Source organism: [Rhizobium] kunmingense (genome assembly GCF_977018605.1).
The window spans coordinates 2,117,296-2,169,685 of the sequence record NZ_CDRNXG010000001.1; the positions used below are offsets into that span (position 1 = coordinate 2,117,296).

Here is a 52,390-nt window from a genome sequence, read left to right on the forward strand (position 1 = left end):
CTTGGGCCGAAATCGGCAGCACCAGCAATGCTGCCGTGGTCAGCAGCCTCGTCTTGTGCGGTATGTGGCCGATTGCGCGCAGGCTGTGGTGAAGCGTCATGTCATCCCCTCTTTCAAAAACTCTGGAAGGGCCTGATCGAGCCCTCTGGAGATGATTACGAAGGAGCCCGGACAAAACCTGAGTGAGAAATGAAATTTTTCTAATTTTTTGTCGCCGAGACCAGGGTGAGCATTGGCGTGTAACTGGACAAGGCGATCGGCAGGCCCTGTTCCAGCGTCTTGTCGATATCGGCAAGATCGTTGACGTCGATGATCGCGGTGACCTGCCTTCGGGCAAGAACCGGGTCGAGGATCAGCAGGTGGCCGTTGCGCCAGCGGTTGATCTCCTCGATGATTTCGCTGAGCGGGCGGGCAAGGAAGACGAGGCTGCGGCTGCGCCAGGCAAGGCGGGTTTCCGTTTCGCCGGACGAGACCGACGTTTGCCCGTCCTTCGACCAGTCGAGTGTCTGGCCTTCGCCGACATCCATCATCCGGCCGTCCATCTCGACGCGAACCTGATGTTCCGTCACGCTGACGCTGGTCCGTTCGGACGTCATGGCGACGGAATAGGCGGTTCCCAATGCGGTCGCCCTAAGTGCGCCTGCTTCGACGATGAACGGGCGTGACCGATCCGGTTCGACGGTGAAATAGGCTTCTCCCGACTGCAGCACGATACGCCGTTCGAAGTGGCTGAAATGCAGCGAGATCGAGCTTGCTGCCGAAAGCTCGACGGTCGAGCCGTCCTCAAGCCGGACAAGCCGCGTTTCGCCGATGCCGGTCGACATGTCCGGTCGTCTCGACCAGAGCCAGCCGGAGCCGGCCGTGGCGGCGACCACAAGCGTGCCGGATACCGTCTTCAGCAGGGTACGGCGGGTCGGTGCCTTGTCTTGCGGTCGCTGTTCGAAGGCGGCACGCTGCCACAGTTTCTCCATCCGCGCATAGGCTTCCGCATGGCTCGGATCGGCCAGCAGCCATTGGCGGAAGCGCTGGTGATCCTCCTCCTTGGCATTGTCGTCCAGCAACAGGGCAAACCAAGAGGCGGCATCATGCGCCGTGCCTTCGTGATCGGTCGTTCCCTGCTGATCCTGTGACAGCTTGCCCATGGCGTCCTGTTTTCAGGCCTGTTCTTGCCCGTTTGATAATGTAACGATTGGTGCTGACGGAAATCCGGGTCCGCGTTGGAAAAAATGCCGTCTAATCCCGAGGATTGTCGAAACCGTCGAGCCTTTCGAGTGCCGTGACCATGTGGCTGAACACCGTTTTAGGCGAGATGCCCAGCTTTGCGCCGATCTCGACATAGGTCATGCCGTCGATGCGGGCCATGGTGAAGACATCGCGGGCGCGCGGCGGAAGCGCCGCGATCGCATGCGAAAGCGATTGCATCCGTTCACGGGCCATCACCTCGTCTTCCGGGTTCGGCCTGTCGTCGGTGATGAAATCGAGAAACTCGACGCCTTCGATAAAGGGTGCGATGCGCTGTCGCCGGCGAAAATCGATCGCGAGATTGTGGCTGGTGCGGACGACATAGCCGTGCAGCTGCGAGGCTTCCGGCAGGCGCTCGCGCCGCTCCCAGAGGCGCAGGAACGTGTCCTGCACCAGATCCTCGGCCGCCGCATGCGAGCCGACCAGTCTCGAAATGCTTGCCATCAGCCGCTTTCGCAGGCTCAGGAAGGTGTCGAGAAGGTCTGTTTTGACGGCGGAGTGCATGATCAGCGACTAGCAGGGCGCCAAAATCAAAGCAATTGACTTGCGGATTAATATTACCGTGATCGTCAAGTTTTAAATCCGGCGTTACGCCGGTGCATCAGTGCCGGTGCCGGAGCCCGGGCAGGATGCGCGAAGCCCGCCATTGCGGCGGGCTTCGAAGGTCTTGTCAGGCGGCTTCTTCTTCTTCGGTGCCGGCGCCGGGGATCATGCCCAGAGCGGAGAGGTAGGTGTCGAGGATCAAGTCCTCTTCCATGCGCTCCTGGTCATCCTTCTTGCGAAGCGCGATGACCTTTTTCATGATCTTGGTGTCGTAGCCCATGGACTTGGCTTCGCCGTAAACATCCTTGATGTCGTCGGCAATCGTCTTCTTTTCTTCTTCTAGTCGTTCGATGCGCTCGATAAATGCGCGGAGCTGGTCGCGGGCGACGCCATGAGCATCAGACATCGGGGCCTCCTGATGGTGTGGAAATGTCTCGTGATTGTTGGTCAAGTGCCGAAAAGCTGCGTCGAGGTCAAGCCAAATCGGCCGTGCCTTTGCGCAAGCCTTGCGGGGCGGTTCAGTCGTGGGAGGGCTTGTTGGTTTCGAATGCGGCTTTTTGAGCGTCGCTCGCATCCGTCTGGTGCAGCTTTCGCCATTCGTCATAGGGCATGCCGTAGACGATCTCGCGCGCATCCTCCTTGGAAAGCTCGACATCGGCGGCGACGGCTGCGTCCTTGTACCAGTTCGACAGGCAGTTGCGGCAGAAACCGGCGAGGTTCATCATGTCGATGTTCTGCACATCGGTACGCTGGCGCAGGTGCGCGACGAGGCGGCGGAAGGCCGCAGCTTCGAATTCGGTCTGCTGTTCCTTGGTGAGTTCGGTCATCGGTTTCAAAATCCTTGCTTCCGTCTTGCCGGGTGAGGGGCCGGGTAGGGGCCGGTGCGCGACGGGAATATCCTGTATTCGTGCAGCGCCGGATCGGCATTCAGCCGCTCGAAGATCGGCGCCAGCCTTGCCGCCCAGGCATCCATGCCCGCCGCATCGCCGATCAGATCCTGCCTGACTTCGAGAAGCGCATGCGCAATGCCCGGCACCATGCAGTGGCGATACATCGTATCGCCCTTCAGGGCGCCGTCATAGGGCTCGTTGTCGCCGACGACGATATCGCCCGGCTGGCGCAGCATGTCGATGAAGGGGATGACGGCGCGGTCGTCGCTGTCCCACAGGACTGCGGCATGCCACGGCCGTTCGAACTCCTTCCAGAACGGTGTGAAGGAATGGATCGACAGGACGAGTGGTGCGCGTTCGGGCGTGCCGGCTCTGGCGATCGTCCGCTCGACGGCCTGATGATAGGGGCGGTGGTAGGTGTCGAGCCGGAACTGCCACTCTTCGTCGGTGATCGGATGGTTGCCGGGAATGATGGCGCCGTCGGAAATCTTCATGATCAGCGTCGGGTCGTCCTCGCCGCGGTTCGGATCGATCAGCAGGCGCGAGAAGCAGCCGAGCACGGCCGGCACGCCGAGGATGGCCGCCAGCCGGCGGGTCAGGCCCTCGACGCCGATATCATAGGCGATATGTCGCCCGAATGCGGTGTCCGGCAGGCCGAGGCTGCCATAATGTTCCGGCAGACGTCTCATCGCATGGTCGGCGAGCAACACCATGCGCTTGTCATAGTCGCCGTCTATGATCTCGAAAGGTTGAAAGTCCTGCATCAAAAAAGAGTGTTCCCAAACGGTTCCAGGCACGGTCTTCACGTCGCGGTTGATCGCATGGGGGCGATTTTCATGCAAGCCGAAGGGGCTTCAGATCTGGCAAAGATCAAGGGCGGATGCTATGTCGGTCCACTCCTGGGGAGGAGGCAGCGGCAGGGCGCCGCAACGGTTGATACCTTCGTTGACTTTCCTCCCTGTCCGCGCGAGAACGTGCTCATCGATAACCATGGAGTCCTGACGGAAACCGTGCCGAAAAAATCCCTTTCAAATTATCTTCGTACACTGCTTTCCGTACCGGCGGGCTTGCTTGCCCTGTGTGCCGGTGGACCGCTCCTCCTGGCATCGCCCGCGCATGCGGATTTTCGTGTCTGCAACGGCACGCAAAATCTCGTCGGCGTGGCGATCGGTTATCGCGCCCAGGACGGCTGGAATACCGAAGGATGGTGGCAGGTTCCTGCCTCCACCTGCGCAACGCTGATCGAGGGCGAGCTGCAATCGCGTTACTATTACCTCTATGCCGAGGACTCCGCCCGCGGCGGGCGCTGGACCGGCAATGTCAATATGTGCGTCGCCGAGAACGAATTCAAAATCGTCGACGTCAAGGATTGTTTCGCCCGTGGCTACCAGCGCATGGGCTTCAAGGAATATGACACGGGCCGTCAGGGGAGCTGGATGGTCCAGCTGTCCGATACGCCCGGTACGCAAGAAGGCCAGAATTGATGAGGCGTAACCGCAAAGTAAAGATCCTCGCCACACTCGGTCCGGCATCGTCCGAAGAGGCGATGATCCAGAAGTTGCACGAGGCGGGTGCGGACCTGTTCCGTATCAACATGAGCCATGCCAGCCACGAGGTGATGCGCACGCTGATGACGCGCATCCGTTCGGTCGAGAAGGCCTCCGGCCGGCCGATCGGCATTCTCTGTGACCTGCAGGGGCCGAAGCTGCGCGTCGGCAAGTTCGCCAATACCAAGGTGACGCTGACCCCCGGCCAGACTTTCACGCTCGACAACAACGAGGCACCGGGCGACGAAACCCGCGTCTTCCTTCCGCATCCTGAAATTCTCGAAGCGGTCAAGACCGGCGACCGGCTTTTGATCGACGACGGCAAGCTGGCGCTGAAGGCGGTCAAGGCCGACGGCAAGAGCATCGTCACCGAAGTCGTTGCCGGCACCAGCATTTCCGACCGCAAGGGTGTGAGCCTGCCCGACACGCTGCTGGGCGTCGGTGCGCTGACCGAGAAGGACCGCGCCGACCTCGATGCCGTGCTCGCTACCGGCGAGGCCGATTGGGTGGCGCTCTCCTTCGTGCAGCGTCCCGACGACCTTGCCGAAGTGCGCAAGATCGCCCGCGGCCGCGTCGGCATCATGTCGAAGATCGAGAAGCCGCAGGCGCTGGAGCGCATCGACGAGATCATCGAGCTTTCCGATGCCGTGATGGTTGCCCGTGGCGACCTCGGCGTCGAAATGCCGATCGAAAGCGTACCGGGCATCCAGAAGCAGCTGACGCGCGCCTGCCGCCGCGCCGGCAAGCCGGTCGTCGTCGCCACCCAGATGCTGGAATCGATGATCACCGCGCCGGTACCGACCCGCGCAGAGGTCTCCGACGTGTCGATCGCCGTCTTCGAAGGCGCCGACGCGATCATGTTGTCTGCCGAGTCCGCCTCCGGCCAGTACCCGGTCGAAGCCGTGTCGATGATGGCGTCGATCGCCCATCAGGTGGAAAAGGACATCAACTATCCGGGCATCATCTACGCCCAGCGCGCGACGCCCGAGGCAACCGGTGCCGACGCGATTTCGCTCGCCGCCCGCCAGATTGCCGAAACGCTGAAGCTGTCGGCCATCGTCACCTACACGTCTTCCGGTACGACCGGCCTGCGTGCCTCGCGCGAACGTCCGACCGTTCCGATCCTGGCGCTTTCGCCAAGCGTACAGACGGCGCGCCGGCTGTCGGTCTGCTGGGGTCTGCATTGTGTCGTGACCCATGACGCGACCGATCTCGACGACATGGTCAACCGCGCCTGCCGCATCGTTGCCGACGAAGGTTTCGGCAAGCCGGGCGACCGCATCATCATCTCGGCCGGCGTCCCGCTCGGCACGCCGGGCGCGACCAACATGCTGCGCATCGCCTATATCGGCGCGGACGGCCAGACGGGCGTCTGAGCGCGAGCTGCGATAATGTTAATGCGAACGGCCGGGGTGACCCGGCCGTTTTGCGTTTTTGCGGAGTTTTTCAACGCTATGACCGGCATCCCGATGCTAGAGACGGAGCGCCTCACGCTGCGTGCGCCCCGTGCGCAGGACTGGGAGGCCTATGCCAGCTTCATGGGGGCTGAACATGCCGAGCACATGGGCGGCCCTTTCGATGAGAAGGCTGCATGGGGCATGTTCTGCCACGACGTGGCGCAGTGGCAGCTGTTCGGCCATGGCTCGCTGATGGTCGACGAACGGGCGAGCGGCGCCTGTATCGGTCAGGTCGGCATCAATGCCGGGCCGTTGTTTCCCGAACACGAAATCGGCTGGCTGCTTTATTCCCAATGGCAAGGCAGGGGCTATGCATCGGAGGCGTCGGCGAAGCTGCTGGAATGGGCGCGTGATACGTTGCGACCCCGTACCTTGGTCAGCTACATCCACTGCGACAATGCTGCCTCGCTTAGGCTAGCCGAGCGTCTTGGTGGCGTTCTCGATGCAGCGGCACGACGGCATGATCCCGACGATCTGGTCTATCGCTACTGGTAGAAACGGTCACCGTCTGTCTATCTTTGGCGTGTGATAGACACGCCGATCTAGGGGGCGTCATTACATCAGACGAGTGGGGAATCATGTATGTTCGTGTTCGATTTTATTCTGGAGGTATCTCGGATACACGACGGCCCGCCTGTTGCTGCCAATCATTTCCTTTGGTCAGGTTCGTGTTCAGGCGGTCTCGTCAGGCGAGACGGATTTTAACTGGCTTGGCTTTAAGCGGCTGGAAAATGGGAGCTTGCTCTGCCAGGGCACGATGGCCGGATGGATAGGCCTCGTGCCATGGGGGCTTTTGCTCATCATCGTTTCTTCTGAGAAAAGCTTTAACGTGACGACAAGAAGAGCCACAGATGTCTCCCTCCTGCTAGTGTGAGAGAATTGCGGCTTATCTCTATTCTGTCTTCTCAACCGCTATCCCGGCCACCGTCTTCCCATGCAGTCCCGACTGCGTCAGCCGCGCCTCCGCGGCCTTTGCTGTCGCTTGTACGTCCCGCTTCTCACCCGCAATCTTCTCGAGTGCCGCGACCGCCACGTCGGTGACGACGTAATCCGGCTTGTGGCCCAATCCGTGGATCATCACCAGTTCCGCGCCCGTGATATCGCGCGCCAGGCCCTGCGAGTGGATTTCCTGCAGAACGATACGGTCGCTGTCGCCGGTGATGATCACGGTCGGTGCGGTGATCTCGCGGTAGCGCGGTGCGATGCGGCTCACGTAGGCGTGCAGGTTGGCGACATCGATGGCGTTGTCGCGGAAGTTTTGCGGGCGCAGCACGAGTGCGGGCGCGCCTTCCTCGACATAGCGGTCCCGGCGGCGGTTGGGGCTGAACACGGAGTGCGTGGCCTTGTCCATCAGCAAAAGGCCTGCCGGAAGGCTGACGAGGCGGGTGAACCACCAGCCGGCCCAGGGCATGGCCGACAGCGTGTAGTGCCAGTCGACGCCGCCCGGCCAGGGATGGGTGGCCGGCGCGAGGAAAAGGAGGCCGACCGTCTTTTCCGGGTGGAAGACGGCAAAGCTCGCGGCAATCGCGCCACCGAAGGAATGGCCGACGATGATTGCCCGGTCGATGCCCTTCTTTTCCATCAGTCTGGCGATGGCTGCGGCCTGCCCGTCGGGAAAATCGTTTTCCTGGCCGCCGCGCTCGGAATAGCCGTGGCCGGGACGATCGACGAAGAGAAGTTCGGCCTGTCCTTCGAGTGCTGTGCGAAACGCCGTCTCCTGATCGCGCAGGTTGCCGCTTGCGCCATGGATGAAGACGATGGGCGGCAGCCGGGGCGAGGCCGGAGCGGGCAGGTGCAGCGCGTTGAGGCTATAGCCGCCGATATCGGTCAGCTCGCCGCGATTGGGAAAGCGCTTCTCGAGCTCGCCCGCCTTCCATGCGGTAAAGCCGAAGGCGGCGGCGAGTGCGACGAGGAATGTCAATGCGATCATCATGCGGCGTGGTCCGGAGCGGGCGTGAGCCTCCTATATGGCGCAGGGTGCGGGGGAAGCAAAGGAGCGTTTTCGCACCGGCCGCGACCACGGGAAATCCGCTGATCCTGTTCAAAAGCCGCCGGGTGTGGCGGCGTCAGGTGCGGTTGCCGGCAATCTTTTCGGAGAGTTTGGATACGGCTTCCTGGGCATCGCGGTCGGCGGGGTAGACGTCGAGATAGCGTTCCCATGCCCTGAGCGCCAGCTGGTCGTCGCCAGCCTCCGTGAGGATGCCTGCCATGCCGGCCAGCGCGCCGAAATGGCGCGGTTCGCGTTTCAGCGTCTCGGCGATATCGGCCATCGACTTGCGCCGGTCGCCCATGGTGAAATGCAACGTGGCGCGGCGGTTCCAGCCTTCGGCAAAATCCGGGTCGATCAGCGTCACGCGGTCGAGGAAGTCGAGCGCCGCAGCGTTCTTCTTTTCCTTGATGGCTTCGGCCGACCACTGCATCAGCAGGTTGACGGTGGCGCTGCCCGAATCGTTGACCTCGGCGATCACCTGGCTGGCGATGCCCTTGGCCTTTTCCGGGTCGCGTTCGCGCTTCAATGCGTCAAACAGGGAATCGGCCGTTCTGGGTGCCGGGACGGTGGTGGCCTGTGCCGCTTGCTGGCTGGGCTCCGGTGTCGATGCCGGCGTCTCGGCCTGCGGCGCGGGGAGGGCTGGCTGCTGCGGTGCCTGTGCTGAAGCCGGAGAGGCCAGCAGCAATCCCGATGCAAGGGCCAAGCCGGATGCAAGGGCCAGTGTCACGGCGGCTGCGGGATGAGAGGTCCTGAAAAGCAAATGGCGCATGCGGATCAAGATAATCCGCATGCGCCGAAGGTCAAAGCCGAATTGTCGCGCTATCGACAATTTGATCGCGGGCGGAAAAGACCGCCCGGACGATCAGCCCTGGCGGGCCTTGAAGCGCGGGTTCTGCTTGTTGATGATGTAGATGCGGCCCTTGCGACGAACCAGACGGTTATCGCGGTGACGAGCCTTCAGCGCCTTAAGCGAGTTCTTGATCTTCATTGTACTGGTCCAGCAGTCTGTGGGCTCATAGAGCCGCTTGTCTCTAACAATCGAAAGCGCGCCGCCTAGTCTCTAAAGATTAAGGGCGCGCCTCAGGTTGGCGTGCAGATAACCCGCGCCTTCGCCTGTGTCAACCTTGTGACGGCGTTTTCCGGCCTTTCAGTTGTGTGACATGGCCCATTTTACGGCCCGGACGGGCTTCCGTCTTGCCGTAGAGGTGGACAAGCACATCCTTCGTCGAAAGCCATTCCGGCAGCGCCAGAATGTCGTCGCCGATCAGGTTGGTCATGACACAGTCCGAATGACGGTCGGGGTCGCCAAGCGGCAGGCCGGCCACGGCGCGCATATGCTGCTCGAACTGCGAAACGACGCAGGCCGCCTCCGTCCAGTGGCCGGAATTGTGGACGCGCGGGGCGATCTCGTTGGCGATCAGCGTGCCGTCTTCCATGGCGAAGAATTCCATGCCGATGACGCCGACATAATCGAGCGCCGACAGCAGCTTTTCGGCGGCTTCGCGGGCCGTCTTCGCCGTTGCATCGGAAATCGCGGCGGGCAGGGTCGAGGTGTGGAGAATGCCGTTTCGGTGAACATTCTCGGCCGGGTCGTAGCAACGCACGGTGCCGTCCGCGGCGCGGGCTGCGATGATCGACATCTCGCGTTCGAAGGCGACGAAGCTTTCGAGAATCAGCGGTACCGATCCCATCGCCTCGTAAACGCCGAGGGGAGAATCGCTTGTCGAACGGAAAACGCGCTGGCCCTTGCCGTCATAGCCGAGGCGGGTGGTCTTCAGCACGCCCTTGCCGCCGAAGTCGGCGAGTGCGGCTTCCAGCTCCGCCTGACTGTCGACGGGGTAGAAGCGGGCCGTCTCGATGCCGCAGTCGTTGAGGAAGCGTTTTTCGACCAGACGGTCCTGTGCCACCTCAAGCGCCTTCGACGGCGGATAAACAGGAACGGAGCGTTCCAGTGTCTCGGCGGCCGAGACCGGCACGTTCTCGAATTCGTAGGTGACGGTATCGCAGCGGCTGGCGAGTTCGGCGAGGGCTGCCGGGTCGTCATAGGCTGCGGTGATCTGTTCGTTGGCGACCTGGGCTGCCGGGCAATCGGCCTGCGGCTCCAGAATGATGGTGCGCAGGTTCAGTCTTGCAGCCGCCATGGCCAGCATGCGGCCGAGCTGGCCGCCGCCGATGATGCCGATCGTCTGGGTTTTCATGCTTCGTCCATCGGGTATTCGGCAACCGCCTCGCTCTGTCGGGCGCGCCATTCGTCGAGGCGGTAGGCGAGATCTTCATCGGTGAGCGCCAGAACGGCTGCGGCCAGAAGGGCCGCATTGACCGCACCGGCGCGGCCGATGGCCAGCGTGCCGACCGGAATGCCGGCCGGCATCTGGACGATCGAAAGCAGGCTGTCCTGGCCGGAGAGCGCCTTGGACTGCACCGGAACGCCGAAGACCGGCAGCGGCGTCATGGCGGCGGCCATGCCGGGCAGGTGGGCGGCACCGCCGGCGCCGGCGATGATGATCTGAAAGCCCTCGTCGCGCGCGCCCTTGGCGAAGCTCACCAGCCGGTCGGGCGTGCGGTGTGCTGAAATGATGCGCGCCTCGTAATCGATCTCGAGGGCATCGAGGGTTTCGGCAGCGTTCTTCATGGTCTCCCAGTCGGACTGGCTGCCCATGATGATGGCGACGGGTGGTGTCTCGGCCATAAAGCGTTCCTAAGCGATAATGTCAGGCAGGATCTGATCTTCGATCTGGGTCATCTTGTCCTTGATGACGAGCTTCTTCTTCTTCATGCGTTGGACGCGCAGTGCATCGCAGCCGACCTCTATCATGGCGTTGATCGCGGCGTCGTAATCCTCGTGCTCCTGGCGGAGCTTTGCCAAAGCCAGCCGGATATCCGCCTGTTCCTGATCAGCCATGTCTTTCGGTCCCCATATCGATCCGGGCTTGTGACCCGGCCCGGCTTAATGCGCAAGCTCCTACCATCAAACCGCGTTAACTGGAAGTTAGCTGAAGCCACGAATTTGCCGCGCTCTTGTCATGAAAACACCTTCGACAAACGCGCAGGATCGTGTCACACTCTCGTCGTAAACCTGAAGCTTCGGCCGATGGGATGGCCGGAGCAGGCAATAAGGAAGGACATGCCACATGACCATCCAGGCTCATATAGCATCGCTTGAAAAGAAGCACGGCGCTCTTGAGGAGGAGCTCCAGACGATCATGTCGTCACCCTCTTCCGACGATCAGGAGATCGCAGATCTCAAGCGCCGCAAGCTGCGTCTCAAAGACGAAGTGCAACGGCTTATGGCGACAACGCGTCACTAAGGCCGGCTAACTGAGCCAATGCCGCCGACCTCACTGTTTTGGCAGAGGTCCTGGAGCGGCACCAAAAAATCCATACCTCTTCTGGTCGTGGCTTCATAAGGGCCACGGCCAGATCAGTTTCAGGGGTCTGTTTTGCCGGATCACCCGGTGGTCAGAACGGCAGTCCGTCCCAGAGAAGCTTAAGGCCGGCGAAGAAGGCCAGGCCGTAGGTCATCGGGTAGAATGTCTCCGCCTTCAGGTGCTTGACGATTGCAGCCCCCATCAGGGTGGCGACGAGCGCTACCGGCAGAAGCGTTGCCGACAGCGTCAGGTTTTCCGTGCCGAGTGCGCCGAGGAAGAAGTAGGGGATCACCTTCACCGCGTTGACGATGGCGAAGAAGCGGATCGCCGCTCCCGTATAGGCTTTCGGATCGAGCCGCATGGGCAGGACGTAGATCTGGAAGGGCGGTCCGCCGGCATGAGCGACGAAGCTTGCGTAACCGGAGAGCGATCCCCAGAAGGTGGCGGCGACCGGCCGGTGGGGCAGGGGCGCGGCCACCTGGCCGCGACGGCCATAGACCTGCCAGAAATAGCGGACGGTGAAGAGGATCGTCGCCGAGGCGATGACCAGTCGCAGCGCATTGTCCGACACATATGCCGAGGTCGCCCAGCCGAGCGCGATGCCGATGACGCCGCCGGGAAGGATCATCAGCAGCGTCTTCGGGTCGTTGAACTTCCGCCACGACCAGAGTGCGACGATATCCATGAGGATCAGGATCGGCAGGAAGATTGCCGCCGCCTGGACCGGATCGACGGCAAGCGACATGATCGGCACGCCAAGAAGCCCGATCGCGCCGCCGATGCCGCCTTTCGACAGGCCGACCAGCATCACAGCCGGTACGGCATAGATAAAGAAATCGAGACTGGGCAGATCTATCATCGGGCGGGGCGCTGCTGGTGGTTGATCCTTCTATCCGTCCGGTCTATCGAATTGGCGAGAGAAAACCAGAGCGGATGGTGGCCGATACGGTACGCCTCGCATCATGGTAAGAGTGATCGGGAAGAAACATGACTGAACCGGAAGACCGCTGCCGCCTCGTGCTGATCGTGCCGGACGATGAAGATGGCGCGCGCCAGGCCGACAATCTGAAAGCGGCGCTTTCGGGCGGAGACGTCGCCTCCGTCATCCTGCCGCAATACGGGCTGGACGATCAGGCGTTCCAGAAGCGCGCCGAAGTGCTGGTGGCGCTGATCCAGGATGCCGGTGCCGCCGCCATCATCGCCGGCGACAGCCGGGTTGCCGGCCGTGCCAAGGCCGACGGCCTGCATATGGACGGCTCGCTGGAAGATCTCGGCGAGGCGATCGAGAAATTCGCCCCGAAGCTGATCGTCGGTGCCGGCGGCGCGTCCGAACGGCATACGGCGCTGGAAGTCGGCGAATTGCGCCCCGACTATATCTTCTTCGGCCGTTTTGACGGCGACATCAAGCCGGAGGCGCATCCGAAGAATGTGGCGCTGGCTGAGTGGTGGGCGTCGATGATCGAAATCCCCTGCATCGCCATGGGCGGCACGAGCGTCGAATCGGTCGTTGACGTCGCCGAGAGCGGCGCGGAATTCGTCGCACTTCGCAGCGCCGTGTTCGAAAGCGAGGCTGGTCCTTTCGAAAGCGTGAAGCAGGCCAACGCCCTGTTGGACGAAAAAGCGCCACGGTTTGGGGCTTGATGGTTCGCATGCCATCGATTTCGATTCTTCGCCTGTCCGCTCTCTCGATCAGCTCGGCACTTGCGCTGTCGCTGGCGGTGGAAGCCATGGCGCAAGCCCAGTCGCAAGCTCCTTCCAGCCGCGTGATGACGCGGCCGGTCGGACCGGATGCGGGCAGGATCGAGCAGGAGCAGCAGCCGGACGGCATCGTGCCTTCCGGGGGCGTCGAGCTTTACCGGCGCATGGGCGCGGACCTTCCGGCACCGCCGGAAGAAAAGCCCTATGACGGCAAGATCGACGAGGCTTATGGCGCGTTTCAGCGCGGCCTTTACATCACGGCAATGAGCAAGGCGCTGGAGCGGGCCGAAAAGGGCGATGCCGCGGCCCAGACGCTGGTTGCCGAAATGATGACCAAGGGGCTTGGCGGCATTCCGCGCGACCCGAAGGCCGCTGCCTTCTGGTACGGTCAGGCGGCCGAGGGCGGCGATCCGGCGGCGATGTTCGAATACGCACTGCTTTTGATGCGCGGCCGCATCGTCGAGGCGGACCGCAAGAAGGCCGACGAATACATGCGCCGCGCCGCCGAGGCCGGCAATGGTTCGGCGCAGTTCAACTGGGGCCAGATCCTGATTTCCGAAAATCCGGGCGACAGAGGCATGGAACTGGCGCTGCCGTTTTACGAGAAGGCGGCCGAGCAGGGGCTGGCGGATGCGCAATACGCCGTGGCGCAGCTCTACACCTCGCTGCGCAATGTGCCGCCTGAAAAGCTTTCTAAGGCACGCGAGTGGATGGAGCGTTCGGCCAAGGCCGGTTATGATACCGCGCAGCTCGACATGGGCATCTGGTATGTCAACGGCGTTGCCGGCGAGCGCGATTTCGACAAGGGCTTCGAGTGGCTGCGGATCGCCGCCATGCGCGGCAACGTGGTGGCGCAGAACAAGCTGTCGCATCTCTATATCAATGCGCTGGGCACGCGGCCCGATCCTGTCGAGGCGGCCAAGTGGTATGTGCTTTCGCGCCGCGCCGGCCTGCAGGACGCAGAGCTTGAGGATTTTTACCTCGGCATCAATGAAGAACAGCAGAAGCAGGGCATCGACGCCGCCAACAGGTTCCGGCGGAACTGAAAGCGCTGCGGTCTTGCAGTTATGCCTGGGGCAAGCCGCTGTCTTGTCGTTTCTTCAGCCCTGTGCGGCCTTCAGGGCGAAAAGAGCGCCACGGATGATGAAGCCGTGGCCGACGGCCAGTGCAAGGCTGGTGAAGATCCAGATCGCCGACAGAAGACCGAGATTGTCGAGCATCTTCCTGTTCAAGATCGGTGCGAGCATGAACACGATCAGCACGAAAAGCATGGCGCCGGGAAGCAATGACAGGGCGACCGCGGAACGGGCGAAATTGTCGGGATTGCCGGAAAGATCGAAATGGATCGGCAGCATCGCATCTGCCGGCAGGGCGGACCAAAGGCCGATCGACAGGAACGTCATGGTGAGAAGCATGCCGAGGCAGACGAAGAATGGAACGGGCATGCGCATGATCGGGTCTCCTTGATTGTGCCGCCATCCTTTCGCAGGCTGCGACAAGAATGACAACCGCGGCCTTTGCGCGCATGACTTGAATTTCCCGGCAATTTGTGGTCTTGAAGCCGCCCAATCAACAATAATCAGTCTAGCCCGCTTGCCCGGTCATCCGGTTTCCGGGGCAAAAGGATTCCGAAATGGCCCGTTCAGCTCTCCTCAACGTCATGGTTCAGGCCGCCTTGAAGGCAGGCAAGTCGCTTACCCGAGATTTCGGCGAAGTGCAGAACCTGCAGGTTTCGGTGAAGGGACCGAGCGACTTCGTTTCGCAGGCCGACCTGAAGGCCGAGAAGATCGTCCGCGACGAGCTTCTGAAGGCCCGCCCGACCTACGGTTTCCTCGGTGAGGAAGGCGGCGAGGAAAAGGGTACCGATGGCGCGCATCGCTGGATCGTCGATCCGCTCGACGGCACGACCAACTTCCTGCACGGCATTCCGCAGTTCGCCGTGTCGATCGCGCTGGAGCGCAATGGCGAGATCGTCGCCGGCGTCATCTTCAACCCGGCGACCGACGAACTGTTCACTTCTGAAAAGGGCGGCGGTTCCTTCCTCAACGATCGCCGCATCCGCGTTGCCGCACGCCGCGTCCTGTCGGATTGCGTCGTCGGCTGCGGCGTGCCGCATCTGGGCCGCGGCAACCACGGCAAGTTCCTCGTCGAGCTGCGCCATGTCATGGGCGAAGTCGCCGGCGTTCGCCGCATGGGCGCTGCCGCGCTCGATCTTGCCTATGTCGCTGCCGGTCGTCTCGACGGTTTCTGGGAAACCGACCTTTCGCCGTGGGACATGGCAGCCGGACTGCTGCTCATCCGCGAAGCCGGCGGCTTCGTGTCCGACATGAAGGGCGCGCAGAACATGTTCGAGGCCCGCAACGTGATTGCCGGCAACGAACTGATCCGCAATGCGCTGGTCGACGTCGTCAACCGCCCGGTCCCGACCCGCTAAGCCGGTCGCCTGATTCACAGTGCGCTGATCGATAGCGCACTGTTTTCCCACGTCTGCGCACTTCAATTCGTCGCAATTTTACACTAGCCTCCGCTCAATTTAGCGGAGTCGAGGCGTATCATGGCGAATGCGACGGTGGATGATCTGGATGAGTCGGAAACGGGCCGTGGCGGCTACAAGCACAAGCTCTCCAATCCCGCATCGTTCCTCTGGACGATGCTCATCTTCCTCATTCTCGTCGGCTTCGTCTGCTCGATCCTCTACCGGCAGGCGGCGCACGCGTTCCAAACCAATCCGGGCCTGAACGGCCTGATCCTCGGCGTTCTGGCGATCGGCATCCTGCTCGTCTTCATCCAGGTCGTCAGCCTGGCGCGCGAGGTGAGCTGGTTCAATTCCTACCGGGCCGCCGGCGACAATGCCGACAAGGTGGGGCGCGAGCCGCGCCTTCTTGCACCGATGCGCACGCTGATCGGCCGCCGCCGCAAGGTGGCACTCTCGACCGTTGCCTATCGCTCCATCCTCGATTCGATCGGAACACGTCTCGACGAGTCGCGTGACACGTCGCGTTATCTGATCGGTCTTCTCGTCTTCCTCGGTCTGCTCGGCACATTCTGGGGCCTGATCGAAACGATCGGCTCGATCAGCGACGTCATTGGCGCGCTCGATCCGGCCTCCGGCGGATCGGACGACATCCTTGCGGCGATCAAGTCCGGCCTTGCCCAGCCGCTTGCCGGCATGGGCACGGCGTTTTCGTCCTCGCTGCTCGGTCTCGCCGGCTCGCTGATCCTCGGATTTCTCGATCTGCAGGCAGGCCGGGCGCAGAACCGCTTCTATACCGAGCTGGAAAACTGGCTCTCCTCTGTCACCGATGTCGGTTACGACGGCCCGATCGATGGCGGCGCGCAGAGCGCCTCGCTCGAGGAGTTGAAGGCACTGACGGCGGAACTGCGCAAGCTTGCGACGGCGCAGGCGAAAGCAGGGCAGGCAAGTGCGACGCCGGATGGCGCCGGCAACGAGCGCTCGATGTCGGCCATGGCCAATCTTGCCGAAGGCATTCAGGGGCTGGTGAAGAACATGCGCAACGAGCAGCAGATGCTGCGCGACTGGATCGAGGCGCAGCAGGAAGAATCCAAGGCGATGCGGCGTACGCTTGACCGGTTGTCGGACAAGATCGCGGCCGACAAGATCGGGGGGAAGTAAGCGATGGCGCTCGCCAAGAACCGCCGCCGCGAGCGTGGCGTCGATTTCTGGCCGGGGTTCGTGGATGCGCTCTCCACGCTGCTGATGGCCATCATGTTCCTGCTGACCGTCTTCGTGCTGGCGCAGTTCCTGCTCAGCCGCGAGATCAGCGGGCGCGACGAGGTGCTGACCCGCCTCAACAGCCAGATCGCCGAGCTGACCGAACTTCTGGCGCTCGAAAAGAGCGGCAACCAGGACCTCGAGGACCAGCTCGCCAACCTGCAATCCTCGCTCGCAGCTGTGGAAAGCGACCGCTCGCGGCTGCAGCAGCTTCTGAGCGACGGGGCAGGCGCCAGCAGTGCGGCCAACGCGCGGGTCGGTGAACTGACGGGCGAGCTGAGCGAGCAGCAGCAGATCAGCCAGCGGGCGGCCAGCCAGATCGAGCTTCTGAACCAGCAGATCGCCGCCCTGCGCGCCCAGATCGCCGCGGTGGAGCAGGCATTGCAGGCGTCGGAAGCCAAGGATGCGGGCTCGCAGGCGCAGATCGCCGATCTCGGACGCCGCCTCAACGTGGCACTGGCCGCGCGCGTGCAGGAGTTGAACCGCTACCGGTCCGACTTTTTCGGCAGGTTGCGGGAAATCCTGTCGGACCGCGAAAACATCCGCATCGTCGGCGACCGTTTTGTCTTTCAGTCGGAAGTTCTCTTTCCCGTTGGCGGCAGCGAGCTGGACGATGCCGGTCGGGTGGAGATGGACAAGCTTGCCACCGCGCTGCTCGATCTGGCCCGCGAGATCCCGGCCGAGATCAACTGGGTTCTGCGTGTCGACGGGCATACGGACAATTCGCCGCTTTCCGGCGCCGGTCGTTACCGCGACAACTGGGAGCTTTCGTCAGCGCGTGCCACCTCGGTGGTCAAATATCTGATTTCCCGCGGTGTTTCGGCCAACAGGCTGGTGGCTGCCGGATTTGGCGAGTTCCAACCAATCGCGTCAGGTGATACGCCCGAGGCGCGGTCGCAGAACCGCCGAATCGAGCTGAAGCTGACGGAACGCTGAGAATGGTTGCCAAGAAACCCGACCTGGATGCCCTGATCAAGGCAGTGGCGGAAAGCCCGCGTCGGGACAACACCGCCTATCATCAGGCGATGGCGGAGGCGCGTGAATTGTTTTCCCAGGCGGAGGCGGCGCTCGGCGGCCCTGTCGTCGTCAAGACGAAGGCAAAGATGAAGACCAGCGGCAAATACGTGGTGAAGTGGACCTTCGAAAAGGCGGAATAAATCCGGCGGGCGGCCTTTTCAGGCTGCATAATGGCTGGAGGAAAAGCCCAGCCGTTCCAGTCCTCGTTTCACTTCGGGTGCCTGCATGAACAGGTTCCAAAGCAATCCGGAGCGGTGATTCTCGATCATTGCGACGATCGGGCCCTGATCGATGGCCAGATAGGTCTGGGCCAGCCAGTCGGTGGACGGTGCAAAAGCATCGACGAAACCGAAGGCGCCGAACAGTTTGCCGTCCTCGTAGCGCAGCATGGCGCGCAACGCCTCTTCCGATGCCGTCGGCAGGAAAGGGAAGCTCGACAGCGCGGCTGTCGGGGCGATCGCGCCGGTGTCTGACGTCGGTGAGTTGGCGTTATAGCCGTTCGGCGCTTCCGATGCCGTCAGGCCCCAGACGTCGTACTGGGCGTATTCCGGTTTCGACAGGCAGTAGTCGCGGTTGATCTTCGTATGGGCGACCGCCTGCTCGAAGTAATCGGCGTAGCGGTCGGAAAGCCCCCGCGGGTCGAGCGCGCAGAAGGAATATTGCGACAGAAACATCGGGCCGCCGAAGGGTTCGCCAAGCGGCAGCCTGGTGCCCAGATAGGCCTCGCCATTCTTCATCGCGCCGGAGCGCGCCCAGCCGGCGTGGTAGGTTTCCGGGCCTATCGGATGGGTGTCGGAGCCTGCGGCAAGCACATAGGTCGACAGCGCCTCGTTCCAGCCGCGAATCGGCAGGTTCATCGTCCAGTCGTGGACGGGGCTCCAGTGCCAGAAGAGCGGGCCCTCGGCATTGCCGCGGGTGAACCAGTTCCACTCGACCTCGTCGAACAGCTTGGTCACTGTGGTGCGGAATGCCACCTCGGCGTCGGTATCACCGGCAAAATACTCGCGGGCGCAGATCAGGCCCTGCAAGAGAAGCGTCGTTTCCACCAGGTCGCCGGCGTCGTCATACTGCGAGAACTGCACGGTCTTGCTCGTCTCGCCATCGACCATGTGGGCGAAGGCGCCGTGATAGCGGGTGGCGAGCATCAACCGCTCGGTGATCAGAACGATTCGCTCCAGCGCTTCCTGCCGGGTGACCCACTGCCGCTCGGCTGCGACGAGGATCGCCATCAGGCCGAAACCGGTGCCGCTGATCGAGATCATGTTGGTGGCGATCGCGCCGTTGACCCAGCGCTTGTCGTAGATCAGCTTCGTCTGCGCCTCTGCCCCTTCCCAGAAATACAGGAAGGTCTGCCGTTGGACGGCGTCGAGCAGGACTTCGACCGGCGCATCGGGATCGAGTTTTTCGACGATCATCATGTGCCGGTTCTCACTCATGCTCAGCCGGTTGCGGCCGTCTGTTCGTCCGCCGCGTGGAACTGCAGGCGGGCGAGTTTGGCATAGATGCCGCCCCTGGCGACAAGGCTCTGGTGCGTGCCTTCCTCGACGACGCGACCTTCGTCGAGCACGAGGATGCGGTCTGCCTTCAGAACGGTGGCCAGGCGGTGGGCGATGACGAGCGTGGTGCGATCCTGCATCAGGCCGTCGAGCGCGCGCTGGACCAGCGTTTCGCTTTCAGCATCGAGCGCCGAGGTCGCCTCGTCGAGCAGGAGGACGGGGGCATTTTTCAGGATGGCGCGGGCGATGGCGATGCGCTGGCGCTGGCCGCCGGAGAGCGTGATGCCGCGTTCGCCGGCCATCGTGTCATAGCCCTGGTCGAGCCTTGCGATGAATTCGTCGGCTTGGGCGGCGATCGCTGCCTGGCGCACCGCTTCGCGGGAGGCGCCGGGCATGCCGAAGGCTATGTTGTCGTGGATCGAGGCTGCAAAGATCGCGACGTCCTGTGGCACGATGGCGAGGCGCGCGCGGACATCGGCGAGTGCTGCCTCGCGCAGTTCGACGCCATCGAGCGTCACCTTGCCGCTCTGCGGGTCATAGAAGCGCATCAGCAGCGAGAAGACCGTGCTCTTGCCGGCGCCGGACGGGCCGACGATCGCCACCGTCTCGCCTGCGCGGACCTTGAAGGACAGGGCGTTCAGCGTGATGGCGCTGACGCGGGCCGGGTAGGCGAAGGAGACGTGGTCGAACTCGACCTCGCCGCGGGCCGGCGTCGGCAGTGCCGTCGGGGTGGCCGGGTCCTGAACGGCCGGCATCTCGTGCAGGAGTTCCGTCAGGCGCTCGGCTGCACCGCCGGCGGCGGAAAGCTCGCCCCAGACTTCCGAAAGCTGGCCGAGCGAGCTTGCGGCGATAACGGAATATAGGAGGAACTGGCCGAGCGTGCCGGCCGACATCTGGCCGGCCAGAACGCTCTGGGCGCCGTACCAGAGAACGCCGACGATCGAGCCGAAGACGAGAAGGATGGCGAAGCCCGTCAAAAGCGCGCGCGAGCGGATGGCGGCGCGGGCGGCCTCATAGGCGCCCTCGACGGCTGCGGCATAACGGTCGCTCGCGGCCTGTTCGCCGCCGAATGCCTGTACCGTGCGGGTGGCGGCGACGGTTTCGGAGGCGAAGGCGGAGCTTTCGGCCAGCGTATCCTGTGCGGCACGCGAGCGGCGGCGCACAGAACGGCCGAAGCCGACGATCGGGAAGACGATCAGCGGAATGGCGCTCAGGACCAGCGTCGAAAGCCACGGGCTGGTATAGATCATCATGCCCATCGCACCGAGACAGAGGATGGTGTTGCGCAAGAGCTGTGAGGCGGACGAACCGAAGGCCGACTTGATCTGCGTCGTGTCGGCGGTCAGGCGCGAGACGATCTCGCCAGACTGGTTGACGTCGAAGAAGGAGGCGGAGAGGCGGGTCACATGGGCGAAGACTTCGCGGCGCAGATCGGCCACGACACGTTCGCCGATGGTGATTACGAAATAGTAGCGCATGGCGCTTGCCACCGCCAGAAGGCAGGCGAGGGCCAGCAGCATGCCGAAATAGTTGTTGATGAAGCTGCCATCGGTTGCGGCAAAGCCGTGGTCGACCATGCGGCGCACGGCAAGCGGCAGGGCCAGCGTCGTCGCGGCCGCCAGAACGAGGAAGAAGAGTGCCGCCGCGACATGGCTGCGGTATCGGGAGAGGTAGGGGATCAGTCTCGCGAGGGGCTTCAGCGTGCGTCTGCTTTTCTCTGCCGTCTGGTCTGTCGTCTGGGGCATGGCTGCCACATTCTCTCCAAGCTGTCGCGTCGGCCCGAAAATCAACGATCCTCGAATGGGCACGATCGGAATTCAGTGTCCTTTGCGACCTCCCTGCCATGAATGAAAGGGAGATATCGGACCTATGTCAAACTCGCTCACACGGCTCTTGTGCTGGCGTTGACCTTCCTGTATAGGCTCCGCATCGAATTGGGAAGCCGTGACCGGAGTGGTCTGCGGCTTCATCTATTACAGAGGGTCGGTGATCGCAAATGCGTCATGGAGACCCCGCAGAGCAGGAATAGCGACATGAAGGCTGGCATTCATCCCGACTACCACGTGATCAAGGTCGTCATGACCGACGGCACCGAGTACGAAACCTTTTCGACCTGGGGCACCGAAGGCGCGACCATGAACCTCGAAATCGACCCGAAGTCGCACCCGGCCTGGACCGGCGGCAACCAGCAGATGCTGGACCGCGGTGGCCGCGTTTCGAAGTTCAACAAGCGCTTCGGCGGTCTCGGCCTCTAAGCCGAACCGACAATCGTTTACGAATAGCCCGGCCTCGTGCCGGGCTATTTGCGTTTGGGGCTATGCGGGCCGGAAACATGAAGCCGGTGCCTAAAGCACGTCGCGATCCTTCAGATTCGCTTGCTGTGCTTTAGCTTACTGTTTTGACGCATGTCTTTATCCCGAAACCGGTGACCACTTTCGGGAGACATGCTGTAGCCGGACAAACAAAAAATGCGGCCCGAGAGCCGCATTTTGATGAACTGGATGACTGCCTTTGTGTGATCAGTTGCCGAAGGCGGTCTGAAGCAGGTCGAACTGGGCGCGCACGCCGTTTTCGTTGTCCGGCACGGAGGCCGCTTCTGTCGGACGGTAGATCTCGCGGTCGAGCAGGGCGACGCGGTTCTGCAGGCGCAGGGAACGCTCGATCAGATCACGAAAGCCTTCCGGCAGCTCGTTCCAGCCCGGCGCGTTGCGATCGACATTGAAGCCGTCGAGACGAACCTTGTTCTTTTCTGCCAGAACCTGATCGCGCGACATTTCGCCATTGTTGACGGCGCGCTGCAGCAGCAGCCAGGAGGCCATCTGCATCAGGCGGGTGGTCAGGCGCATCGATTCAGCCGCATAAAGAACGGATGCGATGCGCGGCAGAACCTTGGAGGCTGCACGGCCGGTACCGTCGAGATAGGCTGCGGTCTCTTCGACCAGCGCCATGCCTTCCGAATATAATGTCTTGAACTGCGGGGAGTTCGCAGCGCGACCGGCAAAGTTGACGGTATTCAAACCCTGTTCCTGCATGAAAGTCATCCTGCTTACGCGATCACGATGAGGCAATGGCAACGTCGGTCAAAAGGTTCCATCGCCGCCCTCATTGACTTGAACATGGTCCTTATACTGCAAATCCGCAAGGCGTTTATTAAGGAAGGGTTAATACCCACAAGAAGCGGTAAACGGCCCTGGATGTTCTTGTTTTGGAACAGGTTCGGCGCGGTTTTGCGGCGCCCTTCAAAACCCGTCGTCACGCTGAAGTAAAGCAATTTTGACGGTTTTGGAAAAAAGAAGAGCCGCGAAAGGCGGCTCTCAAGGTAAAACAGGGAGAAATCAGACCATTCGCCGGGTGGTGAAACTGTCTGAGTCCAGCAAGACTGGACGGTTCGATAATGTCTGTTAATGATTAATATTACCTTAATCCGTCTCGGAATACTTCGTCGCTCGGGCGGCGTTTCTTCATTTTCGGAACAGGTCGTCGGCTGCGGCGCGGCCCGCCTGCTTCTTCACCCTGTCCTCTTCCAGCCTTGCGATCTCCGCCTTGAGCAGTTCGATTCGGCTGTCGAGATCGCCGACCGAAAGCAGGGAAAGGTCAGAGCCGATCTCGTGGGCGGTTTTCTTCTTCGGCCGGTCGTCGTCGAACATGCTCATGACTGTCTCCTCGGCTCGTCGGCTGCGCCATCGGCCGCGGCCGCGCGCGGGTCGAGCGCCATGCTTTCAGGTGTGGTCATCGGGGCCGTGGCAGCAGGCGCGACGGTATAGGCCTCGCGTTCGGCTGCCGGGATCGCCGCCCTCTGGCGGCTGCGGATCATCGCATAGGCGGCGATCAGGATGTGGGCGACGGCCGTGACGAGGAAGAGGGCATGCGGTCCGGCCCAGGTCATCACCGGTCCGGCGAGTGTCGGGCCGATGATCGTGCCGATGCCGTAGAGCAGCAGCAGGCCGCCGGAGACTTTGACGAAATCCTCGGGGGCTGCGAAGTCGTTGGCGTGAGCGACCGCGATCGGGTAGAGCGCGTTGGCGGCTGCGCCGTAGATGGCGACGAGGATGATGATGTCGTAGGCGCCGGTGGGGCGGATGAGTGCGACCACGACACCGGCAAGGGCGGCAGCCGCAGAGAGGCCGGCCAGGACGTGGCGCCGGTCGAGCCTGTCGGACAGGCGGCCGGCGGGAAACTGCATGATCGCGCCGGCAAAGATGGTGATGCTGACCATGGCCGCCACAGCGCTCTGCGACAGGCCCGCCTGAATGGCGAAGACGGCCGACAGGGTGCCATAGGCGCCATTGGCGATGCCGATCAGGAGGATGCCGACGAAGGAGATCGGCGAGTTCTGGAACAGCCCCTTGAGATCGAGCTTCGCCCGTTTCAGCGGTTGCGGCGAGGCGGCCTTGGAGAGTGTCGTCGGCAGGGCCGCGATACAGTAGAGGATGCCGCAGATCATGAACAGCGTGGCGGTCGTGACATCCGAGAAGGGCACGAGCATCTGGCCGCCGACGACGCCGAACAGCGTGATCGAGATGTAGAACGAGAAGATCGTGCCGCGATTTTCAGGAGTGGCGCGCTCGTTCAGCCAGCTTTCGATGATCATCGACGTTCCGGCGGTGCAGAAGCCGGTGATAGCGCGCAGCACCAGCCAGGCGGTCTGATCGACAAAAAGGCCGGTCATCAGCACGTTAAGGCAGATCAGCGACAGGAAGCCGGAAAAGGCGCGGACATGGCCGATGCGCCTGACGACATTGGGGGCAACAAAACAGCCGATGACGAAGCCGGCGGCCCAGGTCGTGCCCAAAAGACCAAGCGTTTCGTTGGAATAGCCTTCCAATGCGCCTCTCAGCGGCAGGACAAGGCCCTGAAGCCCGTTGCCGAGGAAAAGGAAGAGAGTACCGATTAAAAGGGCGAGGACGGGAAGCAGGTTTCGTCTCATCGTCTCACAATAAGCTGGCGTCTAACTCTGTTTGCCATGGCTCGATCGGATGCGTGCTGTTGCACCCGGCAGGGCATGGCGCTAACGAAGGGAAGGGCGTCCGTCATTCGGTCTTCCGTCCCTTCCCATTCCCTATCTGTGGTGGAGCGCAAAAATGTCTAGGTCGTGGCGTGATGCCAAGCGACAATCGTCGGGTGATGCGTGACCAAGATCATTACGCTGCTTCTCGTGCTCGCCATGGGCGTCCAGATCATCAAGCCGTTCGGCCTGCCGGGTCTGAAGCGCCGCATGGATTTCTGGAAGATCGCCGTCTTCGCCTTCGTCATCTGGACGGTGGCGCTGCTTGGCCGCGAATTCTACTGACCGGACGTCGCCTTCTCAGACATCATGCATCGATACTGCCGCGCATGACGAAGACCGAGCGGCCGCTGATGCGCACGTCGGTGATGTCTCCGGCCTTCTTGACCACATCCAGCCCGATGACGCTGCGGCGGCCCATTTCCACGCCCTGTTCGATGGTAAGGCTGAAGCTGCCCTCTGTTTCTGCCGCCTGCGATACGAGGAAGGCGCCGAGTGCGCCAGACGCGCTGCCGGTCGCCGGGTCCTCCGGCACGTCGTCCAGAGGCGCGAACATGCGGGCGCGGATCTGCGACGGGTTTTCGGCGTCGCGGACATAGAGGAAAAGTGGGAAGCCGAGGCCTTCGCCGGGATGTTTCGCGGTCGCTTCGCGGAAGGCGCCGACATCGGGCACTGCCCTGCCGAGTGCGTCGAGGCTTGTCAGTTCGGCGAGAACGAAGCCGAGGCCGACCGATGCGAAGACCGGTTGGTGGGGCTCGGTGCGGACATCCGCCGGACTGATCGAGGCGCAGCGGGCGACGAGATCGGCGCTGACGGTCTCGCCTATCGTCAGCGGGCGAGGGGCGCGGATCGATGCGGCGACGACGGTGCCTGCCTCGCGCTGCAACTCGACCTCGACGATGCCGGCGCCTTCCTCGAAGCGCAGCCGGTCTCCGACCGGCTGGCCGTACAGCGTCTTCTCCTGACCGAGCACGAAGGCGGTGCCGACATTCGGATGGCCGGCGAAGGGGACTTCCAGCGTCGGGGTGAAGATGCGCACGCGGGCGGTGTTCTGCGGATCTTCCGGCGGCAGCACGAAAGTGCTTTCCGAATAACCGAATTCGGCCGCGATCTTCTGCATCTCCTCGCCCGTCAGTCCGCGCGCATCGGTGATGACGGCAAGCGGATTGCCGGTAAAGCGCTCGGCGGTGAAGACATCGACGGTGACGAAATCGACGGTAGGCATGGTGTTCTCCAACTGATTTGGAGCGATGCTAGGCATCAGGATCGCATGCTACCAGTCAAACTTTGTGATGGTATCAATCATTCCCGCAGAGACCTGAAACGGAAAAACCGCGCCGTTGCCGACGCGGTTTTCTCCCTCCCTGCAGTGCCCGCGCTTTTCGAAAGCTGCGGACAGACTGCAACGATTCCTGTCGCCGGCCGGTCAGGCCTTGTTGACGCTTGCGTCGTAGATCTCGCTGATCGTTTCGCCGAGGCTGGCGTCGAAATCCGTGTCGGTCATCGAAACGCGCAGGTTTTCGGTCAGCGCCCGCGAGAAGCTCGCGATCATGGCCTTGTTCTGCTTCAGTTTCTGACAGGCATCCGCACGGCTGTAGCCGCCGGACAGGGCGACGACGCGGATGACCGACTTGTGGGCGGCAAGCGGTGCGTAGAAATCGGCGACCGTCGGGATCGTCAGCTTCAGCATGACGTTTTCGCCGGCCGGAAGCTTGTCGAGTGCGGTGGCGATCTCGTCGCGCAGAATGGCTTCGGCTTCCGTCTTGGTCGGGCTCTTGATCGAGACTTCAGGCTCGATGATCGGCACGAGGCCCTGAGCAATGATCTGGCGGGCCACCTCAAACTGCTGCTTGACGACGGCGGCGATGCCGGTCTTGTCGGCATTGGCGATGACCGAGCGCATCTTGGTGCCGAAAATGCCCTTCTCGCGGCCGCGGATGAGCAGCGCGTCGAGATCCGGCATGGCCTTCATCAGCTGCACGCCGTTTTCCTCGTCGAGCAGGCCCTTGTCGACCTTGAGGAAGGGAACTACGCCGCGCTTTTCCCAGAGGTAGGAGGGAACCGGCTGACCTTCGACATCGCCATCCATGGTGCGCTCGAACAGGATCGCGCCAATGACCTTGTCGCCCGAGAAAGCCGGGGCCGTCATGATGCGGGCGCGCATGGCGTGCATCAGGCGGAACATGTCTTCATCGCCATTGTAGTCGGTCTCGGCGATGCCGTAGAGGCTCAACGCTTTCGGTGTCGAACCGCCGCTCTGGTCCAGCGCTGCAATGAAACCGGGAGCCGAGCTGATCTTGTCCAACATCTTCGCGTCCACCATACCTTGCTCCTATCCCTGAAATTGTGCCTTACGGGCTTGCGTAAGCTTTATGTTCTTACGACCTATCGGCCGATACCAGAAGTCTTTTTAACGGGGAATATGTCTTTAAGTAGTTGAAACGATTGAAATGATTTCAATCGTTTAAAATATTCAAATATTTTAAAGCCGTCTTGATCGGCGGATGCGCGGCGCTATTTCCGCGCATCCGGATGCTCATCTAGGGCGATCAGGCGGTCTTGGACAGAACCGCGACGCCGGGAAGTTCCTTGCCTTCCATCCATTCCAGGAATGCGCCGCCTGCCGTCGAGATATAGGTGAAGTCGTCGGCAACGCCGGCATGGTTGAGCGCTGCGACCGTATCACCGCCGCCAGCAACGGATACGAGCTTGCCTGCCTTGGTCTGTACGGCGGCAAATTTGGCGGCGGCGACGGTTGCTGCGTCGAAGGGCGTGATCTCGAATGCGCCGAGCGGACCGTTCCACACCAGCGTCGAAGCCTTGCCGATCCATTCGTTGATCGCCTCGATCGACTGCGGACCGACATCGAGCGCCATGGCGTCGGCCGGAATGGCGTCAATCGTGACGGTCTCGTTTTCGGCATTGGCCTTGAATTCGCGGGCAACGACCGCGTCGACCGGCAGGACGATGGTGCAGCCGGCACTTTCAGCTTCGGACATGATCGTACGGGCAAGATCGCCGAGATCATGTTCGCACAGCGACTTGCCGACATCGATGCCCTTGGCCGCGATGAAGGTATTGGCCATGCCGCCGCCGATGACGAGCGCGTCGACCTTTTTCACGAGGTTCTGCAACAGGTCGATCTTGGTCGAGACCTTGGCGCCGCCGACGATGGCGACGGTCGGGCGCACCGGCGCGCCGAGGCCCTTTTCGAGCGCTTCAAGCTCGGCCTGCATGGTGCGGCCGGCATAGGCCGGCAGGTGATGGGCAAGGCCTTCGGTCGAGGCATGGGCGCGGTGAGCAGCGGAGAAGGCGTCGTTGACGTAGATGTCGCCATTCTTCGCCAGCGCTTGCGTGAACTCGGCGTCGTTCTTTTCCTCGCCCTTGTGGAAGCGGGTGTTTTCGAGAAGCAGGATGTCGCCGTCCTTCATCGCGGCGACGGCCTTTTCAGCGTCCGGGCCGATGCAATCGGCGGCGAAGAGGATTTTGGTACCTAGCACCGCGTTGATGGCGGTGACGATCAGCGACAACGACATGTCGGCGACAGGCTCACCCTTCGGGCGGCCGAAATGGGCGAGCAGGATGACCTTTGCGCCCTTTTTCGACAATTCGAGGATGGTCGGAGCGACGCGTTCGATACGGGTCGCGTCCGTCACCTTGCCATCGGCAACCGGAACATTGAGGTCGACGCGCACGAGGATGCGCTTGCCCGCGGGGTTGTTGATGTCGTCGATGGTCTTGAATGCCGGCATGGGCTGATCCACTCCTCTTGCGTGCTGCATATCTTGCGTGCTGCAGTGGACCGAAGCCTTGTTGAAGCGCTCGGGCCCCTGAAACTGGCGGGACCATACTATGCTTGCGGCGTGACGCAAGGGTGCGGACGGACGCAGCAGGCCCGAAAATCTCGGTGGCGCTGTTACTGCACCGGCCGGCCGCGATATTTGCGCAAGGCGTCGCGGACACGGTGGGCGATTTCCCGCATGTTGATGAAGATCGGCAGCGTCGTCGTCGGCTCGACGGGCTCCAGAGAGACGCCGATCGAGCGGATGTGGTTCATCTCATCGACCTCCCGGACGATCAGGATGATCTGGCCGAAGCGCATGCGGTCGGCATATTCCGCCTTGCCGCCAAGCCTTGCGATCATCAGTTCGCCGACCGTCATCGACTGTTCCGGCTGGGTGATGATGCCGGGGCCATAGGCGGCATCGAGTTCGGTCGCCGGGCGCGTCGGCGAAATGGCGAAGGCGCCGAAGAATTCCTCGTCGGTATCCTCCAGCGGCGCGCGGGCGGCAAACAGCCGGTCGAGCAGCCTGATATAGGTGGGGGCGACGAAGAGGTAGACCTGATCGCCTTCCCTCAGTCGACCGGCATATTGATAGCGCATGCTCTTGCCGTCGCGGATGACGAGCGAGGGCATCGACCAGCGCGGCAGGCGTTCGCCGCTGAGGATCGGGCTGCCCTTGATGACGCGGTAGGAAATCAGCTCGTGTTGCGCAGCACCGGGAAGATCGAGCTCGATTTTTTCCACGGGCCCCATGCGCGGCGGAATGATCAGGCCCAGCCGGTTGGCAACCGGCTTGATCGTCCAGCCCTGAATGCAGAGCGAGACGAGCACGATGATGAAGGTGACGTTGAAATAGAGCTCGCCGTTCTCGACGCCGCTCAGCATAGGCATGATGGCGAGCAGGATGGATACCGCGCCGCGCAGGCCGACCCAGGCGACGAAGCCGATTTCCTGCTGGGTGAAATCGCAGGGCAGCAGGCTCAGCCACACGGCGATAGGCCTGGCGACGAAGATCAGGAACAGGGCGAGCGCGATTGCCGGCAGGAGGATGCTGGGGAATTGCGAGGGCGTGGCCAGCAGGCCGAGCACGAGGAACATGATGATCTGCGCCAGCCATGTGAGGCCCTCGTTGAAGCGGCCGATCTGCTGCTTGGCGAACATCTTTCTGTTGCCCGCATACATGCCCGCGACATAGACGGCGAGGAAGCCGCTGCCGCCGACAGCGCCGGTAAACGAGAAGACCAGCAGCGCCAACGTCAGCGCGAAAATCGGCGCCAGACCGCGGTCGGAGTTGAAGCGATTGAGGATGGCGACGATCATCATGCCGCCGAGTATGCCGCAGATCAGGCCAAGCCCCATTTCCTCGAAGAAGACGAGGATGAAATGCAAGTCGATGCCGGAGAGACGCTGGCCGGTGGCGACCAGTTCGGCGATCGCGATGGTCAGGAAGATCGCCATCGGGTCGTTGGTGCCGGATTCGACTTCGAGCGTGGAACGCACCTTGTCGCGAATGTTGATGCCGCCGATGCGCAGCAGGAAGAAGACCGCGGCGGCATCGGTGGAGGCGACGATGGAGCCGAGCAGCAGGCCCTCCAGCCAGCCGAGATCAAGCAGAAGTGCGGCGGCGACGGCGAAGATGCCCGAGGTCAGCAGAACGCCGACCGTCGCCAGCGTGATCGCCGGCACGGCGGCGATACGGAAGGAATGGACGGGCGTGACGAAGCCGGAATCGAAGAGGATGATCGCCAGCGCCAGCGAGCCGAGCATGAAGGTGAACGGGTAGTTGGAAAACTGGATGCCGAGACCATCGACCCCGGCCAGAAGCCCGATGGCGAGGAAGACGAGAAGCAGCGGGGCACCGAAGCGGAAGGCAAGCAGGCTGGAAAAGGCTGCGACCAGCACCAGCAGCGTGCCGATCAGCAGGACGATATAGAAAGCCTCCAACGGCCTGTTCCTTATTAAAACTCCGCTTTGCGACCCTTGGCTGGAAAGTCGGGACCGGGGACCATTTCAGGTCGGCGGAAGCGGTGTTTCGGCAAGGGACCGGAACCGGCGGCGGGCCGGAGCGAATCGTTACGACGGGAGCAATAGGCGATAGCGAATCCGGCGAGAGAAGGGCAGAGCGGAAAAAGTAAGGCCCTTTCTTTGAAAGAAAGGGCCTTACGAGAACTAAGCGGATTTAGTCTGCTTCAGACCAGACCATTGTTTACGCCAGCCAGAAGATGACGCTGGCCAGGGAGAAGCCGATCAGGCCCATCAGCGTCTGCATCGCGGTCCAGGTCTTGAAGGTGGTCTTGACGTCCATGTTGAAGAAACGGCCGACCAGCCAGAAGCCGGAATCGTTGACATGCGAGAGCATGACCGAGCCGGAGGCGAGGGCGATGACGATCGCAGCCAGTTCGAAGCCGTTGTAACCGGCCGCCTGGATCGCAGGCTGGACGAGGCCGGCCGCGGTGATCAGCGCGACTGTCGCCGAGCCTTGGGCGACGCGCAGCGCGGTCGAGATCAGGAAGCCGGCGACGAAGACCGGCATGCCGATATCGGCAAGCCCGCCTGCCAGCGCATCGCCGATGCCGGAGGCGCGCAGGACGCCGCCGAACATGCCGCCGGCGCCGGTGATCAGGATGATCGAGCAGACCGGGCCGAGGGCGGATTCGAGCGTGCGCTCAACCTTGACCTTGTCGGTGCCGCGGCGTGGGCCCAGAACGTAGCTTGCAACCAGAACCGAAATCAGGAGAGCGATCGGGGTTGCGCCGATGGTGCGCGCAAGCTGGAACCAGCCGGCAGTGCCGTCCACCCATTCCTGGGCACGGGCGAAATCGAGGCCGGTGTTGATGAAGATCAGTACGAGCGGCAGAAGCAGCAGGGCGGCAATCAGGCCGGGGCTTGGCGGCGTCCTGTCCTGCTCGACCGGGGTCGATGTCGACACATCATCCGGCACCGGCAGGTTGATGCGATTGCCGATCCACTTGCCGAAGAAATGGCCGGCGAGGATCCAGGTGGGGATGGCGACCAGCAGTCCGACCAGAATGAGTACGCCGACATCGGCACCCAGCAGTTCGGCCGCGGCAACCGGACCCGGATGCGGCGGAACAAAGACGTGCATGCAGGAGAAGGCGGTCGCGACCGGGATACCGTAGAGCAGCAGGCTGCCGCCGAGGCGGCGGGCGACGGTGAAGACGACTGGCAGCATGACGACGAGGCCGGCATCGAAGAAGATCGGGAAGCCGAAGATCAGCGAGGCGATGCCAAGCGCCATCGGCGCGCGTTTCTCGCCGAAGCGTCTGACGAGGTCGTCCGCCAGCACCTGTGCGCCTCCGGACATTTCCAGCAGGCGACCAAGCATGGCACCGAGGCCGACGAGCAGCGCCACGCCGCCGAGCGTCGAGCCGAATGCCGAGGTCAGCGTGGTCAGAACGCTGGCAGCCGGAATGCCGGTCACCAGCGCCGTCAGGAGGCTGACGAGGACGAGCGCCACGAAGGCATGGACGCGGAACTGGATGATCAGCAGAAGCAACAGTGCGACTGCGCCGACAGCTATGGAAATAAGCGCTGTCGCGCTCAGGGTCTGTTCGAATTGCGGCAAATTTTTACTCCTCCAACACCGGGCCGTGGGAGACGGCCGGCCGGTTGTCGCTTTAACGAAACGTTTTGCTATAGGGGCTCAATCCGAGCCCCGTGAGAATCGCGCTCTACGATAATTTTGTGCGCTGCATCAACTGGTGAAGCCCCTTCATTCGCAGCATTTTTCGACTTTTCGAGTGGAAAATGCTGCAGCTGCTTCTTGTGCAATGAATTCAAACGATTAGTATATTTTTCCAATGCCTGCGTTTTTGCGTAGATGCGAATCGGCGTGTCGAGGCTCTATCGCCTTCACTCCGCTAGAGATGTCGTACATTGCAAATTCCCGAATTCACCTTGATGCAATGTCGGGACACATGTCGCGGCCTGCCGGTAGGGCAAATCACATATGCTTCATGTCGTAGTGAACGCCGTACGGGCCGTCTCAAGGGCTTCTATCCAAACAGGAAAGGCTACAAGCCGTGGACCGCTACGGCCATACAGAAAAAGCCCCCTCCTTGATCAAAGGAGAGGGCTTTCAGTTTGTTGCAGTGACGGTGTGAGCAGACCTTAGATCAGCTTGCCGAGCGCGACCGAAGTGTCGGCCATGCGGTTGGAGAAGCCCCACTCGTTGTCGTACCAGGTGAGGATACGGACGAAGTTGCCTTCCATGACCTTGGTCTGGTCGATGGCGAAGATCGAGGAGTGGCTGTCGTGGTTGAAGTCACGGGAGACCAGCGGCTCTTCGGTGTAGCCGAGAATGCCCTTCAGCTTGCCGTTGGACGCAGCCTTGATGGCTTCGTTGATCTCGGCGACCGTGGTGGCCTTCTTGGCGACGAACTTGAAGTCGACGACGGAGACGTTCGGGGTCGGCACGCGGATCGAGGTGCCGTCGAGGCGGCCCTTGAGGTGCGGCAGAACCAGGCCGACGGCCTTGGCGGCACCGGTGGATGTCGGGATCATCGACAGGGATGCGGCGCGGGCGCGGTACAGATCCTTGTGCATGGTGTCGAGCGTCGGCTGATCACCCGTGTAGGAGTGGATCGTCGTCATGAAACCGTGGTCGATGCCGACGGCGTCATCGAGAACCTTGACGACCGGCACGAGGCAGTTGGTCGTGCAGGACGCGTTGGAGATGACGAGGTGTTCCTTGGTCAGCTGATCGTGGTTGACGCCGAAGACGACCGTCAGGTCGGCATTGTCGCCGGGCGCCGAGATGATGACGCGCTTGGCGCCGGCCGTCAGGTGGGCGGCGGCCTTGTCGCGGGCGGTGAAGATGCCGGTGCATTCCAGCGCGATGTCGACGCCGAGTTCGCCATGCGGCAGCTGGGCCGGATCACGAACGGCGGTGACCTTGATCGGCTTGCCGCCGGCAACGGTGATGGTGTCGCCGTCGACCTTCACGTCGGCCGGGAACTTGCCGTGGATCGAGTCGTAGCGAAGCAGATGTGCATTGGTCTCGACCGGGCCGAGGTCATTGATTGCGACGACTTCGATATCGGTGCGACCGCTCTCGACGATGGCGCGAAGGACGTTGCGGCCGATGCGGCCGAAGCCGTTAATGGCAACCTTGACTGTCATATGAGTTCTTCTCCCTGAATTGTGGAGCCTTGGTATAGGCCGAGGAAATGCCGCCCTGTTTGATCCAGAGCGGCATTTTTGAAATTAAATCTTCGCTTCGACCGCGGCGACGACGCCTTCGACGGTGATGCCGAAATGCTTGAAGACATCCTTGGCCGGACCGGAAGCGCCGAAGCCCTTCATGCCGACAAACGTGCCTTCCGGACCGATGAACGCATCCCAGCCTTCGCGCACGCCGGCTTCGACGGCGATCTTGACCGGCGACTTGCCGATGATCTCGGCACGGTAGGCGTCCGGCTGTTCGAAGAAGAGTTCGGTCGAGGGAACGGAAACGACGCGGACGGTCGTGCCCTTCTCGCCGAGCGTCTTGGCGGCGGCAACGGCCAGTTCGACTTCCGAACCGGACGCGAAGATCGTGACCTTGGCGTCGGCGGTGCCGGAGAGCGTGTAGGCGCCCTTGGCGGAGCGGTTCTCTTCCGAATATTCGGTGCGAACGGTGGTCAGGTTCTGGCGGGTCAGCGCGAGACCCGACGGACGATCCTTGGTCGAGACCGCGATCTGCCAGCATTCGGCAGTTTCGACGGCATCGGCCGGGCGGAACATCATCAGGTTCGGGATGGCGCGCAGCGACGCCATCTGTTCGACCGGCTGGTGGGTCGGGCCGTCTTCGCCGACGCCGATCGAGTCATGCGTCAGAACGTGGATGACGCGGATGCCCATCAGCGAAGCAAGGCGGATCGGCGGGCGGCAATAATCCGAGAAGATCATGAAGCCGCCGCCGTAAGGGATCAGGCCGCCGTGCAGCGCGATGCCGTTCATGGCAGACGCCATGCCGTGTTCGCGGATACCCCAATGCATGTAGCGACCGGAGAAATCGGTCGGCGTCACCGAGACCATCTGGCTGGTCTTGGTGTTGTTGGACGGCGTCAGGTCGGCAGAGCCGCCGAGCGTTTCCGGCAGGAAGCCGTTGATGACCTCGAGCGCGTCTTCCGAAGCCTTGCGGGTGGCAATGGTCGGCTTGGTTTCGGCAAGCTTCTTCTTGTAGTCCGAAATGGCGGCGTCGAAACCGGCCGGCAGGTCGCCGGCGAAACGGCGGTCGAATTCTGCCTTGTGAGCAGACTTTTCGAGGCGGCCTTCCCATGCCTTGACGGCATCGGCCGAGCGGGTGCCGGCGGCGCGCCATTCGGACAGAACGTCGTTCGGGACGACGAAGGGTTCGTATTCCCAACCCAGCGCCTTGCGGGTGGCGGCGATTTCCTCGGCGCCGAGCGGCGAGCCGTGGACCTTGTGGCTGCCGGCCTTGTTCGGAGCGCCGAAGCCGATGACGGTCTTGCAGGCGATGAAGGTCGGGCGGTCGGACTTGTGGGCTTCTTCGATCGCGGCTGCGATCGCTGCCTGATCATGGCCGTCGATGGCGATCGTGTTCCAGTTGACCGCCTTGAAGCGGGCGATCTGGTCGGTCGAATCCGACAGGGATACGGCGCCATCGATGGTGATCGAGTTGTCGTCCCAGAAGAGAACCAGCTTGTTGAGCTTCAGGTGACCGGCAAGCGCGATGGCTTCGTGGGAAATGCCTTCCATCAGGCAGCCGTCGCCGTTGATCACATAGGTGTAGTGATCCTGCAGGTCGGAGCCGAATTCGTCAGCGAGCTTGCGCTCCGCGATCGCCATGCCGACGGCATTGGCAATGCCCTGGCCGAGTGGGCCGGTGGTCGTCTCGATGCCGGTGGCGTGGCCGTATTCCGGGTGGCCGGCGGTCTTGGAGCCGAGCTGGCGGAAACCCTTGAGGTCTTCCACCGTCATGTCCGGGTAGCCGGTTAGATAAAGCAGCGAATAAAGCAGCATCGAGCCGTGGCCGGCCGACAGGACGAAACGGTCGCGGTCCGGCCAATGGGGCTTGCTCGGATCAAACTTCAGATATTTGGAGAACAGGACGGTTGCCACGTCCGCCATGCCCATCGGCATGCCCGGGTGGCCGGAATTCGCCTTTTCGACGGCATCCATGGAAAGGAAACGGATTGCATTCGCCATCCGGTCGTTTTGTTCGCGAGAAGTCATGGCTAATCCACTATCGTCCGAGTGTCGGTCAGAGGCCGTTGAAAGGCCTGTCAAGGAAGCGCCTGATCCATATCAGGTGGAACGCGCAAGTCAACAAAAGCGGCGGATGGCGGCGGTATTATGATCGCATTTGCTACAGGCTGCCTGATGTTTGGGCAGAGGGCGGATATCAGGGTGTGCCGCCATGATCCACAGCTGGATGCGGGCAAAAACCTGTCATTCATTGACCCCCATTCAAGCGCTGCATAATCTGCCTGTCTTGTTGGCGGGGCGGTGTCTTTACGATTCGACCGCGCTCGCCTTCTCAACGGGATCAAGTGAATGCCGGCAGATAAATCGGTCGAGATGGCGCTTTCGGAGCTTCGGACTGCGATCGGCAGCCTGGAGAATGCCTTCGATGCCCGCATCGAGCGGCAACGCGAGAGCCGCGACGTGGACGGCGAGGTAAGGCGTGTGCATGCCGATCGCGCCCGCCTGGCGCAGGAACTCGACCAGTCTCAATTTCGCGCCAATCGGCTGGAAGAGGTCAATCGCGAAGTATCACGCCGTCTGGTCACCGCCATGGAGACCATCCGCGCCGTGCTCGATCGTTAAAGAGAGGCCCTGATGGCGCAGATTACAGTCACGATCGACGGCAAGGCCTACCGCATGGCCTGCGAGGAAGGTCAGGAAGACCACCTGACCAAGCTGGCGGACCGGCTGGACCAGTATGTCGGCCATCTTAAAGGCCAGTTCGGCGAGATCGGCGATCTGCGGATCACCGTCATGGCCGGGATCATGATCATGGACGAGCTTTCCGAGATGACCCGCAAGGTGGCGTCGCTCGAAAAGGAAATCGACGGGCTTAAATCCAACCGCGACGGCTCGCTCGAAACCCAGCAACGCAACGAAGAGGCGCTGGTCGCCATGATCGGCGAGCTGACATCAAGGCTGGAAGGCATGGCGGCGAAACTGAATTCCCGCACGCCGGCGCAGATCAATTGATCGCCCACAAAAATTAGCGGCGCTGCCACTGGCGCTGAACCCGCTTCGGTCATATATTGGCTGTGCGGTCTGCGCTTCCCGACAGGAACCACAATCCCTGGGGCCATACCCGATCCAAAGGGAGCTGTCCCTGACCAGGTCCGTGGGCCTGGACATATGGCGCCCACCTACGTTTGTAGGCACCCAGGATCGTAAACCTCCATCGGCTGGGTGGATCGCACTTTTCCCCTTCTTTCTGGCGTCCGGCCGTTGATTTCAGGCCTGTTTTGCCGCGCCGTCGTGTCGTTCACTTGACATGGCCGGTGCGCCTGCCAAGTGTTGCCTCCAGTTTCAACAGACGGCCTTCCTTGATGCCCTTTTCGAATGCCAAATTCGCCCGCTCGTCGCTGCTCATGCTGCTGATCGGTGCGGCGCTGCTGCTCGGTATCGTTCTATCGTCCTTCTTCCTGGCGAAGATGACGCGCACCTATTTCGACGAAGTGACGAAGCTGAGGGCGGTGCGATCGGTTGCGGCCGACCTGCTTTTGATGCTGAACGGCGCCGAATCGGGGCAGCGCGGCTACCTGCTGGTGCAGAACGATGCGTTTCTCGACCCCTATCGCCGAGCCATCGCGGCGCTGCCGGAACAGGTGGAAAGGCTGGCGCGCGTCGCCGGCAATCAGGATACCGTGCCGGTGCCGGTCGACGAGATCCGCCGGCTGATCGCCGAAAAGGTCACCGAAATGCAATCGACGCTGAACCTTGCCGGCGAGGGCAGGGTGCCAGAGGCGATCGAGATCGTTCGCAACGAGGCCGGCTTCGTGGCGATGCAGCAGTTGCGGGAGATCATCGGCACGGCGGTGAGGACGCTTGACGGTCACCTGATCGACGGCATCGACGAACTGCGCGGCAGTGCCGGCTGGCTGCAATATGTAACGATCGGCGGCGGCCTTCTGATCATTCTGGTCGTCGGTGGCGCGATTGCGGTGGTCGGCCAGCATGTCCGGGAATTGCAGCGTGCGCGCGGCGAGGTCGAAGCGCTGAATACCGGACTCGAGGAGCGCGTCAACGAGCGTACAGAGGACCTGATGCAGGCAAATCGCGAGATCCAGCGCTATGCCTATATCGTCTCGCACGATCTTCGGGCGCCGCTCGTCAACATCATGGGCTTTACCAGCGAACTCGAGGCAACGCTGAAATCGATCCGCACCTATATCATGGCCAATGGCGGCGAGTTGAACGAGGATCAGGTGCGTGATGCGCGCCTTGCGGTGGAGGAGGACCTGCCGGAAGCAATCGGCTTCATCCGCTCCTCGACGAAGAAGATGGACGGGCTGATCAACGCTATCCTGAAGATCTCGCGCGACGGGCGGCGGGAATTGAAGCCGGAGCGGGTCAATCTGGGCGAAATGCTCGAGGCGACGGCGGCGAGCGTCTATCACCAGGTCAGCGATGCGGGCGGGGAGGTGTCCATTTCGGTCGATGCGGCGCGGGGGCTGGTGACCGATCGCTTCTCGCTGGAGCAGATCTTCGGCAACCTGTTCGACAATGCAGTCAAGTACAAGCATCCCGAGCGACCGCTCAATCTGTCGGTCAAGGCCATGCCCATGGGGCGCGGCATGATCAGGATCGAAGTGGCGGACAATGGCCGCGGTATCGCCAAGGAAGATCAGGAACGCGTCTTCGAGCTGTTCCGCCGGTCGGGCGTCCAGGACCAGCAAGGCGAAGGGATCGGTCTTGCGCATGTCCGCTCGTTAGTCAGAAATTTAGGCGGAGAAATTACGGTGGCATCCACACTGGGCGGAGGAGCGAGCTTCAATATCCGTCTGCCCACGGATTTGTCCCAGTATGTCAGGAGTAGCGCGTCATGAAGGCAGCAGGCAAGGAAGTCACGATCGTCATGGTCGAGGACGACGAGGGGCATGCCCGCCTCATCGAGAAGAACGTGCGCCGGGCCGGCGTCAGCAACGACATCGTTCCCTTCACCAACGGCAATGCGGCACTCGACTATATCCTCGGTGCAGACCGCGCCGGCACTGCCAACCAGGATCGTTACCTGCTGATCCTGCTCGATCTCAACCTGCCGGATATGTCGGGTATTGACATCCTCGAGAAGGTGAAGTCCAACCCTCATGCTAAACGGCTGCCCGTGGTGATCCTCACAACGACTGACGATGAGCGGGAAATTCAGCGCTGCTACGATCTCGGCGCGAATGTCTATATTACCAAGCCTGTAGATTACGACAATTTCGCCAACGCCATCAGACAGCTCGGGCTGTTCTTCTCGGTGATGCAGATACCCGGACAATGATTGAAGAGAGATGCCGCGAACGATCCTGTATGTTGACGACGACGTCGCCCTGGCCCGTCTCGCGGAACGCCATCTCGGCCGTGCCGGCTACACCGTAATCACCGCCACCGACGGCGCTGCTGCCATGGCGGCGGCGCAGCAGGGCGGGATCGACGCGATCGTGCTCGACCACTATCTGCGGACCGAAACCGGCCTCGACATCTTTCACCGCCTCAGGGAGCAGGGTTCCACCGTTCCGGTGATCTATGTCACCGGATCGAGCGATGCGACGATTGCCATCGAAGCGCTGAAGAACGGCGCTGCGGACTATGTGATCAAGTCCGTCGGCGAGGAATTCTGGCCGCTGATGGAAAGCGCCATCAGCCAGGCCATGACCAATGCGGACCTGCGCCGCGCCAAGGAGCGCGCCGAGCAGGAAATCCGCATCGGCAAGGAGCGGGCCGAAGTCCTGCTCGCCGAAGTCAACCATCGTGTCGCCAACAGTCTGGCGCTGGTCGCTGCGATGATCCGTCTGCAGACGGGCAGCAGCCGGAGCGACGAGGTGAAGGAGGCGCTGACGGAAACGCAGGCGCGCATTTCTGCGATCGCCGGCATGCATCGCAGCCTCTATACGTCCGACGACGTGCGGCATGTGCAGATGGACAAGTATCTCGGCACGCTGGTCAACGAGGTGCAGGGTACCGTCACCGACCGGCAAGGGCCGACGATCCTTCTGTCAGCCGATGATGTGGTCCTGACGTCCGACCGGGCGGTTTCTGTCGGCATGATCGTCACCGAGCTTCTGACCAATGCGCTGAAATATGCCTATGGTCCCGGCGCCGAAGGCGAAGTCCGGGTGACGCTGGCGCGGCAGGACGACGGCAAGGCTCTGCTTTCGGTCGAAGACGACGGTATCGGCTGGAAAGAGGGGGATGTGGTCAAGGGCACAGGCCTTGGAAGCCGCATCGTCAAATCCATGGCATCGACGCTCGGATCGGCAATCCATTATGTGCCGCGACCGGCCGGGACGCGGGTGGAAATGCTGCTCGACCTGTCACCGCAGGAATAGGCTTCTCACTTCCTTTGTTCCAGCCATTGCTTTCGGCGCGGCCGGCCCCTATTGTTTTCAGGGAAGTGCAAGGTGCATAGTTCCGAGAACCGTCATCCGGTTTTCCGAACTGTGCGCGAGATCACTCAATGAATTCAGCGATGACCGTTATGAAGCGGTCGACGTTATTGCGCGCAGGATATTGTCCCAGCTCAAGAGCACCTTTTGTTAACCGAAATCCTTATCGTCGTCGCGCTCACCGTCCTCAATGGTGTCCTTGCGATGTCGGAACTTGCCGTCGTCTCCTCCCGTCCCGTACGCCTCAAGGTCATGGCGGATCAGGGAAACAGGGGGGCTGCCACGGCGATCAAACTGGCTGAAGATCCCGGCCGCTTTCTTTCCTCCGTACAGATCGGCATCACGCTCGTCGGCGTTCTGTCCGGTGCATTCTCGGGCGCGACGCTCGGTACGCGCCTGACCACATGGCTCGAGGCCCAGGGCCTTGCCGAAAATGCCGCGGATTGGCTGGGCGTCGGCGGTGTCGTCGTCATCATCACCTACATGTCGCTGATCGTCGGCGAGCTGGTGCCGAAGCAGATTGCGCTTCGTGCGCCGGAAGCGGTTGCGGCACGCGTTGCGCCGGCGATGAAGCTGGTTGCGATGGTCGGTGCGCCGATCGTCTGGTTCCTCGATATTTCAGGTCGTTTCGTGCTGTCGCTGCTCGGCCAGAAGGGCGAGTCCAGCGACAAGGTGACGGATGAGGAAATCCGCACGGTGCTTGCCGAGGCGCAGAGCGCCGGCGTCATCGAAAGCGGCGAATCCGAGATGATTTCGGGCGTCATGCGGCTTGCCGACCGCACCGCGCGCGGCCTGATGACGCCGCGCCGCGATGTCGAGGTGATCGATACCGAAGACGATCCGGACGAGATCCGCGAGCAGCTGCGTGCCACGACCCGTTCCCGTCTGCCGGTGCGCAAGGGCAGTTCCGACGAGATCGTCGGGGTGCTGTTCGTCAAGGACGCCTATGATTTCATGGCCGGCGGCAAGCTTTTCGACCTGAAGGAAGCCATGCGCGAGGCGCCCGTCGTTTCCGACCTTACCGGCGCACTCGATGTCATTCAGGCGCTGCGCAAGGCGTCGGCGCATATGGTTCTCGTCTATGACGAATACGGCCATTTCGAAGGCATCATCACCTCGGGCGACGTGCTTGAGGCGATCACCGGCGTGTTCCAGGAAGATGCCACCGAAGAGCCGGCGATCGTTCCGCGCGAAGACGGATCCTACCTCATCGCAGGCTGGATGCCGGTCGACGAATTCGGGGCGCAGATGGGTATCGCGATCGAGGACGATCCGGGTTACGAGACCGTCGCCGGCTTCGTGCTCGACGAGCTGAAGCACCTGCCTGAGCTGGGCGAGTGCTTCACCGCGCATGGCTGGAAATTCGAGGTCGTCGATCTCGATGGCCGCCGCATCGACAAGCTGCTCGTTTCGCGCCTTTCGGACAAGGCGTGAATGGCGATGGCAGATCGCTCCGTCAAGGCTGGCTTGCGCCAGGGCCGGCTCTCCGTACGGGACGATCTCGACCAGGCCGAGCGGCTTGAAAAAAGCATGGCGATCGCCTCCCATGGCATGGGGGCGATCGATATCGGGCAGGGGGCGGTCGTTTCCGGCTTCCTGCCGATCCGCTCGGAAGTGGATGTCCGGCCGCTGATGGAACTGCTGAGCGATCTCGGCGCGCTGGTCTGCGTGCCGGTCGTGCTCGATAAGGAGACGATCGTGTTTCGCGCCTTTTCGCAAGGCGACGCGCTGGTCGAGGGTGTCTTCGGTACTGTCGGGCCGGGGCCCGACGCGCTTGAACTCGAGCCCGAGATCATGCTCGTGCCGCTCGCCGCTTTCGACGCGCGCGGGCACAGGATCGGCTACGGCGGCGGTTATTATGACCGCGCCATTCACCGTTTGCAGCAAAAAGGCCGCAATCCGAGGCTGATCGGCATTGCATTCGACTGCCAGGAAGTGGCATCAGTTCCCGACGAACCTCATGATATAAGGCTTCACGGGATACTGACGGAAAGCGGTTATCGCGATCTGTCCGATGAAGCCACTGCGAAGATTGGATAGGAATGCGCCTTCTTTTTCTGGGTGACATGGTCGGCAAGACGGGCCGTACGGCCGTATGGGAAAAGCTGCCCGGCCTGATCTCCGACCTGAAACTCGACTTCGTCATCGTCAACGGCGAGAACGCGGCCGGCGGTTTCGGCATCACCGAAGAGATCTATCTCGAAACCATCAATGCCGGCGCCGACGTGGTGACGACGGGCAACCATGTGTGGGACCAGAAGGAAGCCGTCGGCTTTGCCGGTCGTCACGACCAGTTCCTGCGCCCCGCGAATTATCCCGCCGGCACACCGGGCAAGGGCTCCGGCCTCTACTACGCCCGCAACGGCGCGCGCGTGCTCGTCACCAACATCATGGGCCGGGTGTTCATGCATCCCGAACTCGACGACCCCTTCAAGGCGGCCGAAACCATTCTGGAAGCGGCCCCGCTGAAGGATCAGGCGGATGCGATCGTCTTCGACTTCCATGCGGAAGCAACCAGCGAGAAGCAGTGCTTCGGCCATTTCGTCGATGGACGCGCCAGCCTTGTCGTCGGCACCCATACGCATGTGCCGACCGCCGACTACCAGATCCTCAACGGCGGCACCGGTTATATGTCGGATGCCGGCATGTGCGGCGATTACGATAGTTCGCTCGGCATGGACAAGGAGGAGCCGCTCAACCGGTTCATTTCGAAAATGCCGAAGAGCCGTTTCGAAGTGGCCAGCGGACCGGCGACGATTTCCGGTCTCGGCATCGAGATTTCCGACGCGACCGGGCTTGCCGAAAAGATCGAGCCGCTGCGCATCGGGCCGCGTCTTGCCGAGACGATCCCGAGCTTCTGGCGGTAATCCGCCCGCATCGTCCTCGTATCGTCCCCTTATCGTCTATGACGGGAATGTGAGAGGCGTCCGGGCATTCGCTGCTGGACGCCTCACCATCCTTCCCGCATCCTCCACCCCGAAATCAGCATGAACAGCGTTCTCGGGGTGTGGCATGAAGCTGCGAACTCTCGCATTCGGCATTTCTGCGTTTCTTCTTCTTTCCCATTCATATGCGGCGGCACAGGATGGCGGTCTTCCGGTCAGCCAGTGTCAGGCGATTGCCCAGGCGCTGCCTTCGGTCCGCTTCGCCAGCTTTACGCCTCCGGGCGTACAATTCGTCCAGGCGCAAAAGCCTGGCGGCCTGTCGGAGCGCGAGGAGGTGGATATCACCTTCATCGGCCATTCGACCTATTTCATCGAGACGCCCAAAGGCGTTGGCATCGCCACCGACTACAGCGGCGCCTACCAGCCTTACCGCATGCCTGACGTGGTAACGATGAACAGGGCGCATTCCACTCATTACACGCTGAGCCCCGATCCGGCGATCAAGCATGTGCTGCACGGTTGGGACGAGATGCCGGGTGAGAAGGCCGTGCATCAGCAGATGATCGGCGACGTCTATATCCGCAATGTCGTCTCAGACATCCGAAACTGGGGCGGCGGGATCGAGGAGAACGGCAACTCGATCTTCATCTTCGAGGTGGCGGGCCTGTGCATCGGCCATCTCGGGCATCTGCACTTTGAGCTGACCGAGGCGCAATATACCGAGATCGGCAGGCTCGATATCCTGATGGTGCCGGTCGATGGCGGGCTGACGATGGGGGCCGACAGCATGAGCCGCGTCGTGCAGCGGCTGCGCTCGTCGCTGATCCTGCCGATGCACCGTTACGGTCCGCCGCTCGACAGGTTCCTCGGCATGTTCGACGGAAAGTTCGACATTTCCTATGCGACGGAAAAGACGCTGAAAGTGTCGATGCGATCGCTGCCGAAAAAGCCGACGATCATGGTGCCGCAGGGCCTTTAGAGCGTTTCAATTTAACCAGGAAACGCTCTATGGCCCCGCAGCCTGTCGTTCGCGATCAGTGCATGGCCGAGAAGGTCAGGTGCTGCTTGACGCCGACCTCGGGCATCTTTTCGTCGGTCATGTTGGCCTTGGCGATTTCCCAGCCGAATTTCAGCGTGTTGTTGGTCGAGGCCCAGATTTCGGCGTCTTCGACCTTGAAGGCCAGCATGGTCAGAAGCGGATCTTCCTTGCCGTGCTCATACCATGCGGCGGTCACGGCGCTCCAGTATTCGTCACGTCTTGCCGGGTCGTTTCGCACGCCGATCAGGCCGGCGAGGCAGGCGTGATAATCGTGGTTCTTGCCGGTAACACAGAAATGCGCCTTGGCGCCGGCGCCGATGGCGCGCACCAGATCCGTATCGGTCTTGGTGAAGAACCAGATCGTGTTGGTCCTGATGTCGACATTCGGTGCCATCGGCTGGAAGTGCATGTGGGCGCCTTCCAGGCCGAGCATTCCGGCATGAACGGCGTTGATCTCGTCCCACAGCTGGCGTTCCGGTGCTTCGCGGGCTTCGGTAAGGCTTGCCATTGTTTTCTCCCTTCTTCTGTTATCGAGAAGTCAAACGGAAAGGGGCGCGGCTTTGTTCCTGCCGGAAATGCCTTGAACGGGGGCGTTTTGGAAATTATAAGGCGCCATTCCCAAACAGGTTAAAGTATCAGGGGTGCCATGGCTGGCCATTCACAGTTCAAGAACATCATGCACCGCAAGGGCAAGCAGGACGGTATCCGTTCCAAGCTGTTCTCCAAGCTTGCGCGTGAAATTACCGTAGCGGCGAAGGTCGGTCTGCCCGACCCGACGATGAACGCAGCGTTGCGCCTTGCCGTGCAGAACGCCAAGGCGCAGTCGATGCCGAAGGACAATATCGACCGCGCGATCAAGAAGGCCTCCGGCGCCGACGCCGAGACCTATGATGCGGTCCGTTACGAAGGCTACGGTCCGGGCGGCACCGCCGTCATCGTCGAGGCACTGACCGACAACCGCAACCGCACCGCCTCCAACGTCCGCTCGATCTTCTCCAAGGCCGGCGGCGCGCTGGGCGAAACCGGTTCGGTGTCCTTCTCCTTCGATCACGTCGGCGAACTCACCTACAAGGCTGCCGTCGGCGATGCCGATACCGTCATGGAAGCGGCGATCGAAGCCGGCGCCGAAGACGTCGTTTCCGACGAGGATGGCCACACGATCTATTGCGGCTTCGAGGACATGAACGAAGTGTCCAAGGCCTTGGAAGCGGTTCTCGGCGAAGCCGAAACCGTCAAGGCAATCTGGAAGCCGCAGAACACGATCGAAGTCGACGAGGAAAAGGCGACCTCGCTGATGAAGCTCATCGATAACCTGGAAGACGATGACGACGTGCAGAACGTCTATTCGAACTTCGAGGTCTCGGAAGAGGTCATGGCCAAGCTTTCGGCCTGAGCCGCATGCAAATTTGATTTTCGAACGGGCCGGTCTGACCGGCCCGTTTTGGTATCAGCCTAGGCCTTCTGCATCATCGGCAGCGATGCAAACAGTTCAACCGAGTGCAGCCGCTTGTCGATGTCGTGGATCGGCATCGAGACGATCAGTTCGTCGGCCTCCGTTTCGGCGAGAAACTCCTTCAGCTGCGCCTCGATCGTCGCCACCGAGCCGACCGCTGCATAGCGCAGCGTGTGCTCGACGCTCATCTTCTCCATCGGGGTCCAGAAGCCGTCCATGGTCTCGAGAGGCTTCGGGAAGCGATTGCGGACATTCTTGCGCAGGTTGACGAATTGCTGCTGCGATGAGGTGAACAGCTTTTCCGCCTCTTCATCCGTGTCGGCGGCCACGCCCATGACGCCGACCATCACATAGGGCTTGTCGAGTTCGGCCGAGGGCTGGAAGCGTTCGCGGTAGATGGCGATCGCATCCATCAGCATGTCGGGGGCGAAATGCGAGGCAAATGCGTAAGGAAGGCCAAGTGCTGCGGCGAGATGAGCGCTGTAAAGGCTGGAGCCGAGCAGCCAGATCGGCACGTTGGCCTCGGTTCCGGGCACCGCGATGATCGCCTGGTTTTCGATCGGCGTGCCGAGAAGATGTTTCAGCTCGACGATATCCTGAGGGAAGTTTTCCGCGCCGGCTTCCATGTTGCGGCGAAGCGCGTTGGCCGTGCGCATGTCGGTGCCGGGTGCGCGGCCTAGGCCCAGGTCGACGCGGCCGGGCAGCAGCGCCTCGAGCGTGCCGAACTGTTCGGCGATGACGAGTGGCGAATGATTGGGCAGCATGACACCGCCGGAGCCGACGCGGATCGTTTTGGTGGCCGCGCCGACATGGGCGATGACGATGGCGGTCGCGGCGCTGGCGATGCCCGGCATGCCGTGATGTTCCGCCAGCCAGACGCGTTTGTAGCCTTGCTCCTCGGCCTTGATCGCCATCTGACGCGACTGGTCGAGCGCATCGCTGACCGTATAGCCTTCGCCGACCGGCGAAAGATCGAGTATCGAAAACGGAATCATGGGACTACCTTGAACGGGATGACAATATGTCAGCCTATTTAGGAAGGCGCGCGGCGCGATGCGACCCTTGAACCGACAAAAGGGTGCCGAAGCACCCTTGTCGCTGTCGTGCCATCCGCGCGGCACCGCTCAATTCTTGACCAGCCGCAGGTAACCGCGCGAGCGCCCAGACCCTCCGTCCGGCGGCGACACGCCGTCATGAATGGTGGTGACGGGAATGAAGCGACCACAATGGCGGTTGATCTCGCCCAGTTCATGCCCCATCCGCTCCAAAGCCGTTTCCAGCGCGTGGTCGAGGATGCGGCGTTTGCCGGACGAGGCGACCGCATCGCTGACCACCGTTCCGATCCGGCCTGACATTTCGGCGGACATGCGCGAGGCCTTCGACACCGCCTCAAGCTTGTTGCGGGCGAGTTCCAGCCTTGCTTCCATCTGCCGTTCCTCGCGCACCATCCGATCGATGGCGGACTTGGCGCGGGTGACAGCCTTTGCCAGGTCGCGCTCCATCATGGAGGCTTGCCGTGCGGCCTTTGCGCCTTCTTCCGCGAGGCCACGCATTTCCGCGGCGAAAGCCTGCATCGCGCCGCCATCGGCGGCCGCTTCCGTGGACGCGAGATTGGTGCTGACGGCGATCATGTTGGCGCGGAAAGCGATGTCGCGCATCTGCGCGGTGGCCGAGCCGAGCTTGCCGTCGACCACGACCATGTCCTGCGCCGCGCATTCCGCGGCCTGCCGCTCGACGAACATGCGCTGGTGTGCGTCGCCGAGTTCGGCAACGATCTCGTTGACCGACTGTGTCTGCCTCTCCAGCAGTTCGGCGATATCCTGGACGCCGTTTCCGGCTGCCGACAGGGCGGGGATCTCGTCGGTCATCGTCGCCCGCTCCCGGTGAAGGCGCAGGCGGGCCTGGGCGCATTCGCCATGCAGCGTTCCGGCCGCGATGGTGATTGCCGCCATGCTGTCATCGAAGGATGAGGCGGCGCGATTGAAATCGCCGCGGGTGCCTTCGAACGGGCTGGCAAATGGCGTGTCGAGACGCGCCGAGAGGTCACCCGAGGCGAGCCGGCGGGCGGCGGCATCGAGCGAGCGTAGGGCCGTTTCCGCCGCCTCGAGGCGCTCCGCCGATGTCGGGTGGGCCTGTTCCTGTGCGCTGACGAGGCGGGTAACGGCCGTCGGCCTGGACGCTGGGGCACGAATTTCCGCGTCGTCGGTGGCAGCCACCGGCGTGTTGAGGTGAGGTGCGCAGGAAGGCGCGGTCGGGGAGGACACTTCTTCGGTGCAGGCGAGACGGGTGGCCATCATGGCCGCCGCCACCGAAAAGACGGTGACGCCCGCTGCCAGCGCGGCCATCATGGCCATCGACATGCCCGGAGAGAAATATGCTGCCATCGCAGCCAGCAACCCGTTTTGCAACAACAGCATCGCGGTGATCTTCATGAACAAAAACTGGCGTTCCGACATCGCCATCCCTCCTCTCGTATCATTCGAGAACACCTTCAACGCGAAGGATGCGTTTGCGTTGCGCGCCAAAGAGGAAACGATGCGATCATGGTTAACGCCGGGTTAAGTCGAGTGTTTTGCGATGTTTCTGTTTTGTTCATATTTCGATGGCACTCAAGGGCAGACAGGAATAGGGTGGGCCATGGCAGACATCATTCGAATCATCGGCATAGATCCGGGCCTGCGCCGTTGCGGCTGGGGGGTCATAGAGACGATCGGCAATTCGCTGCGCTTCGTCGCATCGGGCACCGTCACGTCCGATGGCGACATGGATCTCGCCTCAAGGCTCTGCCAGCTGCATGACGGACTGGCGGAGGTCGTGCACAGCCATCAGCCGCATGAGGCTGCCGTCGAGCAGACCTTCGTCAACAAGGATGCGGTGGCGACGCTGAAGCTCGGTCAGGCCCGTGGCATCGCCATGCTGGTGCCGGCACGCGCCGGACTGCCAGTTGCCGAGTACGCGCCGAACGCGGTGAAGAAGTCGGTGATCGGCGTCGGCCATGGCGACAAGAAGCAGATCCACATGATGCTGAAAATCCTGATGCCGAAGGCCGAATTCAAGGGCAACGATGCCGCCGACGCGCTGGCGATCGCCATCTGCCACGCCCATAACCGTGGCGGAAACCGCATGCGGCAGGCGCTTGCAGGGTAATCACGGGCGCATTTGTTCTTGACTTGTTCTAGTGGTAGGATATTTTCTTACTTAGAGGAGCAAGCTCATGCGTGTGACATCCAAAGGCCAGGTGACAATTCCGCGGGATCTTCGCGAGCTGGTCGGTATTGCGCCCAACAGCGAGGTCATCTTCGGCGTCGAAGGCGGGGTCATTACGCTGACACCAAAGCACGGGACGACGGCAGAGGCGGACCGTGCGCGGCTGGATCGTTTCGTCGCGACGCTCGATCAGCTCGGCGGCACCGGCGATCAGGCGTTGAATGCCGATGAACTGATGCGCATTACGCGCGATCGATGACCGGCATGGCGACACTTATCGATACCAATATCCTGGTCGATCTCGCCGTGCGCGATGCAACCTGGCTAGAGTGGTCCAGAAGCCAGCTAATGGTCGCGATGGCCGGTGGTAGCGTGATTATCAACCAGATCATCTTTTCCGAATTTTCCTATCGCTATGACGATCTGGATACGGTCGAAGCCCTGCTGCCGCGCAATCAGTTCGTGCGCGAGAACCTGCCATGGCCTGCCGCATTCGCAGCCTCCTATGCGTTTCGGCGATACCAGGTAGGCGGCGGCCGGCGCGAGCGCATCCTTCCGGATTTTCTGATCGGTGCGCATGCGACAGTTCGAGGGTACCGGCTTCTGACGCGTGATCCCGCCGGCTATCGCAGCTATTTTCCGGACATCGAACTGATCGCCCCCGACACTCACCCCCTTCCAGGATCCCCATAATGATCGGCAAGCTCAAAGGCACTATCGACGAGATCGGCGACGACTATGCGCTCGTCGATGTGCATGGCGTCTGTTACGAAGCCTTCTGCTCGTCGCGCACGCTGTCGCGACTGAGTGTCGGCGAGGCGGCGATCCTGTTCATCGAGACCTATGTACGCGAGGACCAGCTGAAGCTGTTCGGCTTCGTCTCGGCGCTGGAACGCGAATGGTTCAAGCTGCTGCAGAGCGTGCAGGGCGTCGGCTCCAAGGTGGCGCTGGCGGTGCTTTCGACGCTGACGCCATCGGAACTCGCCAATGCGATCGCGCTGCAGGACAAGACCGTCGTTTCGCGCGCTCCGGGCGTGGGGCCGAAGGTGGCGGTGCGCATCGTCACTGAATTGAAGAACAAGGCGCCCGCCTTCGCCGGCGAGGCTTCCGCCACTATCGGTCTCAAGCAGGAGCTCGGCGAAGGCGTCGCCTCCGCGCCTGTTGCGGACGCCGTCTCGGCACTCACCAATCTCGGTTATTCTCGCGATCAGGCCGCCAATGCGGTGGCGGCAGCCATGAAGACGGCGGGTGAGGGGGCGGATAGCGCCAAGCTGATCCGGCTGGGGCTGAAGGAACTTGCGCGATGACGTCCTTTCCCTGTACCATTTTCCTTACGATGTACTTTCGGTAAGGATTTCTGGGCATGACCGTCTTTCATGGAACGATGACGTCCAAGGGGCAAACAACCGTGCCGGTGGAAATCAGAGAGATACTCAAGCTCAAGCCAGGCGACAAAATCCGCTATATCGTGCGCAATGGCGAGGTCGCGATCAAGGCGAAGAACAAGCGATTGGCAGATCTGGCTGGTCGGTTTGCAGATCCTGCGCGAGAGGTCTTGACCGTGGACGAAATGCGGGATGCGATCGCAGATGTGGCGACCGAGCATCTGGTGAATAAGCGTTGATCGGGCTGGACACCAACATCCTGCTGCGGCTCGTGCTGCAGGACGATGCCGTACAATCGCCCAAGGTCATCGCGTTCTTGAGCAGGCTTGAGTCCGATGGCCCCGCTTATGTCAGCTGCATATCGTTGATGGAATTCGCATGGTTTCTGCGCAGGCGTCTGCGGATCGAGCGGATGGATGTCGCGGCCGCGATTAACGATCTGCTGGATTCGGAAGATCTGGTGATCGAGGATGAAAATCTGGTCGAGGAGACACTGGCGCTGATGCGTGATCATCCCGTCGAGTTCGCAGACAGTTTCATCGCGATGCGTAATCGTGCAGCGGGATGTGACAGGACAATAACTTTTGACAGGCATGCCGCCGCTCGCGTGCCCGGAATGGAACTGCTTGCATGACAGACGATAGCCGCCTCATTTCGCCGGAAAAGCGGGGGGAAGATCTCGACACCGCGCTGCGCCCGCAATCGCTCGACGAATTCACCGGCCAAGCGGAAGCGCGTGCCAACCTGAAGATCTTCATCGAAGCAGCCAAGAACCGTGGCGAGGCGCTGGATCATGTCCTGTTCGTCGGCCCGCCGGGGCTTGGCAAGACGACGCTGGCGCAGATCATGGCCAAGGAGCTCGGCGTCAATTTCCGCTCCACCTCCGGCCCGGTCATCGCCAAGGCGGGTGATCTCGCAGCGCTGCTGACCAATCTCGAAGAACGCGACGTTCTGTTCATCGACGAAATCCATCGTCTCAACCCGGCGGTCGAGGAAATCCTCTATCCGGCGATGGAGGATTTTCAGCTCGACCTGATCATCGGCGAGGGGCCGGCGGCGCGCTCGGTGAAGATCGACCTGTCGAAGTTCACGCTGGTCGCGGCCACCACCCGTATCGGCCTTTTGACCACACCGCTGCGCGATCGCTTCGGCATTCCAGTACGGTTGAGCTTCTACACCGTCGAGGAGCTGGAGGGCATCGTGCGCCGTGGTGCTCGGCTGATGGGCCTGAAGATGACCGATGACGGCGCGCGTGAGATTGCCCGGCGTGCTCGTGGCACCCCGCGTATTGCCGGCCGTCTGTTGCGCCGGGTGCGCGACTTCGCCGAAGTGGCGCGGGCGGAGGCGGTGACGAAGGAGATCGCCGACGAGGCGCTGGTGCGGCTCAATGTCGACCACGCCGGCTTCGACCAGCTGGACAAGCGCTATCTCAACATGATCGCGGTGAATTTCGCCGGCGGTCCGGTGGGTATCGAGACCATTGCCGCGGGCCTGTCCGAGCCGCGCGATGCGATCGAGGATATTATCGAGCCCTACATGATCCAGCAGGGTTTCATCCAGCGCACGCCGCGCGGCCGCGTGCTGACGTCGGTCGCCTGGAAACATCTCGGCCTGCAGCCGCCGAAGGATATGGAAGCGGCGCAGTTCCGCATGAGCCTCGAAGATGAGTAAGAACAGCAAGCCGCAGGATCTGCGCATCCGCATGAAATTCAAGCCGAAGCGGATTTTCCAGATGCGCATTGCCGGTCTCGCGTTTCGCGACGGGCATGTGCTCGTGCACCGTGCCGTGCATGAGGCGTTCTGGACCTTTCCGGGCGGTCGCGCGGAGATGGGTGAAACGTCGGAAGAGACGCTTGCCCGCGAGATGGTCGAGGAACTGGGCGTGACGGCCACGGTCGGGCCGCTGCTCTGGGTGGTGGAGAATTTCTTCCATTACGAGGAGAAGGACTGGCACGAACTCGGCTTTTACTACCGCATGGAATTGCCCGAAAACTTTCCGTTCCATCCGGCGGATATCGTCCACCGGGTGGTCGATACGCATGAGCTGGAGTTCAAATGGGTGCCGGCAACGCGTGAGGCGCTGCGAGCGCTCGACATTCCGCCCTATTTCATCGCCGAGGAAATCGAAAACCTGCCGGCCACGCCGCGGCATGTCGTTCAGCGCGACGGCGATCTCGATCTGAAGGACTGATTTCGGAACATCACGCCGCTCCTTGAGTTTGCCCCTCAGACGAAAGGAGTTTTTCATGCAGAAAATCCAGGTCGGAAGCGAAGTCGAGTGGCGCTGGGGCCGCTCCAGAGCCGAGGGCAAGGTTACCCAAAAATTCACCGAGGACGTCACACGGCGGATCAAGGGCAAGGCGGTCAGGCGCAATGCAAGCGCCGATGAACCGGCCTTCCTGATCGAGCAGCATGACGGCGATCGCGTCCTGAAAAGCCTGACGGAAATCCGGAGGGCGTCATGACCGAGAGAGAGATCGACAATCGCCCGCCGATGGAGGTGTCCACTGCCGCCGAGAAAGGGCTCAAGCTCCGGGCGAAATTCCGGCGTGGCGGAACCACGGTCGGTATTGCCCGCGCCCGCGATCTGCAGCATCGCAAGTCGCTTTCCGATCTGACGGTGAAGCGGATGGCCAGTTACTTCGCCCGTCACAAGGTCGACAAGCGATCCGATAATTTCGGCGACGATGAAGACCCTTCGACGGGCTATATCGCATGGCTGCTCTGGGGCGGCGATGCGGGCCAGAAATGGGCGGAGGCGCAGGCGAAGGTCATCGAGGCGGCCAGGAAGGACAAGGAACCTTCAGGCAGGCATGGACTTGACGGAAACGTCGCGAGGCACACTACGCACCATCAGTGAGCGGTGCCGAGCGGCCTCGCAAGCGAGGCCATGGTCTCGTCAAACCGCCGCATTCCACCGGGCTTCCAGCCGATGCGGCGGATCTTCCGGGTGTCCATGATGTTGGCGGACAGTGTCGCCAAGGCCACAAGGCGGGCCGGCACGCCCAGCCGTTCGACGATCATCCGCGTGTCGACCGTGACGTCGGATATGTTGAAGCTCTGGCCGTCGAT

At 62.0% G+C, this 52,390-nt stretch carries 64 protein-coding genes and 1 other RNA gene (2 of these 65 running past the window's edge); 34 read left to right on the plus strand and 31 right to left on the minus strand.

What is annotated here, in order from left to right:
- The 6 genes from AC0JZ4_RS09905 to AC0JZ4_RS09930 form a co-directional block, all read right to left on the minus strand.
- Window positions 1-100 carry the start of a TonB-dependent siderophore receptor gene (locus AC0JZ4_RS09905; RefSeq protein WP_471886213.1) on the minus strand. 2,273 nt of this gene lie to the left of the window's left edge, so the window shows 100 of its 2,373 coding nt (coding positions 1-100); its start codon is at window positions 98-100; its stop codon lies beyond the left edge, outside the window.
- Window positions 101-200: 100 nt separating this feature from the next.
- The gene (locus tag AC0JZ4_RS09910) at window positions 201-1,142 is read right to left on the minus strand and encodes a FecR family protein (protein ID WP_471886214.1); all 942 of its coding nucleotides are present in this window, start codon (window positions 1,140-1,142) and stop codon (window positions 201-203) included.
- 91 nt (window positions 1,143-1,233) lie between these two features.
- Window positions 1,234-1,746 carry an RNA polymerase sigma factor gene (locus tag AC0JZ4_RS09915; RefSeq protein ID WP_471886215.1) on the minus strand — a complete coding sequence of 171 codons (513 nt, stop codon included), beginning with the start codon at window positions 1,744-1,746 and terminating at the stop codon, window positions 1,234-1,236.
- A gap of 166 nt (window positions 1,747-1,912) precedes the next feature.
- A complete protein-coding gene (locus AC0JZ4_RS09920) occupies window positions 1,913-2,191 on the minus strand; it encodes a DUF2312 domain-containing protein (protein WP_139677141.1) in 279 nt (92 codons plus the stop codon).
- Window positions 2,192-2,303: 112 nt separating this feature from the next.
- Entirely contained in the window at window positions 2,304-2,612 is a 309-nt protein-coding gene (locus AC0JZ4_RS09925) for a DUF1244 domain-containing protein (RefSeq protein ID WP_471886216.1), read from the minus strand.
- A gap of 5 nt (window positions 2,613-2,617) precedes the next feature.
- Window positions 2,618-3,439, minus strand: coding sequence for an N-formylglutamate amidohydrolase (locus tag AC0JZ4_RS09930; protein WP_471886217.1), 822 nt, complete (start codon window positions 3,437-3,439; stop codon window positions 2,618-2,620).
- Between the two features lie 303 nt (window positions 3,440-3,742).
- Here AC0JZ4_RS09930 and AC0JZ4_RS09935 point away from each other — a divergent pair, with 303 nt between their 5' ends.
- The 3 genes from AC0JZ4_RS09935 to AC0JZ4_RS09945 all read left to right on the plus strand — a co-directional run bounded on the left by AC0JZ4_RS09935 (window position 3,743) and on the right by AC0JZ4_RS09945 (window position 6,174).
- Window positions 3,743-4,159 carry a DUF1036 domain-containing protein gene (locus AC0JZ4_RS09935; protein ID WP_471887854.1) on the plus strand — a complete coding sequence of 139 codons (417 nt, stop codon included), beginning with the start codon at window positions 3,743-3,745 and terminating at the stop codon, window positions 4,157-4,159.
- On the plus strand, window positions 4,159-5,598 hold the full coding sequence (pyk, locus tag AC0JZ4_RS09940) for a pyruvate kinase (protein WP_471886218.1): 1,440 nt from the start codon (window positions 4,159-4,161) through the stop codon (window positions 5,596-5,598). The genes AC0JZ4_RS09935 and pyk overlap by 1 nt, the downstream gene beginning before the upstream one ends.
- A 78-nt stretch (window positions 5,599-5,676) precedes the next feature.
- Window positions 5,677-6,174, plus strand: a complete 498-nt coding sequence (locus AC0JZ4_RS09945; protein WP_471886219.1) for a GNAT family N-acetyltransferase — start codon at window positions 5,677-5,679, stop codon at window positions 6,172-6,174.
- 177 nt (window positions 6,175-6,351) lie between these two features.
- Here the strand turns inward: AC0JZ4_RS09945 and AC0JZ4_RS09950 are convergent, their stop codons facing one another.
- From AC0JZ4_RS09950 to AC0JZ4_RS09980, 7 genes are all read right to left on the minus strand, one after another.
- Window positions 6,352-6,528, minus strand: coding sequence for a hypothetical protein (locus AC0JZ4_RS09950; protein ID WP_471886220.1), 177 nt, complete (start codon window positions 6,526-6,528; stop codon window positions 6,352-6,354).
- Window positions 6,529-6,571: 43 nt separating this feature from the next.
- Entirely contained in the window at window positions 6,572-7,612 is a 1,041-nt protein-coding gene (locus tag AC0JZ4_RS09955) for an alpha/beta fold hydrolase (RefSeq protein WP_471886221.1), read from the minus strand.
- A gap of 133 nt (window positions 7,613-7,745) precedes the next feature.
- Window positions 7,746-8,438: a hypothetical protein gene (locus AC0JZ4_RS09960; protein WP_471886222.1), complete on the minus strand. Its 693-nt coding sequence runs from the start codon at window positions 8,436-8,438 to the stop codon at window positions 7,746-7,748.
- Window positions 8,439-8,531: 93 nt separating this feature from the next.
- Entirely contained in the window at window positions 8,532-8,657 is a 126-nt protein-coding gene (ykgO, locus tag AC0JZ4_RS09965; RefSeq protein WP_006726873.1) for a type B 50S ribosomal protein L36, read from the minus strand.
- Window positions 8,658-8,787: 130 nt separating this feature from the next.
- Window positions 8,788-9,867, minus strand: coding sequence for a 5-(carboxyamino)imidazole ribonucleotide synthase (locus AC0JZ4_RS09970; RefSeq protein ID WP_471886223.1), 1,080 nt, complete (start codon window positions 9,865-9,867; stop codon window positions 8,788-8,790).
- Complete coding sequence (gene purE / locus AC0JZ4_RS09975; RefSeq protein ID WP_471886224.1) at window positions 9,864-10,358, minus strand: 5-(carboxyamino)imidazole ribonucleotide mutase; 495 nt, start codon at window positions 10,356-10,358, stop codon at window positions 9,864-9,866. The genes AC0JZ4_RS09970 and purE overlap by 4 nt, the downstream gene beginning before the upstream one ends.
- 9 nt (window positions 10,359-10,367) lie before the next feature.
- A complete protein-coding gene (locus AC0JZ4_RS09980) occupies window positions 10,368-10,571 on the minus strand; it encodes a YdcH family protein (protein ID WP_471886225.1) in 204 nt (67 codons plus the stop codon).
- A gap of 229 nt (window positions 10,572-10,800) precedes the next feature.
- Between AC0JZ4_RS09980 and AC0JZ4_RS09985 the strand changes: the two genes are divergently transcribed.
- Window positions 10,801-10,977, plus strand: coding sequence for a YdcH family protein (locus AC0JZ4_RS09985; RefSeq protein ID WP_471886226.1), 177 nt, complete (start codon window positions 10,801-10,803; stop codon window positions 10,975-10,977).
- 151 nt (window positions 10,978-11,128) lie between these two features.
- Here AC0JZ4_RS09985 and AC0JZ4_RS09990 read toward each other — a convergent pair whose 3' ends face one another.
- A complete protein-coding gene (locus AC0JZ4_RS09990; protein ID WP_471886227.1) occupies window positions 11,129-11,896 on the minus strand; it encodes a sulfite exporter TauE/SafE family protein in 768 nt (255 codons plus the stop codon).
- Window positions 11,897-12,024: 128 nt separating this feature from the next.
- Here AC0JZ4_RS09990 and AC0JZ4_RS09995 point away from each other — a divergent pair, with 128 nt between their 5' ends.
- Together AC0JZ4_RS09995 and AC0JZ4_RS10000 are read left to right on the plus strand one after the other, a co-directional pair.
- Window positions 12,025-12,678, plus strand: a complete 654-nt coding sequence (locus AC0JZ4_RS09995; RefSeq protein ID WP_471886228.1) for a thiamine phosphate synthase — start codon at window positions 12,025-12,027, stop codon at window positions 12,676-12,678.
- A gap of 8 nt (window positions 12,679-12,686) precedes the next feature.
- The gene (locus AC0JZ4_RS10000) at window positions 12,687-13,781 is read left to right on the plus strand and encodes a tetratricopeptide repeat protein (RefSeq protein WP_471886229.1); all 1,095 of its coding nucleotides are present in this window, start codon (window positions 12,687-12,689) and stop codon (window positions 13,779-13,781) included.
- A gap of 54 nt (window positions 13,782-13,835) precedes the next feature.
- Here the strand turns inward: AC0JZ4_RS10000 and AC0JZ4_RS10005 are convergent, their stop codons facing one another.
- Window positions 13,836-14,186, minus strand: coding sequence for a DUF1648 domain-containing protein (locus AC0JZ4_RS10005; RefSeq protein WP_471886230.1), 351 nt, complete (start codon window positions 14,184-14,186; stop codon window positions 13,836-13,838).
- A 182-nt stretch (window positions 14,187-14,368) separates the two neighbouring features.
- On the opposite strand from AC0JZ4_RS10005, the gene AC0JZ4_RS10010 reads away from it, so the two are divergent.
- The 4 genes from AC0JZ4_RS10010 to AC0JZ4_RS10025 all read left to right on the plus strand — a co-directional run bounded on the left by AC0JZ4_RS10010 (window position 14,369) and on the right by AC0JZ4_RS10025 (window position 17,625).
- Window positions 14,369-15,169: an inositol monophosphatase family protein gene (locus AC0JZ4_RS10010; protein ID WP_471886231.1), complete on the plus strand. Its 801-nt coding sequence runs from the start codon at window positions 14,369-14,371 to the stop codon at window positions 15,167-15,169.
- Window positions 15,170-15,289: 120 nt separating this feature from the next.
- Window positions 15,290-16,369, plus strand: coding sequence for a flagellar motor protein MotA (locus AC0JZ4_RS10015; RefSeq protein ID WP_471886232.1), 1,080 nt, complete (start codon window positions 15,290-15,292; stop codon window positions 16,367-16,369).
- Between the two features lie 3 nt (window positions 16,370-16,372).
- Complete coding sequence (locus AC0JZ4_RS10020; RefSeq protein WP_471886233.1) at window positions 16,373-17,404, plus strand: peptidoglycan -binding protein; 1,032 nt, start codon at window positions 16,373-16,375, stop codon at window positions 17,402-17,404.
- A 2-nt stretch (window positions 17,405-17,406) separates the two neighbouring features.
- Window positions 17,407-17,625, plus strand: a complete 219-nt coding sequence (locus AC0JZ4_RS10025; protein WP_471886234.1) for a hypothetical protein — start codon at window positions 17,407-17,409, stop codon at window positions 17,623-17,625.
- Between the two features lie 18 nt (window positions 17,626-17,643).
- Here AC0JZ4_RS10025 and AC0JZ4_RS10030 read toward each other — a convergent pair whose 3' ends face one another.
- Together AC0JZ4_RS10030 and AC0JZ4_RS10035 are read right to left on the minus strand one after the other, a co-directional pair.
- Window positions 17,644-18,903: a glucoamylase family protein gene (locus AC0JZ4_RS10030; protein WP_471886235.1), complete on the minus strand. Its 1,260-nt coding sequence runs from the start codon at window positions 18,901-18,903 to the stop codon at window positions 17,644-17,646.
- 20 nt (window positions 18,904-18,923) lie between these two features.
- Window positions 18,924-20,726: an ABC transporter transmembrane domain-containing protein gene (locus AC0JZ4_RS10035; RefSeq protein ID WP_471886236.1), complete on the minus strand. Its 1,803-nt coding sequence runs from the start codon at window positions 20,724-20,726 to the stop codon at window positions 18,924-18,926.
- Window positions 20,727-21,014: 288 nt separating this feature from the next.
- On the opposite strand from AC0JZ4_RS10035, the gene rpmE reads away from it, so the two are divergent.
- On the plus strand, window positions 21,015-21,236 hold the full coding sequence (rpmE, locus tag AC0JZ4_RS10040; RefSeq protein ID WP_471886237.1) for a 50S ribosomal protein L31: 222 nt from the start codon (window positions 21,015-21,017) through the stop codon (window positions 21,234-21,236).
- A gap of 264 nt (window positions 21,237-21,500) precedes the next feature.
- Here the strand turns inward: rpmE and rcdA are convergent, their stop codons facing one another.
- From rcdA to AC0JZ4_RS10055, 3 genes are all read right to left on the minus strand, one after another.
- Window positions 21,501-22,013 (minus strand): protease adaptor protein RcdA, encoded by a 513-nt coding sequence (gene rcdA, locus AC0JZ4_RS10045; RefSeq protein ID WP_471886238.1) that lies wholly within the window; start codon window positions 22,011-22,013, stop codon window positions 21,501-21,503.
- Window positions 22,014-22,442: 429 nt separating this feature from the next.
- Complete coding sequence (locus AC0JZ4_RS10050) at window positions 22,443-22,634, minus strand: DUF1192 domain-containing protein (RefSeq protein ID WP_471886239.1); 192 nt, start codon at window positions 22,632-22,634, stop codon at window positions 22,443-22,445.
- Window positions 22,631-23,908 (minus strand): MFS transporter, encoded by a 1,278-nt coding sequence (locus AC0JZ4_RS10055; protein ID WP_471886240.1) that lies wholly within the window; start codon window positions 23,906-23,908, stop codon window positions 22,631-22,633. Before AC0JZ4_RS10055 ends, AC0JZ4_RS10050 begins: the two co-directional genes overlap by 4 nt.
- Before the next feature lie 201 nt (window positions 23,909-24,109).
- On the opposite strand from AC0JZ4_RS10055, the gene AC0JZ4_RS10060 reads away from it, so the two are divergent.
- Complete coding sequence (locus AC0JZ4_RS10060; protein WP_471886241.1) at window positions 24,110-24,271, plus strand: hypothetical protein; 162 nt, start codon at window positions 24,110-24,112, stop codon at window positions 24,269-24,271.
- A gap of 22 nt (window positions 24,272-24,293) precedes the next feature.
- Here AC0JZ4_RS10060 and AC0JZ4_RS10065 read toward each other — a convergent pair whose 3' ends face one another.
- From AC0JZ4_RS10065 to tkt, 7 genes are all read right to left on the minus strand, one after another.
- A complete protein-coding gene (locus AC0JZ4_RS10065; protein WP_471886242.1) occupies window positions 24,294-25,211 on the minus strand; it encodes a PhzF family phenazine biosynthesis protein in 918 nt (305 codons plus the stop codon).
- 201 nt (window positions 25,212-25,412) lie between these two features.
- A complete protein-coding gene (locus AC0JZ4_RS10070; RefSeq protein WP_471886243.1) occupies window positions 25,413-26,309 on the minus strand; it encodes a fructose bisphosphate aldolase in 897 nt (298 codons plus the stop codon).
- 226 nt (window positions 26,310-26,535) lie between these two features.
- Window positions 26,536-27,738, minus strand: a complete 1,203-nt coding sequence (locus AC0JZ4_RS10075) for a phosphoglycerate kinase (protein WP_471886244.1) — start codon at window positions 27,736-27,738, stop codon at window positions 26,536-26,538.
- 164 nt (window positions 27,739-27,902) lie between these two features.
- Complete coding sequence (locus tag AC0JZ4_RS10080) at window positions 27,903-29,714, minus strand: potassium/proton antiporter (RefSeq protein WP_471886245.1); 1,812 nt, start codon at window positions 29,712-29,714, stop codon at window positions 27,903-27,905.
- A gap of 262 nt (window positions 29,715-29,976) precedes the next feature.
- Window positions 29,977-31,356 carry a GntP family permease gene (locus AC0JZ4_RS10085; RefSeq protein ID WP_471886246.1) on the minus strand — a complete coding sequence of 460 codons (1,380 nt, stop codon included), beginning with the start codon at window positions 31,354-31,356 and terminating at the stop codon, window positions 29,977-29,979.
- A gap of 545 nt (window positions 31,357-31,901) precedes the next feature.
- Window positions 31,902-32,912, minus strand: coding sequence for a type I glyceraldehyde-3-phosphate dehydrogenase (gap, locus tag AC0JZ4_RS10090; protein ID WP_471886247.1), 1,011 nt, complete (start codon window positions 32,910-32,912; stop codon window positions 31,902-31,904).
- A gap of 84 nt (window positions 32,913-32,996) precedes the next feature.
- On the minus strand, window positions 32,997-34,970 hold the full coding sequence (tkt, locus tag AC0JZ4_RS10095; protein ID WP_471886248.1) for a transketolase: 1,974 nt from the start codon (window positions 34,968-34,970) through the stop codon (window positions 32,997-32,999).
- 321 nt (window positions 34,971-35,291) lie between these two features.
- On the opposite strand from tkt, the gene AC0JZ4_RS10100 reads away from it, so the two are divergent.
- The 10 genes from AC0JZ4_RS10100 (at window position 35,292) to AC0JZ4_RS10145 (ending at window position 43,213) form a co-directional block, all read left to right on the plus strand.
- Window positions 35,292-35,564 (plus strand): DUF4164 domain-containing protein, encoded by a 273-nt coding sequence (locus AC0JZ4_RS10100; RefSeq protein ID WP_471886249.1) that lies wholly within the window; start codon window positions 35,292-35,294, stop codon window positions 35,562-35,564.
- 12 nt (window positions 35,565-35,576) lie between these two features.
- A complete protein-coding gene (locus AC0JZ4_RS10105) occupies window positions 35,577-35,954 on the plus strand; it encodes a cell division protein ZapA (RefSeq protein ID WP_471886250.1) in 378 nt (125 codons plus the stop codon).
- Window positions 35,955-36,017: 63 nt separating this feature from the next.
- Window positions 36,018-36,175, plus strand: a non-coding RNA gene (gene ssrS, locus AC0JZ4_RS10110) — 6S RNA.
- Window positions 36,176-36,304: 129 nt separating this feature from the next.
- The gene (locus AC0JZ4_RS10115) at window positions 36,305-37,804 is read left to right on the plus strand and encodes a sensor histidine kinase (protein ID WP_471886251.1); all 1,500 of its coding nucleotides are present in this window, start codon (window positions 36,305-36,307) and stop codon (window positions 37,802-37,804) included.
- The gene (locus AC0JZ4_RS10120; protein WP_471886252.1) at window positions 37,801-38,244 is read left to right on the plus strand and encodes a response regulator; all 444 of its coding nucleotides are present in this window, start codon (window positions 37,801-37,803) and stop codon (window positions 38,242-38,244) included. Before AC0JZ4_RS10115 ends, AC0JZ4_RS10120 begins: the two co-directional genes overlap by 4 nt.
- A gap of 10 nt (window positions 38,245-38,254) precedes the next feature.
- On the plus strand, window positions 38,255-39,292 hold the full coding sequence (locus AC0JZ4_RS10125) for a sensor histidine kinase (protein ID WP_471886253.1): 1,038 nt from the start codon (window positions 38,255-38,257) through the stop codon (window positions 39,290-39,292).
- 204 nt (window positions 39,293-39,496) lie between these two features.
- Window positions 39,497-40,783, plus strand: coding sequence for a hemolysin family protein (locus AC0JZ4_RS10130; protein WP_471886254.1), 1,287 nt, complete (start codon window positions 39,497-39,499; stop codon window positions 40,781-40,783).
- Window positions 40,784-40,789: 6 nt separating this feature from the next.
- Entirely contained in the window at window positions 40,790-41,389 is a 600-nt protein-coding gene (locus tag AC0JZ4_RS10135; RefSeq protein WP_471886255.1) for a 5-formyltetrahydrofolate cyclo-ligase, read from the plus strand.
- A 2-nt stretch (window positions 41,390-41,391) separates the two neighbouring features.
- Window positions 41,392-42,216 (plus strand): TIGR00282 family metallophosphoesterase, encoded by an 825-nt coding sequence (locus AC0JZ4_RS10140; RefSeq protein ID WP_471886256.1) that lies wholly within the window; start codon window positions 41,392-41,394, stop codon window positions 42,214-42,216.
- Window positions 42,217-42,361: 145 nt separating this feature from the next.
- Window positions 42,362-43,213, plus strand: coding sequence for an MBL fold metallo-hydrolase (locus tag AC0JZ4_RS10145; RefSeq protein ID WP_471886257.1), 852 nt, complete (start codon window positions 42,362-42,364; stop codon window positions 43,211-43,213).
- A gap of 55 nt (window positions 43,214-43,268) precedes the next feature.
- Here AC0JZ4_RS10145 and AC0JZ4_RS10150 read toward each other — a convergent pair whose 3' ends face one another.
- On the minus strand, window positions 43,269-43,781 hold the full coding sequence (locus AC0JZ4_RS10150) for a pyridoxamine 5'-phosphate oxidase family protein (protein ID WP_471886258.1): 513 nt from the start codon (window positions 43,779-43,781) through the stop codon (window positions 43,269-43,271).
- 138 nt (window positions 43,782-43,919) lie between these two features.
- On the opposite strand from AC0JZ4_RS10150, the gene AC0JZ4_RS10155 reads away from it, so the two are divergent.
- Window positions 43,920-44,666, plus strand: coding sequence for a YebC/PmpR family DNA-binding transcriptional regulator (locus AC0JZ4_RS10155; protein WP_471886259.1), 747 nt, complete (start codon window positions 43,920-43,922; stop codon window positions 44,664-44,666).
- 59 nt (window positions 44,667-44,725) lie between these two features.
- Here AC0JZ4_RS10155 and AC0JZ4_RS10160 read toward each other — a convergent pair whose 3' ends face one another.
- Entirely contained in the window at window positions 44,726-45,721 is a 996-nt protein-coding gene (locus tag AC0JZ4_RS10160) for an LLM class flavin-dependent oxidoreductase (RefSeq protein WP_471886260.1), read from the minus strand.
- Window positions 45,722-45,850: 129 nt separating this feature from the next.
- A complete protein-coding gene (locus AC0JZ4_RS10165; RefSeq protein WP_471886261.1) occupies window positions 45,851-47,023 on the minus strand; it encodes a methyl-accepting chemotaxis protein in 1,173 nt (390 codons plus the stop codon).
- Between AC0JZ4_RS10165 and AC0JZ4_RS10170 the strand changes: the two genes are divergently transcribed.
- From AC0JZ4_RS10170 to AC0JZ4_RS10220, 11 genes are all read left to right on the plus strand, one after another.
- Window positions 47,022-47,288 carry a hypothetical protein gene (locus AC0JZ4_RS10170; protein ID WP_471886262.1) on the plus strand — a complete coding sequence of 89 codons (267 nt, stop codon included), beginning with the start codon at window positions 47,022-47,024 and terminating at the stop codon, window positions 47,286-47,288. The genes AC0JZ4_RS10165 and AC0JZ4_RS10170 overlap by 2 nt on opposite strands.
- Before the next feature lie 75 nt (window positions 47,289-47,363).
- The gene (gene ruvC / locus AC0JZ4_RS10175; RefSeq protein WP_471886263.1) at window positions 47,364-47,873 is read left to right on the plus strand and encodes a crossover junction endodeoxyribonuclease RuvC; all 510 of its coding nucleotides are present in this window, start codon (window positions 47,364-47,366) and stop codon (window positions 47,871-47,873) included.
- A 67-nt stretch (window positions 47,874-47,940) separates the two neighbouring features.
- Window positions 47,941-48,192 (plus strand): AbrB/MazE/SpoVT family DNA-binding domain-containing protein, encoded by a 252-nt coding sequence (locus AC0JZ4_RS10180; protein WP_471886264.1) that lies wholly within the window; start codon window positions 47,941-47,943, stop codon window positions 48,190-48,192.
- Window positions 48,193-48,197: 5 nt separating this feature from the next.
- Window positions 48,198-48,626 carry a type II toxin-antitoxin system VapC family toxin gene (locus tag AC0JZ4_RS10185; RefSeq protein WP_471887855.1) on the plus strand — a complete coding sequence of 143 codons (429 nt, stop codon included), beginning with the start codon at window positions 48,198-48,200 and terminating at the stop codon, window positions 48,624-48,626.
- A complete protein-coding gene (gene ruvA / locus AC0JZ4_RS10190) occupies window positions 48,626-49,240 on the plus strand; it encodes a Holliday junction branch migration protein RuvA (RefSeq protein ID WP_471886265.1) in 615 nt (204 codons plus the stop codon). Before AC0JZ4_RS10185 ends, ruvA begins: the two co-directional genes overlap by 1 nt.
- A 56-nt stretch (window positions 49,241-49,296) precedes the next feature.
- A complete protein-coding gene (locus tag AC0JZ4_RS10195; protein WP_471886266.1) occupies window positions 49,297-49,557 on the plus strand; it encodes an AbrB/MazE/SpoVT family DNA-binding domain-containing protein in 261 nt (86 codons plus the stop codon).
- Window positions 49,554-49,952 (plus strand): PIN domain-containing protein, encoded by a 399-nt coding sequence (locus tag AC0JZ4_RS10200; protein WP_471886267.1) that lies wholly within the window; start codon window positions 49,554-49,556, stop codon window positions 49,950-49,952. The genes AC0JZ4_RS10195 and AC0JZ4_RS10200 overlap by 4 nt, the downstream gene beginning before the upstream one ends.
- On the plus strand, window positions 49,949-50,989 hold the full coding sequence (gene ruvB, locus AC0JZ4_RS10205) for a Holliday junction branch migration DNA helicase RuvB (protein ID WP_471886268.1): 1,041 nt from the start codon (window positions 49,949-49,951) through the stop codon (window positions 50,987-50,989). The genes AC0JZ4_RS10200 and ruvB overlap by 4 nt, the downstream gene beginning before the upstream one ends.
- Window positions 50,982-51,509 (plus strand): NUDIX hydrolase, encoded by a 528-nt coding sequence (locus AC0JZ4_RS10210; protein WP_471886269.1) that lies wholly within the window; start codon window positions 50,982-50,984, stop codon window positions 51,507-51,509. Before ruvB ends, AC0JZ4_RS10210 begins: the two co-directional genes overlap by 8 nt.
- Window positions 51,510-51,564: 55 nt before the next feature.
- Window positions 51,565-51,783, plus strand: coding sequence for a hypervirulence associated TUDOR domain-containing protein (locus AC0JZ4_RS10215; RefSeq protein WP_471886270.1), 219 nt, complete (start codon window positions 51,565-51,567; stop codon window positions 51,781-51,783).
- Window positions 51,780-52,178: a hypothetical protein gene (locus AC0JZ4_RS10220; protein WP_471886271.1), complete on the plus strand. Its 399-nt coding sequence runs from the start codon at window positions 51,780-51,782 to the stop codon at window positions 52,176-52,178. The genes AC0JZ4_RS10215 and AC0JZ4_RS10220 overlap by 4 nt, the downstream gene beginning before the upstream one ends.
- On the opposite strand, the gene AC0JZ4_RS10225 is transcribed toward AC0JZ4_RS10220, so the two are convergent.
- Window positions 52,172-52,390, minus strand: the final stretch of a protein-coding gene (locus tag AC0JZ4_RS10225; protein ID WP_471886272.1) for an NAD-dependent epimerase/dehydratase family protein. It continues 663 nt past the right edge of the window; only the last 219 of its 882 coding nucleotides appear in the window; its start codon lies off the right edge, out of view; the stop codon is at window positions 52,172-52,174. The genes AC0JZ4_RS10220 and AC0JZ4_RS10225 overlap by 7 nt on opposite strands.

Excerpts from the sequence above, each read along its gene's own strand:
- AC0JZ4_RS10020 (WP_471886233.1), top strand. The coding sequence starts at position 16,373 with ATGGCGCTCGCCAAGAACCGCCGCCGCGAGCGTGGCGTCGATTTCTGG.
- AC0JZ4_RS09955 (WP_471886221.1), bottom strand. The coding sequence starts at position 7,612 with ATGATGATCGCATTGACATTCCTCGTCGCACTCGCCGCCGCCTTCGGC.
- AC0JZ4_RS10005 (WP_471886230.1), bottom strand. The coding sequence starts at position 14,186 with ATGCGCATGCCCGTTCCATTCTTCGTCTGCCTCGGCATGCTTCTCACC.
- AC0JZ4_RS10070 (WP_471886243.1), bottom strand. The coding sequence starts at position 26,309 with ATGGTGGACGCGAAGATGTTGGACAAGATCAGCTCGGCTCCCGGTTTC.
- AC0JZ4_RS10150 (WP_471886258.1), bottom strand. The coding sequence starts at position 43,781 with ATGGCAAGCCTTACCGAAGCCCGCGAAGCACCGGAACGCCAGCTGTGG.
- AC0JZ4_RS10215 (WP_471886270.1), top strand. The coding sequence starts at position 51,565 with ATGCAGAAAATCCAGGTCGGAAGCGAAGTCGAGTGGCGCTGGGGCCGC.
- AC0JZ4_RS09980 (WP_471886225.1), bottom strand. The coding sequence starts at position 10,571 with ATGGCTGATCAGGAACAGGCGGATATCCGGCTGGCTTTGGCAAAGCTC.
- AC0JZ4_RS10195 (WP_471886266.1), top strand. The coding sequence starts at position 49,297 with ATGACCGTCTTTCATGGAACGATGACGTCCAAGGGGCAAACAACCGTG.
- AC0JZ4_RS10050 (WP_471886239.1), bottom strand. The coding sequence starts at position 22,634 with ATGAGCATGTTCGACGACGACCGGCCGAAGAAGAAAACCGCCCACGAG.
- AC0JZ4_RS09945 (WP_471886219.1), top strand. The coding sequence starts at position 5,677 with ATGACCGGCATCCCGATGCTAGAGACGGAGCGCCTCACGCTGCGTGCG.
- AC0JZ4_RS09995 (WP_471886228.1), top strand. The coding sequence starts at position 12,025 with ATGACTGAACCGGAAGACCGCTGCCGCCTCGTGCTGATCGTGCCGGAC.
- AC0JZ4_RS10125 (WP_471886253.1), top strand. The coding sequence starts at position 38,255 with ATGCCGCGAACGATCCTGTATGTTGACGACGACGTCGCCCTGGCCCGT.
- ruvC (WP_471886263.1), top strand. The coding sequence starts at position 47,364 with ATGGCAGACATCATTCGAATCATCGGCATAGATCCGGGCCTGCGCCGT.
- rpmE (WP_471886237.1), top strand. The coding sequence starts at position 21,015 with ATGAAGGCTGGCATTCATCCCGACTACCACGTGATCAAGGTCGTCATG.
- AC0JZ4_RS10100 (WP_471886249.1), top strand. The coding sequence starts at position 35,292 with ATGCCGGCAGATAAATCGGTCGAGATGGCGCTTTCGGAGCTTCGGACT.
- AC0JZ4_RS10145 (WP_471886257.1), top strand. The coding sequence starts at position 42,362 with ATGAAGCTGCGAACTCTCGCATTCGGCATTTCTGCGTTTCTTCTTCTT.
- AC0JZ4_RS10155 (WP_471886259.1), top strand. The coding sequence starts at position 43,920 with ATGGCTGGCCATTCACAGTTCAAGAACATCATGCACCGCAAGGGCAAG.
- AC0JZ4_RS10055 (WP_471886240.1), bottom strand. The coding sequence starts at position 23,908 with ATGAGACGAAACCTGCTTCCCGTCCTCGCCCTTTTAATCGGTACTCTC.
- ruvA (WP_471886265.1), top strand. The coding sequence starts at position 48,626 with ATGATCGGCAAGCTCAAAGGCACTATCGACGAGATCGGCGACGACTAT.
- ykgO (WP_006726873.1), bottom strand. The coding sequence starts at position 8,657 with ATGAAGATCAAGAACTCGCTTAAGGCGCTGAAGGCTCGTCACCGCGAT.
- AC0JZ4_RS09920 (WP_139677141.1), bottom strand. The coding sequence starts at position 2,191 with ATGTCTGATGCTCATGGCGTCGCCCGCGACCAGCTCCGCGCATTTATC.
- AC0JZ4_RS10140 (WP_471886256.1), top strand. The coding sequence starts at position 41,392 with ATGCGCCTTCTTTTTCTGGGTGACATGGTCGGCAAGACGGGCCGTACG.
- AC0JZ4_RS09910 (WP_471886214.1), bottom strand. The coding sequence starts at position 1,142 with ATGGGCAAGCTGTCACAGGATCAGCAGGGAACGACCGATCACGAAGGC.
- AC0JZ4_RS10120 (WP_471886252.1), top strand. The coding sequence starts at position 37,801 with ATGAAGGCAGCAGGCAAGGAAGTCACGATCGTCATGGTCGAGGACGAC.
- AC0JZ4_RS10220 (WP_471886271.1), top strand. The coding sequence starts at position 51,780 with ATGACCGAGAGAGAGATCGACAATCGCCCGCCGATGGAGGTGTCCACT.
- AC0JZ4_RS10000 (WP_471886229.1), top strand. The coding sequence starts at position 12,687 with ATGCCATCGATTTCGATTCTTCGCCTGTCCGCTCTCTCGATCAGCTCG.
- tkt (WP_471886248.1), bottom strand. The coding sequence starts at position 34,970 with ATGACTTCTCGCGAACAAAACGACCGGATGGCGAATGCAATCCGTTTC.
- AC0JZ4_RS10160 (WP_471886260.1), bottom strand. The coding sequence starts at position 45,721 with ATGATTCCGTTTTCGATACTCGATCTTTCGCCGGTCGGCGAAGGCTAT.
- AC0JZ4_RS10185 (WP_471887855.1), top strand. The coding sequence starts at position 48,198 with ATGGCGACACTTATCGATACCAATATCCTGGTCGATCTCGCCGTGCGC.
- AC0JZ4_RS10030 (WP_471886235.1), bottom strand. The coding sequence starts at position 18,903 with ATGATGATCGTCGAAAAACTCGATCCCGATGCGCCGGTCGAAGTCCTG.
- AC0JZ4_RS09915 (WP_471886215.1), bottom strand. The coding sequence starts at position 1,746 with ATGCACTCCGCCGTCAAAACAGACCTTCTCGACACCTTCCTGAGCCTG.
- AC0JZ4_RS09970 (WP_471886223.1), bottom strand. The coding sequence starts at position 9,867 with ATGAAAACCCAGACGATCGGCATCATCGGCGGCGGCCAGCTCGGCCGC.
- AC0JZ4_RS09990 (WP_471886227.1), bottom strand. The coding sequence starts at position 11,896 with ATGATAGATCTGCCCAGTCTCGATTTCTTTATCTATGCCGTACCGGCT.
- AC0JZ4_RS10210 (WP_471886269.1), top strand. The coding sequence starts at position 50,982 with ATGAGTAAGAACAGCAAGCCGCAGGATCTGCGCATCCGCATGAAATTC.
- AC0JZ4_RS09930 (WP_471886217.1), bottom strand. The coding sequence starts at position 3,439 with ATGCAGGACTTTCAACCTTTCGAGATCATAGACGGCGACTATGACAAG.
- AC0JZ4_RS09960 (WP_471886222.1), bottom strand. The coding sequence starts at position 8,438 with ATGCGCCATTTGCTTTTCAGGACCTCTCATCCCGCAGCCGCCGTGACA.
- pyk (WP_471886218.1), top strand. The coding sequence starts at position 4,159 with ATGAGGCGTAACCGCAAAGTAAAGATCCTCGCCACACTCGGTCCGGCA.
- AC0JZ4_RS10065 (WP_471886242.1), bottom strand. The coding sequence starts at position 25,211 with ATGCCTACCGTCGATTTCGTCACCGTCGATGTCTTCACCGCCGAGCGC.
- AC0JZ4_RS10135 (WP_471886255.1), top strand. The coding sequence starts at position 40,790 with ATGGCAGATCGCTCCGTCAAGGCTGGCTTGCGCCAGGGCCGGCTCTCC.
- AC0JZ4_RS09985 (WP_471886226.1), top strand. The coding sequence starts at position 10,801 with ATGACCATCCAGGCTCATATAGCATCGCTTGAAAAGAAGCACGGCGCT.
- AC0JZ4_RS10165 (WP_471886261.1), bottom strand. The coding sequence starts at position 47,023 with ATGATGGCCACCCGTCTCGCCTGCACCGAAGAAGTGTCCTCCCCGACC.
- AC0JZ4_RS10115 (WP_471886251.1), top strand. The coding sequence starts at position 36,305 with ATGCCCTTTTCGAATGCCAAATTCGCCCGCTCGTCGCTGCTCATGCTG.
- AC0JZ4_RS10170 (WP_471886262.1), top strand. The coding sequence starts at position 47,022 with ATGGCCGCCGCCACCGAAAAGACGGTGACGCCCGCTGCCAGCGCGGCC.
- AC0JZ4_RS10035 (WP_471886236.1), bottom strand. The coding sequence starts at position 20,726 with ATGCCCCAGACGACAGACCAGACGGCAGAGAAAAGCAGACGCACGCTG.
- AC0JZ4_RS09925 (WP_471886216.1), bottom strand. The coding sequence starts at position 2,612 with ATGACCGAACTCACCAAGGAACAGCAGACCGAATTCGAAGCTGCGGCC.
- AC0JZ4_RS10015 (WP_471886232.1), top strand. The coding sequence starts at position 15,290 with ATGGCGAATGCGACGGTGGATGATCTGGATGAGTCGGAAACGGGCCGT.
- gap (WP_471886247.1), bottom strand. The coding sequence starts at position 32,912 with ATGACAGTCAAGGTTGCCATTAACGGCTTCGGCCGCATCGGCCGCAAC.
- AC0JZ4_RS10180 (WP_471886264.1), top strand. The coding sequence starts at position 47,941 with ATGCGTGTGACATCCAAAGGCCAGGTGACAATTCCGCGGGATCTTCGC.
- rcdA (WP_471886238.1), bottom strand. The coding sequence starts at position 22,013 with ATGCAGGAACAGGGTTTGAATACCGTCAACTTTGCCGGTCGCGCTGCG.
- AC0JZ4_RS10075 (WP_471886244.1), bottom strand. The coding sequence starts at position 27,738 with ATGCCGGCATTCAAGACCATCGACGACATCAACAACCCCGCGGGCAAG.
- purE (WP_471886224.1), bottom strand. The coding sequence starts at position 10,358 with ATGGCCGAGACACCACCCGTCGCCATCATCATGGGCAGCCAGTCCGAC.
- AC0JZ4_RS10025 (WP_471886234.1), top strand. The coding sequence starts at position 17,407 with ATGGTTGCCAAGAAACCCGACCTGGATGCCCTGATCAAGGCAGTGGCG.
- AC0JZ4_RS10105 (WP_471886250.1), top strand. The coding sequence starts at position 35,577 with ATGGCGCAGATTACAGTCACGATCGACGGCAAGGCCTACCGCATGGCC.
- ruvB (WP_471886268.1), top strand. The coding sequence starts at position 49,949 with ATGACAGACGATAGCCGCCTCATTTCGCCGGAAAAGCGGGGGGAAGAT.
- AC0JZ4_RS10010 (WP_471886231.1), top strand. The coding sequence starts at position 14,369 with ATGGCCCGTTCAGCTCTCCTCAACGTCATGGTTCAGGCCGCCTTGAAG.